This is a genomic window from Pseudonocardia sp., assembly GCF_035305885.1.
Lineage (GTDB): Bacteria > Actinomycetota > Actinomycetes > Mycobacteriales > Pseudonocardiaceae > Pseudonocardia.
In genome coordinates this window covers 1-50,000 of sequence record NZ_DATGOP010000039.1, presented here as the reverse complement: position 1 = coordinate 50,000, position 50,000 = coordinate 1, and the positions used below count along the sequence as shown (strand labels likewise).

The following is a 50,000-nucleotide window of genomic DNA, read 5'->3' as shown; positions in this document are numbered from 1 at the left end:
AGGCTCGGCGTCGAGGGCGACGAGGGTGAAGCCGGGGCCGAGCGCCTCGAAGACGTTGCGGCCGTCCGACAGCGGGAGCGGGGGGAGGTGGTGCCCGGGGCGGGCGGAGAACGTGTGCTCGCCGTGCGCGCTGACGACGCCACCGGGCGGTCCGCAGACGACCGGCGAGCCCTCGTAGTGCGGCTCGAAGTCGCGCAGCCGCCTGCCGAAGCCGGCCGCGACGTCGGCGAAGCGGCGCTCGAACTCGGCCCGGTCCGTCGCGGGGTCGTACGTGGCGAGGAAGTCGCGGTCGTCGCGGATCCAGCCGCCGATGATGTCCTCGCCGACATCGCGGAAGACCGGCTGCCGCTCGAGGCTGTAGGAGTCGAGCAGGGCCTCGCCGCCCCGGCCGCGCAGGACCGCGGCGAGCTTCCAGCCGAGATTGACCGCGTCCTCGAGGCCGTTGTTGAGCCCGAACCCGCCGTAGGGCGGGTGGGTGTGGGCCGCGTCCCCGGCGATGAAGGCGCGCCCGACGCGGTAGGTGTGGGCGACCTGCACCCGAAGGTCCCAGAAGCCGACGTGATCGATCTCGCAGTCGAAGGCGAACCCGGCGGCGCGGTGGAGCAGCCCGGCGAAGTCGAATCGGCCCGCGCGCGCGTCGCGGGGCACCGGCGCGTGGAAGAAGAACTGCTCGCCCACGTCGACCCGGCCGAAGAACATCCAGTAGCCGCGCAGCTCGGGGTGCAGCACGCGGTAGGTCGAGCGGTCGGGGAAGCGGCCCAGCGCGCGGTGCAGCTCGGGCGAGCGGAAGACGACGAGCGCCACGAGCTCGTCCCAGTCGGTGCCGCTGCGCGGGATGTCGGCCTGCTCCCGCACGATCGAGCGCCCGCCGTCGCACCCGACGACGTAGTCCGCGGTGATCACCTCCTGCCCGGCGGCGCCCTCGGCCACCACGCGCACGCCCTCGGCGCCCTGCTCGACGGCGACGGCGCGCATCCCCAGGCGCAGGTCGACGTGGGGGAGCGAGGCGAGGCGGCGGCGCAGCACCTGCTCGGTGCGGTACTGGGGCAGGCGCTCGTTGGCCTGGAAGTAGTAGGGCGCCACCAGCTCGCGCGCGGGCGGCGCCGCCCAGAACCCGCTCATCAGGTTCCCGTAGGCGGTGACCTGGCCGATCGCGTAGCCGGGCGGCATCGTGCGGGCCGCGCGGATCTCGTCGGCCACGCCCCAGCGCCACATGTGCTCCATCGTGCGCTGCGACAGGCCCTGGCCCTTCGGGATCATCGACAGCCGGGTGCGCTGCTCCAGGACGACGCAGCGGATCCCGCGCAACCCCAGCTCGATGGCGAGCCCGACCCCGACGGGGCCGCCGCCGACGATCACGACCTCGGGGTTCACGCCTGTGTCTCCTCTGCGGCGGTGCCGCGGTAGTCGCGGACGACGTTGGGGCGGGCGAAGAGTACGAGCGCGGCCAACACCGGAAGCGCGGCCCCGGCCGTGAGGGCGGTGACCGGACCGAGTGCCCCGGCGGCCACGCCGATCACGACGTCGCCGAGCGCGGGCCCGCCGCGGGAGGTGATCTGGTAGAGCGACTGAACCCGGCCGCGCAGCTCGTCGGGCGTCTCCAGCTGGACCGCGGCGTGCCGGATGGTGGTCGCGGTGGCGTCGAACGCGCCCAGCAGCAGCGCGAACAGCAGGACGAGCCCGAGGGCCGGGGTCTGCGCGAACGCGATCGCGACCAGGCCGTAGCCGATGGTGGACGCGAGCAGCGCCCGGCCCAGCCGCTGCGAGCGCGACACCAGCCGCACGATCCCGTAGGTGGCGAGCAGCGCGCCGAGCGAGGGCGCCGCGGACAACAGCCCGTACCCGGCGGGCCCGATGTCGAGCCGGTCGGCGAACGCGGGCAGCAGCACGCGGTAGGCGCCGAAGACGGTGAGCACCAGGTCCAGCCCGCACAGCGACCAGATGATCGGCCGGCCGAGCACGTAGCCGACGCCGTCGGCCATCTCGGCGCGGATCGAGCGGGGCGGCCCGGTGCGCTGCAGGGGCGGCACGCGCACCGCGGCGAGGACGCCGACGAGCACCGCGTAGGAGATCCCGTCGAGCAGGTAGACGAGCCCGGGCCCGTCGGCGGCGATGAGCAGGCCGCCGAGCGCGGGCCCGACCAGCACCGCGACCTCGCGGGAGGGGTTGAGCAGGGCGATCGCGGCCGGGAGCACCTCGCGCGGGACGAGCGCGGGCACCAGGGCCTGGCGGCAGGGCTGGTCGAACGTCGCGGCCGCCGTGGTGACCAACACCCCGCCGATCACGTGCCAGGCCTGCACCACGCCGGTGAGCGAGACGGCCGCCATGGCGAGCGCCACGATCATGGCGACCGCCTGGCTCGCCTGCAGCAGGCCGCGGCGGTCCCAGCGGTCGGCCAGCACGCCGCCGAGCGGGCTGAGCACGACGAGCGCGACGGCCTGGGCGCCGCCGACGAGGCCGGTCGTCGCGATGGAGCCGGTGAGGTCGTAGACCTGCCACAGGCTCGCCGCCACGGTGGCACGCGTCCCGACCTGGGACAGCACCACGCCGGACCAGAAGAGCAGGAAGTCCCGGTTGTGCAGCAGTCGGGCCCAGTCCATCAACCCACCGGGACGAGCGTGACCTTGCTCGGTTCGGTCGCCACGAAGATGTCCGTGCCGGGCTTGATCGAGACGGACGGGTTGCCCCTGACCCGGAGGCTGAGCCCGCCCACCCGCACGATGTGGTCGACCGCCTCGCCGAGGAACGCCCGGTTGGTGACGGTACCCGGCCACTCGTTGGGCCGATTGCCCCAGCCGGTGGTGCTGAGCTCGAGGCTCTCCGGGCGGATCGCGGCCAGCACCTCCTCGCCGACCGGGACCTGTGCCGCCGATTCGAGCCGCACCCGGCCCGCGTCGGTCTCGATGTCCACGCACTCGCCCGCCCGGGCGACGACCTTGCCGCGCAGGAAGTTGGAGGTGCCGATGAACTCGGCGACGAACTTGCAGTTCGGCGTCTCGTAGACCTCGCGGGGCCGGCCCGTCTGCAGGACGTTGCCCTCCTTCATCACCGCGATCGTGGTGGAGAGCGCGAGCGCCTCGATCTGGTCGTGGGTGACGTAGACCGACGTGATGCCCAGCTCGCGCTGGAGGCGCTTGAGCTCGTAGCGCAGCGACTCGCGCAACTTCGCGTCCAGGTTGGACAGCGGCTCGTCGAGCAGCATCAGCGGCGGCTCGATGATGATCGCCCTGGCCAGCGCGAGGCGCTGCTGCTGGCCACCCGACAGCTTGGTGGCCTGCCGGTCGGCGAGGTGGGCGAGCTCCATCGTCTCGAGCACCTTGGCCACGCGCTCGCGGATCTCCCGCCTCCCCGGCCGCTGCGAGCGCTTCCGCACCTGCAGCGGGAAGGCCACGTTGTCGAACACGGTCATGTGCGGCCAGATGGCGTAGGACTGGAACACCATGCCGAGGCCGCGCTGGTTGGCCGGGACGTTGACGCCGTCGCCGTCGAACAGGACGCGCCCGCCGACCACGATCCGGCCGGAGTCCGGCTTCTCCAGGCCCGCCACCGACCGCAGCGTGGTGGTCTTGCCGCAGCCGGAGGGGCCGAGGAGGGTGAACATCTCGCCCTCGCCCACCTCGAGGCTCACGTCGTTGACCGCGAACACCCTGCCCGCCGCGGACCGGCCGTCGCCGGCGAAGCTCTTCACGAGGTTGCTGATCGTCAGCACTGTCGAGCCTCCGTTTCAGTCCTTGAGGCCGACGCGCGCGCCGACCTTGTAGGCGACCGCGACGAGCACGGCGAGGATGAGCACCATGATCACGCCGAGCGCGGACAGCTCCCCGAAGCGCGCGTTGGCGTACAGCTCCCAGATCGAGATCGACAGCACCTCGTTGCCCGGCGTGTAGAGCAGGATCGACGAGGACAGCTCGCGGAAGCTCACCACGAAGATGTAGACCCAGCCCGCAAGCAGCGCGGGTGCGATGAGCGGCAGTAGCACCCGGCGGAAGGTCGCCCACCAGCCGGCCCCGCTGACCTGCGCCGACTCCTCGAGCTCGGTGGAGATCGTCTGCATCCCCGCCACCGCGTAGCGCATGCCGTAGGGCAGGTACCGGGTGCAGTAGGCGATGAGCAGGATGAGCAGCGTGCCGTAGATCGGCAGCGGGCTGCGCAGGTAGACGAACGCGATCCCGACGCCGAGCACCAGCCCGGGGATGACGAGCGGCGAGAACGCGATGTGGTCGAGGATCTGGCGGCCCGGGATGCCCGAGCGCACCACCACCCACGCGGCCACCGCCATGAGGGCCATGACGATCGTCGCCGCCCCGCCGCCCAGGATCAGGGAGTTCTTCAGCGCGGTCGGCACCGAGGGGAGGTTGAACACGGCGACGAAGTTGTCGAGGTTCATCGACGCGAACGCCTCCCGCGACGGGGGCCGGTAGTAGGGCAGCAGGGCCGTGTAGAGCAGCACCATGAGCGGGGCGAGCACCGTGACGAAGAAGTAGGCCAGGATGCCCGCCCCGACCACCGGCTTCCAGCGGCCGAGGTCGATCGGGCGTGGGCGGAAGCCCTTGCCGGTGATCGTTGCGCCGCCGTGGCCGCCGCCCGCCTTGTTCGACAGCCATATGCCGAGCGCGGCGACCGCGAGCAGCCCGACGGCGAGCGCGCCCGCCCCGGCGAAGTCGACCGGGTAGCTGCGCAGCACCTGGTAGATGCGGCTGGTGAAGACGTAGATCCCGTTCTGCAGGCCGAGCAGGGCGGGTACCTCGAAGCTCTCGAGGCTGCGCACCAGCATGATCAGCGCCGCCGACAGCAGCGCCGGGCGGACCAGCGGGAGGGTGACCCGGCGGAACGTCTGCACCCGGGTGGCGCCGCTCATCAGCGCCGACTCCTCCAGGGAGGGGTCGGTCGAGCGGAACGCGGCGACCATGAACAGGAACGCGATGGGCGACAGGTGCAGGCCCTCGACCCAGATCATCCCCCAGACGGTGAAGATGTCGAAGGTCCCCGGGCCGAACACCGGCTCGACCAGGGCGTTGAGCAGGCCGATCGTCGGGCTGGCCAGGAAGATCCACGAGATCGTGTAGAGGATCCCCGGGATGATCAGCGGGATGATCGACGCGGCGAAGAACAGCGCCTTGAACGGCACGTCGGTGCGCACGTTGAAGTAGGCGAGCGCCGTGCCGACGGTGAGCGACAGCACCGCCGAGCCCACCGCGAACCACACCGAGTTGCCGACGAGCCCGCCGATGCGCGGGTCGCCGTAGGCCCGCGCGAAGCCGCCGAGGCTGAAGCCCTCGGCGTCGGAGAACGTGGTCCACAGCAGGTAGACCAGCGGGATGAGGGCGAGGTAGCCGACGACGGCGGTGGTCGCGACGGCGACGAGCGTGCGGGGGCGCACCAGGGCCTCGCGCGTGCGCGCGAGGACACCCGGTGCGCCGGTGGCGAGTGTCGCCATCACTGCTCCGGCAGCTGCTCGCCGCCGCGGACGACCTCGTCGTAACGGGCGGACCACTCGCTGCCTTCGTCGATGAGCTGCTGCACGTCCACGGGCAGGACCTGCAGGCCCGCGAGCGGGTCGGTGCCGTCCGGCATCACGGCGGGGGTGAGGCCGTTGTCGAGGATGATCTTCTGGCCGTCGGAGAGCATCCAGTCGAGGAACAGCATCGCGGTGGCCGGGTGGGTGCTGCTGCGCAGCAGGCCCGCCCCGTTGGCGCGGGCCACCACCGGCTCGACGAACGGCTGGTCGTCGACCGGCGCCCCCGAGGCGCGCGCCTTCTCGGTCAGGTAGGTGTACGACGCGGCGACCACGCCGAACTCGCCCGCCGAGAGCAGCTCGACCTGGCCGGAGTGGCCCTTCGCCACCTTCGAGCCGGCCACCATGTCCGCGAACAGCCGGTCGATGTCGGCGTCGGCCATGCCCTGCTCGCGGAAGTGGCCGTAGAGCGTCATGAACCAGTCGTAGTCGCTGACCTCGAGGGAGAGGATGCCGTCGTACTCCGGGTCGGCGAGGTCCTCCCAGGAGCGGGGCACGAGGTCGCCGGCCACGAGGTTGGTGTTCCAGGCGGGGGCGAAGATGTTGAAGCGGGTGGGCGTCCAGCCCTGGTACTGGAACTGTTCGTTGATCTTGTCGCGGTACTCGCTCCGGTAGTCGCCGGTGAGCCCCTGGTCGGCGATGATCGCCATCTGGGTGGCGTTGGTCTCGACGACGTCCGCGCCCGCGAAGCCGGCCTGCGCCTCCTGGAGGGTGCGCTGCAGCACCGTCTCCGAGTCTGCGCGGTAGACGTCGACGTCGACGCCGGTCGCCTGCTCGAACTGCGGCACGACGATGTCGGCGATGTCGGCGTTCAACGAGGTGTAGATGGAGAGCTTGTTGCCTTCCTCGGCCGCGAGCTGCACGAGGCGGTCGCGGCGCTCGGTTCCGCTGAGCGCGCCGACCTCCGCGTAGACGGCCTCCGCGGCGGTGGGTTGGTCGGAGCCGGGGGCGGGGCCGGCCGTCGGGGCGCCACCGCAGCCGGAGAGCAGCAGCAGGCCCGCGGCGCCGAGGGCCGCTAGCGCCGATCGTCGTGACATGTGGGACTCCAGGAGGTGCGGCGGTGCAACTCGGAGGGTCGGACCGAGAGGACTAACGGACTGACCATTTGTGTGCGCAGGAAGGTAACCCCCCTCACAGTCACCTGTAAAGCCCCGGATCCCCGCCCTCGAGCAGGCGCAGGGCCGCGTCGATGTCGAAGGTCCGCATGAAGGCGAGCGCGCTGCGCGCCATCGACAGCTCGGCGCCCGTGCCGTCGGCCATCCGCTCGGCGTTGGCGATGTCCTTCTCGAACCAGGTGAAGCGCATCAGGTGCATCTCGCGCAGCGTCCGGCTGTCGGTGGGGCTGTCCTGCATCGCCGCCCGCAGTTTCGGCACGTCGCCGCCGAGGCGCCTGCCCAGCTCCAGCGCCTGGGCGACCGCGGCGATCTGGGCCCAGTGCACGAGGTTGTTGACGGTCTTGCCCACCTGGCCGGCGCCGACCTCGCCGAGGTGGTGCACGGCGGCGGTCCACGGCGGGAGGAGCGGCCGGACGGCGTCGAGGGCCGCCGCGTCGCCGCCCACCAGGAGCGTCAGCCGGCCGGCCTCGGCGGAGCGGACCCCGCCGGTGAGGGCGGCGTCGAGCACGTCGACCCCGTCCGGGGCCGCCCCGGCGAGCTCCCGGCAGGTCTCGGGCAGCGCCGAGCTCGACAGCAGCACGACCGTGCCCGGCCGGGCGCCCGCGAACACGCCCCGCTCCCCGCAGAGCACGTCGCGCAGCTGGTCGTCGGTGGCGACGACCACGATCACGAGGCCCGCCGCGGCGGCCACGTCCGCCGGGTCGGGCGCCGCGGCGGCCCCGTGGTCGGTGGCGGCCGCGACCGCGGCCGGGTCGACGTCGCTGACGGTGGTGGGGATCCCGGCCTTGGCGAGGTGGCGGGCGATGGGGCCGCCCATCGCGCCCAGGCCGATCACCCCCGCTCCCGGTGGGAGGGGTGGACGGGCGGAGGTCGGGGTAGCGGTCATCGGCACATCATGCCAAATGGTCTAGTGTCAGACCTATGAGCGAGGAAGCGGCTGCCGGGTTCCTCGCCCGCACCGTCCGCTCGCTGCGCCACCCCAACTACCGCAAGTACCTGGGCGGTCACGCGCTGAGCGTCGTCGGCACGTGGATGCAGCGCGTCGCCCAGGACTGGCTCGTGCTGGAGCTGACCGGGGACCCGGTCGCCGTCGGCACGGCGCTCGCCCTGCAGTTCCTGCCGACGCTGCTGTTCGGGGTCTGGGGCGGGGTGCTGGTCGACCGGGTCGACCGCTGGCGGCTGCTGGTCGCCACCCAGACGGCGAGCGCCGTGCTCGCCGCGGTCCTCGCCGTCTCCACGGTGCTCGGCGCCACCACGCTCGGGCTGGTCTACGTCATGGCGGCGCTGCTCGGGTTCGTCACCGTCGTCGACTCACCGGCGCGGCACACGTTCGTCACCGACCTCGTGCCGCCCGGCGACTACGTCAACGCGCAGGCGCTGAACTCGACGATCCACAACACCGGTCGGCTGGTCGGCCCCGCCGTCGCCGGCCTGGTCATCGCGGCGGTCGGCACGGGGCCCGCGTTCGGGATCAACGCGATCTCGTTCGCCGCGGTGCTGGTCGGGCTCGCCCGCATGGACCGCTCCGCGCTGCACGCCACCACGAAGGCGGCCCCCGGCAAGGGACTGGCGGCCGCCGGGCTGCGCTACGCGTGGAGCCACCCGGAGCTGCGCGCCTGCCTGCTGCTCGTGGCCGCGGTCAGCCTGTTCAGCCAGAACTTCCGCGTCGTGCTGCCGGTGGCCGCCTCCGAGGTGCTCGGCGGCGACGCGGCGACCTACGGCTACCTCACCTCGGCGCTCGGGCTGGGCGCCGTGCTCGGCGCGCTCGGCGCGGCATCGAGCGTGACGGTGAGCGGGCGCAAGCTGCTCGCCTGCGCGGTCGCCCTCGGGGCGACGAACCTGCTCATGGCGCTGGTCGACCGGCTGGTCCTCGCGCTCGCCTGCCTCGTGGCGATGGGCGTGGCCAACATCGCCTTCAACACGATGGCGCGCAGCCTGCTGCAGGTGCGCAGCGCCCCGGAGGTGCAGGGACGCGTCATGGCCCTGCACGGGCTGCTCAACCTGGGCATGATGCCGCTGGGCGGACCGCTCCTGGGCTGGGTCTGCGCGGTGGCCGGGGCGCCGTGGGGCTTCGTCGTGGCGGGTTCGGCCGCCGTGGGCGCGGCCGCCCTCGTGGCCGGGCGGCTGACCACGAGGGAGCGGCCGAGCGGCTAGCCGGAACGCCAGTTCTTCAGGCTGTCCAGCGCGACCGCGATGATGATCACCGCGCCCTTGATGATCAGCTGGGTGAAGAACGGCACGTTCATGAGCACCAGGCCGTTGCTGAGCACGCCCATGATGAGCGCGCCGACGAACGTGCCGTGGATGCGCCCCCGGCCGCCGAACAGCGAGGTGCCGCCGAGGACGACCGCGGCGATCGCGTCGAGCTCGTAGCCCTCGCCCGCCCGCGGCTGGCCGGACTCGACGCGCGCGGAGAACATGACCCCGGCCAGCCCCGCGGTGAGCCCCGCGATCAGGTACACCTTGAGCAGCACCCGCCTGACCTTGATCCCGGCCAGCCGGGCGGCCTCGACGTTGCCGCCCACGGCGTAGATGTGCCGCCCGAACGTGGTGCGCTCCAGGATGAACCAGATCACCACGTAGGTGATCACCATGACCACGACGGGCGACGGGATCGCGGCGATGTTGCCGTTGCCCAGCAGCCGGAACCCGAGCTCGCCCTCGGCGATCAGCGGTTGGCCGTCGGTGAGCGCGTAGGCGGTGCCGCGCAGGTAGGTGAGCGCCCCGAGCGTCACGATGAACGCGGGCAGGGCGAGGTAGGCCACGAGCAGGCCGTTGAGCAGCCCGGCCGCGGCCCCGACCAGCACCCCGCCCAGCACGGCGACCAGCGCGGGGGAGCCTGCGTTCCACAGCAGCACCGACGTCACGCCCGCGACCCCGACGATCGATCCGACCGACAGGTCGATGCCGCCGGTGAGGATCACCAGCGTCATGCCCGCGGCCAGCACCGCGTTGATGGACACGGCGCGGGCGACGTTGAAGCCGTTGCTCAGGCTCACGAAGTTGGGCGCGATCACGGCCATCAGCGCGACCATGGCCAGCAGCACGATGATGATGCCGTACCGGTCCCACACCTGGCCGAAGCTGGGCCGGGCGCGCTCGGCGGGCTCGGTGGTCGGCGCGCCCGCCGGGGCGGTCCGTGTCATGCCGTGGTGCCTCCGTTCTTCTCCGCGGCGGCGGCGACGCCCGTCGCGTGCAGCATGACGGCCTCCTCCGTGGCCTCCGACCGGTCGAGCTCGGCGACGATCCGCCCGCCGCGCACCACCAGGACGCGGTCGCTGATGCCGAGCGCCTCGGGCAGGTCGGAGGAGACCACGAGCACGGCGACGCCGCGGCTGACCTGCTCGTTGATGATCCGGTAGATCTCGTACTTGGCGCCGATGTCGACGCCGCGGGTGGGCTCGTCGAGGATCAGCACCCGGGGCCCGACGGTGAGCCAGCGCCCGAGCACCACCTTCTGCTGGTTGCCACCGGACAGCTGCCCCGCCGCCCGCGTGGGCGGGGTGCGGATGCGCAGGGCCTCCATCTGCCTGCGCGCCGCGTCGCCGATGGCGCCCCTGCGCAGCACGCCGAGGCGGGAGAGCCGCTCGAGCGCGGACACGACGAGGTTGTCGCGGACCGACATCTGCGCGAACAGCGCCTGCTCCTTGCGGCTCTCCGGCAGCAGCCCGATGCCGTCCCGGATGCTGGTGGCGGGGGAGCGGCGGTCGAGCACCTTGCCCTCGAGCTCGACGGTGCCGCCCCGGGCCCGGTCGGCGCCGTAGATCATCCGCGCGATCTCGGTGCGTCCCGCGCCGATCAGGCCGACCATGCCGACGACCTCGCCCGCCCGCAGGTCGAGGTCCACCGGGCCGATGCCGGCGCCGTCGGTGAGGCCGCGCACCCGCAGCACGACCTCGCCGGGGCTGCGGTCGTCGTGGACGTAGAGGTCCTCGACGTTGCGCCCGATCATCTGGGTGACCACCCGCTCGGGGGTGATCTCGGCCTTCTCGCTGGTGCCCACCGACCGGCCGTCGCGGAAGACGGTGACCCGGTCGGCGAGCTCCCAGACCTCCTCCATGCGGTGGCTGATGTAGACCAGCCCCATCCCGGCGGCCCGCATCTCGTCGATGAGCGAGAACAGCTGCCGGGCCTCGCGGTCCGACAGGGCCGCCGTGGGCTCGTCGAGCACGAGGACGCGGGCGTCCTCGGCGAGCGCGCGGGCGATCTCGACCATCTGCTGGCGGCCGACCGACAGCTGCCGCATCGGCAGCCGCGGGTCGATGTCGGCGCGCACCCGGGCGAGCTTCTCCTCGGCGTCGCGCAGCAGCCGCTTGCGGTCGAGAACACCCCAGCGGGTGCGCGGCTCGGCTCCCAGCGCCAGGTTCTCGGCCACCGTCATGTCCGGGACGGTGTTGAGCTCCTGGTGGATGATCGCGATCCCCAGCGCCGCCGCCTCGACCGGGGAGGAGATGGTGACCGGCTCCCCGTCGATGCGGATCGTGCCCGAGTCCGGGGTGTGGACGCCGGCGAGCACCTTCATCAGCGTCGACTTGCCCGCGCCGTTCTCGCCCATGAGGGCGTGGACCTCGCCGCGGCGCAGGTCGAAGTCCACGCCCCGCAGGGCGGGGGCACCACCGAAGGACTTGGTGATGCCCTCCATCGCGACCAGCGACGCCATGGGCCTACTGCCAGCCCTTGTACTGCGCCAGGTTCTCGCGGGTGATCATCTCGGTTGGCACCAGCACGGACCGCTCCTCGAGTTCCTCGCCCGCGAACAGCTTCTGGGCCATCTCCAGCGCGATGGCGCCCTGGGTGTTCGGGTCCTGCGCCGCGGTGGCCTTGAACATCGAGTCGGGCTTCTGCAGCTCCGCGACGGCCTCGGGGGAGGCGTCGACCCCGACGATCACCAGGTCGGTGAAGCCCGCCTGCTCGGCGGCGAGCGTGGCGCCCAGCGCCGTGGGGTCGTTGATCCCGAAGATCCCCTTCACGTCCGGGTGCGCGGTGAGCATGTCGGTGGCGATGGTCAGCGCCTCGGCCCGGCCGTTGTCGCCGTTCTGCTCGGCGACGATGGTGATCTCCGGGTAGTTCTGCAGCGCCTCCTTGCAGCCGGTGACGCGGTCCTGCACCGACGAGATGGGCGTGCCGTTGATCAGCAGGATGTCGCCGGCGCCGCCGATCTGCTCGGCCAGGTAGGTGCACGCCTGGCGGCCCGCCTCGACGTTGTCGAGCGTGACCTGCGCCTCGGCGCCCTTCGCGGCGACGTCGACCGCCACCACCGTGATGCCGGCCGCCTTGGCCCGCTCGACCGCGGGGCCGATGCCGTCGGAGTCGACCGCGTTGATCAGCAGCACGTCGATCTGCTGCTGGATGAACGCGTCGATCTGCTCGTTCTGGGCGCCGAGGTCCTGCCGCCCGTCCTGGACGTTGACGGTCGCGCCGATCTTCTCCGCGCCGGCCTTCACACCGTTGGCCATCGACTGGAAGAACGGGTTGGACAGGTCCTGCACCATCAGGCCGATCGTCTCGACCTGCGCACCGGGGCCACCGCGCTCGGTGCTGACCGGGTCGCCCTCGCTGCAGCCCGCGGCGAGCGCGCACGCCAGCACCACGCCGCCCGCCACCAGCCGGGCCCGCGCCCGGCCGAGTCCCGTAAGTGCCATCGACTCCTACCTCGTTCCTGCTCGCACCATCGCGGCCGTGCAGATGTTAACGCCCACACATCAGACAACACCGGCGGCCCGGGTCACCGCCGCGACGGAGCGGTCAACATCGTCTTCCGTGGTCAGCGCGTTGGAGACCGCGATGCGCATGTAGTGACGGCCCCGCCACACGGTGCCACCCATCCAACAGATCCCACAGCGTTGGACGGCTGCGATCACGGCGTCGGTGCGCGCGTCGTCGCCGAAGCCGACGAGCACCTGGTTGAGCACGACGTCGTTGGCGATCTCGAACCCGGCCGCGGCCAGCCCCTCGGCGAAGCGGGTGGCGAGCCGGCAGCACCGCTCCACCAGCTCCGCCACGCCGTCGGCGCCGAGCTCGCGCAGCGCGGCCCACACCGCGAAGCCGCGGGCGCGCCGCGACGACTCGGGCACGAGGTCGGCGGGCATCGGCACCGGGCCGCCGGAGCCGGTGAGGTAGCTCGCCGCGTAGTTCATCGCGGCGACGTGCACGTCCGGGTGCGCGCAGATCGCGAAGCCGCAGTCGTAGGGCACGTTGAGCCACTTGTGCCCGTCGCAGGACCAGGAATCGGCCAGGTCGGCGCCGTCGACGAGGTGCGCCCGCGCCGGCGCGGCGGCGGCCCACAGCCCGAACGCCCCGTCGACGTGCACCCAGGCGTCGTGCTCGCGGGCGATGCCGACCGCGGTGCGCAGGTCGTCGCAGGCGCCGGTGTTGACGTTGCCCGCCTGCAGGCACACGACCGTCGGCGCGCTCGGCTCCGCGGCGAGCACCCGGCGCAGGTCGGCCGGGTCGATCGCCCCGTTGCCGTCGGCGGCCACCGGACGGATCGCGGCCTCGCCGAGGCCGAGCAGGCGCGCGGCGCGGTCGATGGTGGCGTGGCGGTCCTCGCTCGCGACGATCCGCACCCGCGGGGCGCCCTGCAGCCCGTCGCGTTCGACGTCCCACCCGACGGCCCGCAGGACGTGGTGGCGGCCCGCGGCGATCCCCACCGTGTTGCCCGCCTGCGCGCCGGTGACCAGGCCGACGGTGGCGGTGGGCGGCAGACCGAGCAGCTCGAGCAGCCACCCCGACACCGCGCGTTCGGCGGCCACCGCGGCGGGGGAGAGCGCGTCGTTGAACGCGACCTGGTCCCACCCGGCCGCGAGCACGTCGGCCGCGGTGGCGGCCGGGAGGGCCCCGCCGACGACGAAGCCGAAGTAGCGCGGGCCCGCCGTGCTCATCAGCCCGTCCTCGGCCGCCGCGACGAGCTCGTCGACGACCCGCTCCGGCGGGGTGCCCGTGCGCGGCAGCGGCCCGCCGAACCGCTCCAGCAGCGCATCCGAGCGGGCGGGGGCCTGCACCGGGCGGTCCGGCAGGGAGGCCCGGTAGTCGCCGGCGACCTCCGCGGCGTGCTGCAGCAGCGATCTGAGATCCATCGCCGGATCGTACGAACGGGCTAGTTTCTCCGGCGTGGAGCGGTTCGATGCGGTCGTCGTCGGGGCGGGGATCAACGGCATGGCCGCGGCGGCGCGGCTCGCCGGGGCCGGGTGGTCGGTGGCGCTCGTCGACGAGCACCCGCGGATCGGCGGGTTCATCGCGACCGAGGAACGCACCGTGCCGGGCTACCGGCACGACACCTTCTCCTCCTGGCACCCGTTGTTCGTCACGGGTCCCGTGTACGCCGAGCTGGGGCCCGACCTGCACCGGCACGGCCTGGAGTACGCCAACGCCGACGGCCCGGTGACGGCGTCGGTCACCGACGCGGGCGAGGTGACGATCGCGCACCGCGACGTCGAGCGGACGGTGGCCGGCTTCGCCGAGCCCGCCGACCGCGACGCCTACCGGGCGGCGATCGAGCGGTTCGGGGCGCACGCGGCCCACCTCGGCGGCCTGCTGTCCAGCGAGCTGCGCTCGCCCGGGGTGCTCGGCCCCCTGTGGGGGCTCGCCCGCAGCGGCCGCGCGGAGCTGGCGGCGTACGCGCGGGAGGTCGCGACCAGCGGGCGGGCGTGGCTGCGCACCCGCTTCCGCGGCCCCGAGGTGGACCGGCTCTGGGCGCCGTGGCTGCTGCACGCGGGGCTGTCCCCCGACAGCGCCTCCGGTGGGCTGATGATCCCGGTGTTCGCCGCGACCCTGCACGCGGCCGGGCTGCCGGTGGTGGTCGGCGGCGCGGGGAACTTCCTCACCGCGTGGGAGGGCCTGCTCGCCGAGCGCGGCGTCCGGGTGCTCACGGGGCGGCGGGTGGACCGGGTGGTGCTGCGGGACGGGGCGGCCGCGGGGGTGGCCGGCGACGGGTGGGCGGTCGGCGCCGACCGGGCGGTGCTCGCGTCGGTGACCCCCGCCGCGCTGTACACCCGGCTGCTGCCGTCGGACGCGGTGCCGCCCGCTGCGGCGCAGGAGGCGGCCCGCTACCGGCCCGGGCGGGCGGCGATGCAGGTGCACGTCGCCCTGTCCGGGCCCGTGCCGTGGCGGGACCCGGCGCTCGCCGCCGTGCCGCTGGTGCACCTGTCGGACGGGTCGGCGTCCACGGGGATCGCCTGCGCCGAGGCCGAGGCGGGCCTGCTGCCGCGGCGCCCGACGGTGGTCGTCGGCCAGCAGCACGTCCTGGACCCCTCGCGGGTACCGGAGGGCGCGGCGGCGCTGTGGCTGCAGCTGCAGGAGGTGCCGTTCGCGCCGGTCGGCGACGCGGCCGGGGAGCTCGACGGGTCGGCGGGTTGGGACGCCGCGCTCGCCCGCGGCTACGCCGACCGCGTGCTCGACCGGGTCGCGGCGCACGCCCCCGGCCTGCGCGACCTCGTGCTCGGGATCGACGTGATCACCCCGCGCGATCTCGAGGCGTACAACCCGAACGCGATCGCGGGCGACCCCTACGCCGGCTCCGCCGAGCTGGACCAGAACCTCATCTGGCGGTCGAGCCACGCGACGCCGGTGGAGCGGCTGTGGCACATCGGCGCGGCGACCCACCCGGGCCCGGGGCTGGGCGGGGCGTCCGGCCACCTCGTCGCCGGCCGCCTGCTCGCGCCGAGCCTGCCCCGGCGGCTGGGCCGGGTGACGGGCCGGATGAGGGGCGGCCTCCCCGGGTAGTCGGGTGGGGAGCCGGGACCGCACCGGCCCGGTGGAGCCGATCCGATTGGGGAGATCTGCGATGGCCACCTGCGAGGTGTGCGGGAACGACTACGACATGGCGTTCGAGGTGCGGGCGCAGGGCGCGGTCCACGTGTTCGACAGCTTCGAGTGCGCGATCCACGCCATGGCGCCGGTCTGCGAGCACTGCGGGTGCAAGATCGTCGGCCACGGCGTGCAGGCCGAGGGCCGGTTCTTCTGCTGCGCCCACTGCGCGAACTCCTCGGTCGCCGGGGCCGGCCTGCGCGACCGGGTCGACGCCACCGCCTGAGGCACGGCGGGGTCAGGACCCGGTCACCAGCGGCACGAATGCGACCGCGCCGAGGTCGGTGACCGCGCCGGAGCGGTAGCGCTTCAGCGTCCCGGTGCCGCGGTGGCCGACCGGGCAGACCAGCGCCGCGCCCGGCCCGAGCTGCTCGAGCAGCGCCGGCGGCGGCCCGCCCTCGGCCATCGCGGTGACGACGATGCCGTCGAACGGGGCCCGGTCCGGCGCCCCGAGCGCCCCGTCGCCGGTGCGCACCTCGATGCCTGCGTAGCCGAGCGCCGCCAGCGTCCTGCGGGCGCGTTCGGCCAGCTCGCGGTGGCGCTCGATCGTCACCACCGACCGGTGGCACCGCGACAGCACCGCGGCGCCGTAGCCCGACCCGGTGCCGACCTCGAGCACGCGGGCGTCCGGGCCCGCCTGCAGCGCCGCAGCGCTCAGCGCGACGACCGTGGGCGCGGAGATCGTCTGCCCCAGCCCGATGGGCAGCGGGACGTCGCGGTAGGCCGCGCCGGCAACGGCACGGGGCACGAACGCCTCGCGCGGCACCTCTCCCATGGCCGCCAGCACGCGCTCGTCGGCGATGCCCTCGGCGCGCAGGTACCGCACCATGGCGGCCCGGTGCCGCTCGGCGCGCCTCGCCATGCCCCCGTGTTCCCGCGACGGGCGGGTGCCACGCCCGGTTCGAGCCGGCCGGAAGGGGTATGCCCGGGTTCGTCGAACCGGGAAGGAGCCCGTCGTGGCCCAGCAGACCACCACATGAAGCAGCTGGAGGCGGTCGAGGCGACCGACCCGCGCTTCGACGAGCTCGTGCGCACCATGACCGAAAAGCTGCGCCACCACGTGCACGACGAGGAGGCCGACCAGTTCCCGAAGCTGCGCGAGCACATCCCGCACGACGAGCTCGTGCGCCTCGAGGAGAAGGTGGAGGCGGCGAAGGGGGTGGCGCCCACCCGTCCGCACCCGAGCGCGCCGAACACCGAACTGTTCCACGAGCTCGTGTGGGCCCGGGCGTGGGGCTGGTCGACCGGCTCCGGGACCGGATCTCCCACCGCAGCAGCTGACGTCCCCCGGCTGGAGGCCGCCGCGCGGGCCCGCGCGGGGGCACACTCGGGACATCGAATCCGCAGGAGGACGACGATGTCCCGAGGCAAGAAGATCGAACAGAAGGTCCGGCTCTCACGGCGGGAGGCCGCGCGCTGGCTCGGCGAGGTGGCCAAGGCGCTCGACGCCGGCGGCACCGTCGAGATCGCGCTGTCCGGTGAGCCGGTGCGGCTGCACCTGGGCGAGGAACTCACCTGCGAGCTGGAGATCGAGCCCTACGGCGACAAGGTCGAGCTCGAGATCGAGTTCACGTGGCGCGCGCCGCGCGGTGAGGTCGACGAACGCCGGGACGCACCGTTCGCGCGAGCCGCGAACACCTGACCCAGCGCCTGACCACGACACCTGACCAGAGCGTCAGGACCACGAGGAGGAGAACTGCATGTCCGGTGGCGGAGGAAAGATCGAGCAGCGCGTCGTGCTGTCGCGCCAGGAGGCCGCGCGCTGGCTCGGCGAGCTGGCGAAGGCCCTGGAGGCCGGCGGGACGGCGGACGTCGCGCTCGTCGGCCCCGCGGTGTCGCTGAACCTGCCCGAGGAATTCGAGTGCGAGCTGGAGCTCGAGCCCTACGGCGACAAGATCGAGCTCGAGATCGAGTTCATGTGGCCGAACACCAAGAAGGAGGCCCCGGCCGACCAGCCGCGGTACACGGTGGCGGCCCCGCAGCCCCTGCGCTGACGCCCGCAGCGGCGCTGCCTTACACCCTGGCGGGTCGACCAGTCAACCCGTTGCACTCAACAGTGCTCCCGATCACCATCGAGGTGCGTACACAAGTCGTCACAGCGTGGTGAGGAGCGGGAACAGTGATCCCGATCATCGAATTCGTCCTGGGTATCGCTGTGCTCGTGTACAGCGCGGAGAAGTTGATCGGGTACCTGGTCGGCGTCGCCAGCCGGTGGGTGATCTCGCTCTTCCTCATCGCGGTGGTCTTCACCGGGATCGAGTTCGACGACCTCGCGTTCGGGATCGTGCTGAACCTCGAGGACCTGAGCGAGGTCGCCCTCGGCACCGTCGTCGGGACGACGATCGCGATGACCGGCATCGTGCTGGCCCTCATGGCGCTGATCGCGCCGTGCCCGACCGAGATCCCCAAGCACTACCTGGCGCTGTTCGTCGCCGCGCCGGTGGTCATGTACGCCCTCGCGCTGTCCGGGGCGCTGTCCGTCGGCGTCGGCGTGGGGCTGCTGGCGCTGTTCGTCGCGTTCGTCGGGTGGATCGCCTACCACGAGTACCGCTCCCGGCGCCCGGTGTGGCGCAACGCGGAGGTCTACGAGCAGCTCGAGAAGGCCGGGGTCGGCGGGGGCGGCACGGCCACCCTGACCCGCGGGAGCGGCGGCGACGCGTCGACCTCGCAGGGCCCGGCCGCGGGCGGGGGCACCGGCGGGAACGGGGGCGCGCGCGGCTTCCAGCTGCCCCCCGACCTGCGGGTCGACCACGGCTTCCTCAAGGCCCGCCAGCTCTCGCCGGCCGCCACGATCGCCCTGTCGGTGTTCGCCCTCGTCGGGCTCGTCGTCGGCGCCCTGATCGCCGGGCAGGGCACCGAGGGCATCCTCGAGGAGTACGCCATCGAGGGCACCGTCTTCGGCGTCACCATCGCGACGCTCGCGCTGACGCTCGAGGACATCTTCCTGAGCGTCGAGCCCTCCCGGCGTGGGGCCCCCGAGATCGGTATCGCCAACGTCATCGGCAGCGTCGTGTTCTCGGTGACCGGCAAGCTCGGCATCATCCTGCTGGTCGGCGGGGCGATCGTCGTCGACGACGACACGTTGTCCTGGCACATGCCGGTCCTGCTCGCGTTCACCGTGCTGTCGGCGATCTTCCTGGCCACCGGGCGGTTGCGCCGTTGGCACGGCGCCGTCCTGCTCGGTCTCTACGTCGCCTACTTCGTCGTGAGCCTGCTGGTCTTCGGCGAGGTTCCGGTCGACGACTGACACCGCCCGCGCCACGAACAGGAAAGGGTTGATGCCGACGTGCTGACCAAGGACCGCGTCGGAGCCGCCGCCGTGATCCTGGCCGCCATCATCGGGCTCTGGCTGGTGTTCAGCTACCCGCAGTCCGAGGGCGGCGACGACGATGACGACGCTCGCGCCGGCCAGGAGACCAGCCAGGTGGACGAGGCGCCCGGCGGGCAGCTCGAGCCCGTACCCGGTGGGGCCGAGGAGGGCGAGGGCGACGGGGACGACGACGACTGAGCGACCGATCGCCTGACCGTCCGGCCGCTCACCCACCGCGGCGGCCGGGGGCGCGCCGCCCGTAGAGTGCCCCTCCGTGGTCGCGGACGTCGGTGCGCTGCGGGCGGTGGACGAGGGCGTCGCCCGCCGGCTGAAGGCGCTCGCCTGCACCGCGCCGCTGCACGACCTGGACGCCCGCAAGAGCCGCCTCGACTGGGTCGACGCCTCCCGCTACCAGATGGCCGAGATCGCCCTCCAGGCGATCGACCAGGTCACGCTGGCCATGGACTTCGACCACGGCGCGGACCAGGCGGAGATCGTCAAACGGCTGCGGCCCTTCGTCGCGGCGCAGGCGCCGGACGCACCGCCGGGCGAGCACGAGCGCGTCGCGCAGTGGGTCATCGAGAACCTCATCAACGTCGGCAGCCTCGACCGCGGCTTCCAGGCCGACTACGGCACCTTCACCGAGGACGGCCGCTACGTGCGGCGCCGCTTCGACTTCAAGCTGCTGGTCGAGGTGGCGGGCCCGGACGGCGAGGTGTACCTGCGCGCCTCCGACGAGGCGATCAACGTGCTCGTCGGGGCGCTGGACACCGACGTCGAGTCGGCTCAGGTCGCGGCCGAGGTGAAGCTGGAGAACCTGATCAGCCGTGGCCGGCTGGGCGACGCGCGGCTCGCCGCCGAGCAGGCGCGCTACCGCACGGTGCAGTACGCCGAGGCGCTGCGCCAGAAGCTCGACGCCACCCGCCGCGACGTCCGCTCGGTCGACTGGCTCACGGCGGTGCCCGAGCTGCTCGACGAGGCGCTCACCCACATCGAGTCCCGCTACCGGGCCGAGACCGCGATCCTCGCCAACATCGCCGACGCCCGCGACGAGGCCACCGAGCCGGAGCGGCGCCGCCAGGCCGCCGAGCTGGTCGAGGTCGTGAGCGACTGCATCCAGCGCCACACCCAGCTGCAGGCCCGGCTGCAGGAGGCGGGCGCGACGTTCCGCGCCGAGCAGGACCGCCAGCAGTTCAGCGGGCGGCCCAAGCGGGCGGCGATCGACGTGTTCGGCCAGCTGCTGCGCCCCTGCCTCGCCCTCGACACGGCCACCGCGACCGGCCCGGCCGCCGCGTTCTTCACCGCGGGCGCCGGGGTGCGCGTGCCGAGCGTGCCCAGCCTCACCGGGCTGGTCGAGACGCTGCTCACCCCGCCGGTCGAGCGCGACCCGCTGGGGGAGCCGGTGGTGGAGCCGGACCTCGCCCCGGTGAGCGTCGAGCGGTTCGGCGACGCGCTGTGGGAGGCGGCCAACCGGCTGCTCGACCCGGGCCGGGGCACGCAGCGGCTCTCGCGGCTGCTCGCCGAGGCCCGCGAGATCGACCCCGAGCTGCCCACGTTGGTGGCGCTGCGCGTGGCGCACGCGGTCGGCGCGAGCGTCGGCACCGCGCGCAACCAGGGCGACGAGACCCTGCTGCTCGCGTTCGACGACGGCACGGTGCTGCACGACCCCGAGTTCGGCGGCGCCGACCTGCTGGTCACCACCGCGGGTGTGCGGGGCGGCGAGGCCGACGTCGAGGAGGTCGCGTGAGCAGGGAGATCCAGCCGCACGACGTCGAGGCGGCGGCGCGGCTCGTCGCGCACGGGATGCGCCCGAAGGCGCTGCCGTCCCGCGACGCGGGCTACGCCGAGCTGGTGCGCCGCTACCGCGACGACGACGCCTTCGCCGACACCGTGCAGCGGGTCGCGTCCGGGCTCGGGCTGGTGGTGCTGGCGGTGGGCCCGCAGTCGGGGATCGTGCTGGCCGCGGTCGAGGAGTCGGTGTTCGAGATCCGCATGGACGAGTACGCGCGGCGCACCGTCCTGCAGAACCGCCAGACCGACAAGATGCTGCACGGGCTCGCCCACCTCGCCGCCGCCGCGCTCGCCTTCCCGCGCCCGGACGACCTCGGCGACGACAGCTACGTCGGCCGGGTGTCGGTGGACCAGGTCGACGGGGCGGTCCGCGAGGCGTGCCGCGTCCTGGAGGAGCGCACCGCGGGCGTCGAGGCCGACCCGCTGTCGGACGCGCCGCAGCTGGAGGCGGCGTGGCGGGCCTGGCTGCGCCGACCGGAGGCGACGGCCACCAAGGACGGGCGCGTGGGGGAGGCGACCACCCGCGGAATCGTCGGGAAGGCGCTGCGGTTCCTCGCCGACCAGGGCTTCCTCGTGCCGGTCGGCACGGAGGGCGGCGTCTACCGCACCACCCCCCGCTACCAGGTGCAGGTGCGTGAGCTCGCCGCGCAGCGGGCGTTCGACGAGCTGCTGTCGCTCGGCGTGCTCCCCGCGGCGACCGCGGGCGGCGCGCTGCGCGCCCCGACCGGCCTCGAGGCGCCCGATGTATGAGCTCTCCCGCGTCCGGCTGTTCTCGGTCGGCCCGCCCGGGGCGCGCTACCAGGACGTCACCCTCGACCTGCGCGGCGTGGGCCCCGCGGTGCAGGCCGCCCAACAGGTCGACCTGTTCGCGCCCGACGACCTCGAGCGCGTGCCCCGCCGCCCGTCACCCGCGTCGGTGCTGTTCCTGGAGAACGGCGGTGGCAAGTCGGTCCTGCTCAAGCTGATCTTCTCGGTGCTGCTGCCGGGCAGGCGCCAGGTCGTCGGCACGACCAGCACCACCGTGCTGGAGAAGTTCGTGCTCGGCGAGGACGTCGCGCACGTCGTGCTGGAGTGGATGCACACCGCCACCGGGCGGCTCCTGGTCACGGGCAAGGTCTCCGAGTGGCGCGGTCACGTCACCTCGCTCGACCCGGAGAAGCTCGGCAACGCCTGGTACTCGTTCCGGCCCGTGCCCGGTTTCGGCCTCGACGACCTGCCGTTCACCGTCGACGGCCGCCGCGTCACCACCACCGGGTTCAAGGACCGGCTCGTCGAGCGGCACCGCGAGCTGCCCGCGCTGGAGCTGGTGTGGGAGACCGGCCCCCGGGACTGGACCCGCCACCTGTCGGGCATCGGCCTCGACCCGGAGCTCTTCCGTTACCAGCGCGCGATGAACGCGGGCGAGGGCGAGGCCGCCGAGGCGTTCGCGTTCCCCACCGACGAGGCGTTCGTCGACTTCCTGCTGCGCGCCGTGCTCGATCCCGAGGAGCCGCAGAACCTCGCCGACCTCGTCGCCGGCTACGCGACCCGCCTCGCGCAGCGCGCCGACCTGGAGCTCGAGCGCGAGTTCGTCGACGGCACGCTCGCCCGCCTCGGCCCGCTGACCGAGGCCGAGCGCGCCGCCGCGGCCGCCCGGGACGCCGAGGCCGCCGCGCACGGGGCCGCCCGCGCGCTCGCGGCGGCGATCGTGGCCCGCAGGCGGGCGGAGGACGAGCGGCTGGCCGTCGCCGGGCAGGCCCACGAGGCCGCGCTGGAGCGGCTGCGCGCCGCCGAGGCGGGGGAGCGGCGGCTGCAGGAGATCACCACCGAGCTGCGCCGGCGGGTCGCCGCGCTCGAGCTCGCCGCCGCCCAGGAGGCCGAGGCGGCGGCGCGGCGCGCCCACGCCGAGGCCGAGCGGCACCTGGCGGCCTGGCAGGCGGTCGAGCCGGTGCTGCGCCACCGGGTGGCGGAGGCCGAGGCGCGCCGGCTGCGCGGCGTGGTCGACGCCGAGCAGGAGCGGGCCCGCCCCGCGCTGCGGGCCCGCCAGGACGCCGCCCGTGCGCTCGCGGCGGGGCTGCGGGCGATGGCGCGCGAGGCCGACGAGGCCGCCGCCGCGGCCGAGCACGCCGCGGCCGCGGCCGATGAGCGGGCGGAGGCGGCGCGCGCGGCCGAGCTGGCGCAGGTGAGCGCCGCCGCGACCCACCGGGCCGCTGCCGACCAGGCCCGCGACGAGCTGGCCCGCATCGAGCGCCGCGTCGCGGTGGCCGTGACGGCGGGCCATCTCGCCGAGGGCGCCGACGTCGCCGCCGCGAGCGCCGCCGCCGAGGCCGAGGCGCTCGAGGTGCAGGAGCGGCTCGCCGCCCTGCACGCCGAGCTGACCGAGCTGCGCCACGCCCGTCGCGCCGCCGACGAGCGCCGCGCCGCCGCGCACCGGGCCGAGGACGCCGCCCGCGCCGCTTCCGAGCGCGCGGAGGCGGCCCTGGCCGACGCGCTCGCCGCCCGCGACGCGCTGGCGGGCGAGCCGCGGTTCGCCGAGCTGCTCGGGGTGGAGGAGGTCCGGCCCGACACCGACGCCTCCGCCCTCGAGGAACGCCTCCTCGCCGCGATCGGCGCGGGGGACCGGCGGCGCACCGAGCTGCTCGCCGCCCAGGACCGCGACGCCAGGGCGCTGCGCGCCCTCGGTGCGGGCGGGCTGCTGCCCGAGCCCGCGGAGATCGAGCAGGTGCTCGCGGTGCTGGAGGCCGCGGGCATCACCGCCTACTCCGGCTGGCGCTACCTCGCCACGCTGCCCGAACAGCAGCGCGCCGCGGCCGTCGAGCGGCTGCCGCACCTGGTGGCGGGCGTGCTGCTCAACAACCCCGAGGACGCCCCGCGGGCCCGCGAGGAGCTGGAGCGGGCACGGTTGCTGCCGTGCGCGGTCGTGGCCGTCGGCGCCACCCGCGCGGTCGAGGCGGGCGGGAGCGCCCCCGGCGTGGACTTCGTCGTGCCGCCCAACCCCGCCATGATCGACGAGGTGGCGGCCGAACAGGCCCGCGCGGAGCTGGAACGCGAGACCGCCGACCGCACGGCCGAGCTGGACGCGCTCGGCGCCCGGCTGGAGGCCGACCGCGCCCTGCTCACCCGGCTGCGCGACTGGCGGGCCCGCGACCGCGACGGCGCCGTGCGCGCGTCGCTCGTCGAGGCCGCCGAGGCGGCGCGCGCCGGGCTCGCCGGCGCGGCCCGGGAGGCCGAGCAGGCCGACGCCGAGGTCGCCGCGCTCGACGAGCGGGCCGACCGGCTCGAGGCCGACGCCCCGCGCCTCGCTTCCGCCGCCGAGGCGGCCCGGACCCGCGCCGCCGCCCTCACCGCGCTGCTGGCCGAGGTGCGCCGCCGCCCGGAGCTGGAGGAACGGGCGCAGGCCGCCGCCGCGGCCGTCGAGCGCGCCGAGGCGGCGGCCGCGACCGCGCGCGCCGAGGCCGCCGCGGCGCGCCGCGACGCCGACGAGGCCCGCCGCAGCCGCGACCGGCAGCGGGCGGTCGCCGACTCCAGCCGGACCGAGCTGGCCGACCTGCCCCTGGACGGCGCCGAGCCCGGTACGGGGCCGCAGGCCGCGCCACCCGATGCGCCGCTGGAGGTGCTGCGCGCGGCGTACCGCAAGGCCGACGCGGCCTACTCGGCCGCCGAGGTCGACACCGACCTGCGGTCCCGCCTGGCCGACGCCGAGCGGGAGGCGCGCGCGGCGCAGGCGGCCTTCGACGAGCTGCCCGACGAGGTGCGGGCGGCCGCCGACGCGCTGCTGCGCTCACCCGACGCGGCCGACCCCGCCTCCCGCCGCGCCGCGACGGCCCAGGCGCGCGCTGCGCTCGCCCGCTGCGCCGACGCCCTGCGGGAGGCGGCTGCGGAGCTCGCGGTGGCGCGGCGGGAGGCCGGGCGCTTCCCGGCGGGCCCGCAGTCGGTCGAGCCGTACGGCGACCCCCGCGACGTCGAGCACGGCCGCGAGCTCGTCGACCGGGCCGAGCAGGACCGCCGCGCGGCCGCCGCCGAGGCCGCCGCCGCCCGCGACGGGGCCGCGACGGCCGAGGCCGCCCGCCGCGCCGCCGAGGCGTCGGCGGAGGGGTTCCGGCACGTCGTGGCCGGGCTGGACGAGGGCGCCGCCGACGGGACCGAGCCGGGTGCGGCCCCGTTCTCGGGGGACGTCGACGCCGCGCTCGCGCGCTGGAAGGAGGCCCGGGCCGCGGTGCGCGAGGCCGCCCGCGACCGGGCCGGGGCCGAGCGCGCGGTGCGCGCCGCCGTCGACGCGGTGGCCCAGTTCGCGCAGGAGGCGCGCTTCTCCGCGGTGACCAGCCCCGTGCGCAGCCACCTGCTCGGCGTCGCCCGCGCCGACATGCCGGGCCTCGCCGCGGAGTGGGAGCAGGCCCTGCGGCCGCGGCTGCGCTCGCTCGAGGACGACCTCGCCACGATCGGCAGGCACCGCTCGGGCATCGTGACGCGGCTGCACGGGATGGTCGGCGAGGCGCTGCGCACGCTGCGGCTCGCGCAGCGGCTCTCCGAGCTGCCCGAGGGCCTGTCGGACTGGTCGGGGCAGCAGTTCCTGCGCATCCGCTTCGACGAGCTCGACGACGCCGACCTGGTCCGCGAGCTCGGTGAGGTCGTCGACCGCACCGCGACCGAGCGCTCGGGCAACGCCCGCGATCGCAGGGACGGCATGTCGCTGTTGCTGCGCGGCGTGCGCGCGGCGATGCCGAAGGGCGTGCGCGTGGAGATGCTCAAGCCCGACGCGGTGCTGCGCACCGAGCGGCTGCGCGTCTCGGAGATCCGCGACGTGTTCTCCGGTGGGCAGCAGCTCACGGCCGCGATCGTCCTGTACTGCACGATGGCCGCCCTGCGCGCCCACCAGCGCGGGCAGGGCAGGCGCCCGCACGCGGGCGTGCTGTTCCTGGACAACCCCATCGGGCGCGCGTCGGCGGGCTACCTGCTCGAGCTGCAGTTCGGCGTGGCCCGCGCGCTGGGCGTCCAGCTCGTCTACACCACCGGCCTGTTCGACGCCGGCGCGCTGAGCGCGTTCCCGCTGATCATCCGGCTGCGCAACGACGCCGACCTGCGAGCGGGGCGCAAGTACCTGTCCGTCGACGAGCGGATCGCGCGCGGCCTCGCCGAGCTCGACCCGCCGGACGGCAGCGGCCGGATCGCGGCGGTCCGGGTGTTCCGCAGGCCCGCCCCGGCCGAGGTCACGGCGTAGCGGTCGGTGTCCCGGTCGGTGTCGCGGTCGGTGTCGCGGCCGGCGGCGCGATGTCGGTGCGGCTCGGCAGCGGCAGGATCGACGGCAGCACGTCGCGGCCCAGCCGCCGGATCGCGGCCACCGTCTCGTCGGTGCTCATCGTGGGCCACTGCGGGCGCACCAGCAGCGGGTCCACCGGCAGCGTGGTGACCAGCCCGGTGAGCTGCGCGACGACCTGGTCGGGGGTGCCGAGGACCACGTGGCCCTTCACGGCCTCGGCGAACTCCCGTTCGAGCTGGTCGGCGTCGAACACGTCCAGGCCGCGCTGCGCGTAGGTGACGTAGCGGCCCTTGGCCACGCGCGCGTACTCGGCGACCGCGGCCTCGGCCGAGTCGGCCACCAGCACGTTGCGGCGCAGCGGCTGCGGCCCGAACGGGATGCCCCGCTCGGCGAGGCCGGCGCGGACGAGCTCGTAGCGTTCGGCCACCGCGGGCGGCGGGAGCTCGGGCGGCACCGCGTACGCGGTGGCGTACCGGCCGGCCCGGCGGGCCCCCGCCTTCGCGAACCCGCCGACCCAGACGGGCGGGTGCGGCTGCTGCACCGGCTGGATGTGCGGGCGCACCGCGTCGAGGTGGAAGTGGCGGCCGTGGTGGGTCACCTCGTGCTCGGTCCACAGCCGGGGGAGCAGCTCGAGCATCTCGTCCAGCCGCGAGGCCCGCTCCGCGTACGGCACGCCGAGGTGGTCGAACTCCTCGGCGCGGTAGCCGAGCCCCACGCCGAACACCAGGCGCCCCTCGGTGACCACGTCGAGCGTCGCGATCTCCTCCGCGAGCAGCACCGGGTGGTACAGGGGCCCGATCATGACCTGCGTGACGAGCCGCGTGCCCGGCGACGTGTGCGCGGCCAGCCGGGCGAGCCAGGGCACCGGCTGCATCCACCGCAGGTCGCCGTAGAGGAAGTGCTGGCCGATCGCGATGTGGGAGAACCCGTTCTGTTCGGCCTCGCCGACGATCCGCAGCACGTCCTGGAGCTGCTGCGCGGGCGGCACCGACCGCGGGACGTCGCTGAGCAGCATGCCGACCTGGACCACGCGACCACCAGTCTTCCATGCGATTGATGCGCATCAATCTAGGGTGGGGTGCACCCGGACACAAGAGGTCGCACCAATATCAGGGTTTGGGGCACGGTCCGGATACCCTGCACACATGGAAGCAGCAGCGCGCGCCCGCCCGGCCGGTTCACCGCCGCGGCCGATCAAGCGCGGTGCCAAGGTGGCCGAGGCCCTCGCGCAGGAGATCGTGCACGAGATCGTCTCGCGGAAACTGCCCCCGGGCACCCTGCTGTCGTCCGAGGCCCAGATGCTCGAGGACTACGGCGTCGGCCGGGGTTCGCTGCGCGAGGCGTTGCGGATCCTCGAGGTGCACGGCCTGATCACGATGAAGCCGGGACGCAACGGCGGGCCCATGGTCATCGAGGTCGGCACCCGCGACTACGGGCGGATGTCCACCCTCTTCTTCCACCTCGGTGGCATGACGTTCCAGCAGCTGATCGAGGCCCGGCTCATCCTGGAGCCGATGATGGCCCGCCTGGCCGCGGAGCGGCGCGGGCAGGAGCTGGCGGGTGGGCTCGCCGACCCGGAGACCACGCAGGTCGACGACGACCGCATCTACTTCGAGGCCACCAACGAGTTCCACCGCACCGTGGCCGCGATGTCGGGCAACCCGGTGCTCAACCTCATCAGCGTCTCGCTCGAGGACATCTTCCGCGACCAGGTCAGCGGCGCCCTGTCGCCGAAGGAGGAGCGCAAGCACGTCCTCGAGGTCCACATCGCCATCGCCGAGGCGATCGCCTCGGGGCGCGCCGACGAGGCCGAGCGGCTCATGCGCGAGCACATGCAGGAGTACGCCGACTGGGTGCGGCGGCGCCGCCCCGAGCTGATGGAGAAGGTCATCGACTGGCGGTGACCGGCGGGGGGCTCACCGCCCCCGCCACACCGGCGCCCGCTTCTCGGTGAACGCCCGAGCGCCCTCCTTCGCGTCCTCGGACTCCCGCACCGGGGCGTAGATCTCCCACTGCCGGGCGAACGCCTCCGCGGCGGGCCACTCCTGGCCCTCGGTGAGGATCCGCTTGGTGCCCCGCACCGCGAGCGGCGCGTTCGCGGCGATCCGCTCCGCCAGCTCCAGCGCCGCGGGCAGCGCCTGCCCGTCCGGAACGAGCCGGTTGACCACGCCTGCGGCGTGCGCCTCGGCCGCGCCGATGCGGTCGCCGGTGAGCGCCCACTCGGTGGCCTTCGGCAGCCCGGCCTTGCGGGGCAGCCGCAGGAGCCCGCCGCCGCCCGCGATGAGCCCGCGCTTGACCTCGGGCAGCCCGAACGTCGCGCCCTCCCCGGCGACGATCAGGTCGCAGGCCAGCGCGATCTCGAACCCGCCCGCGAGCGCGGGCCCCTCCACCGCGGCGATCAGCGGGGCGGCGGGCGGCCGCTCGACGATCCCGGCGAAGCCGCGGCCGGGCACGTGCGGCCTCTCCCCGGCGAGGAACGCCTTGAGGTCCATCCCGGCGCTGAACACCCCGCCCGCGCCCGTGATCACCCCGACGCACAGGCCCGGGTCCTCGTCGAGCTGGTCCATCGCCGCGCCGATGAGCGTCGCCGCCGCCGTGTTGATCGCGTTCTTCACCGCGGGCCGGTCGATCGTCACGACGAGCACCGCACCCCGGCGCTCGACGGTCACCTCGGTGCTCATCCCTGTGCTCACCTCTGCGCTCACTTCTGGGCTCACCTCGGGGGCATCCGGATCGCGCCGTCGAGCCGGATCGTCTCGCCGTTGAGCATCGGGTTGTCGACGATCGCGAGCGCGAGGCGGGCGAACTCGTCCGGTCGGCCGAGGCGGCGCGGGTGCGGCACCGCCTGGGCCAGCGACTCCTTCACGGTCTCGGGCAGCCGGGCGAGGATCGGCGTGTCGAACGTGCCGGGCGCGATCGTGCACACCCGGATCTGCCTGCTCGCGAGGTCGCGCGCGGCCACGAGCGTGAGACCGACGATGCCCGCCTTCGCCGACGCGTAGGGCAGCTGCCCGATCTGGCCCTCCCACGCCGCCACCGAGGCGGTGAGCACGCAGACCCCGCGCTCGCCGTCCACCGCCTCGTGCGCGGCCATGCGCGCGGCGGCCTGGCTGAGCACGTTGAACGTGCCGATCAGGTTGACGCGCACGACCGACTCGTACAGCTCGAGCGACCCGGGCCTGCCCTCCTTGTCGACCACGCGCAGCGCGCCGCCGCGTCCCGCGCAGTGCACCAGCGTGCGCAGCGGCGCGAGCTCGTCGGCCGCGGCCACGGCGGCCGCGACCGCGTCGGGATCGGTGACGTCGGCCGGCGCGAACCACGTCTTGCCGCCGAGCTCGCGCGCCACCTGCGCGCCCGCCGACGAGGGCAGGTCCACGATCACGGTGGGCACCCCGCGCTCGACCAGCCGGCGCGCGGTCGCCCGGCCGAGCCCGGAGGCCCCGCCGGTCACGAGGGCCGACCCGATCGTGACGTCCATTCAGTTCCTCCCGTAGCTCTCCAGCACCATGGCGTTCGCCATGCCGCCGGCCTCGCACATCGTCTGCAGCCCGTAGCGGCGCCCGGTGTCCTCCAGGAACCCGAGCAGCGTGGTCGTGAGCCGCACCCCGGACGCGCCCAGCGGGTGGCCGAGCGCGATCGCGCCGCCGCGCGGGTTGAGCACCTCGTCGTCCACCCCGAACTCCGCTTGCCACGCCAGCGGGACGGGCGCGAAGGCCTCGTTGACCTCGACCGCGCCGATGTCGTCCAGGTGCACCCCGGACCGGGCCAGCAGCTTGTGCGTCGCGGGGATGGGGCCGGTGAGCATGAGCACCGGGTCGTCCCCGGTGACGGCGGTGGCGACGACCCGCGCCCGCGGCGTGAGCCCGAGCGTCTCCGCGCGTTCCTCGCTCGTCACGAGGATCGCGGCGGCGCCGTCGGTGATCTGGGACGCGTTGCCTGCGGTGATCTTGAAGTCCAGCTCGGGAAAGCGCGCCGCGTGCGGGCTCGCCGCGAACGCGGGCGGGAGCGCGGCGAGCTTCTCCTCGGTGGTGGTCGGGCGGATGCTCTCGTCGGCCCGCACGACCCCGCTCGGGGTGTCGATCGGCACGATCTCGCGGTCGAACGCGCCGTCGGCCGCCGCGGCCGCGGCCCGCCGGTGCGAGCGGGCGGCGTAGGCGTCCAGCTGGGCGCGGGTGAAGCCCCACTTGTGCGCCACCAGCTCGGCCGAGATCCCCTGCGGCACCAGCCCGGGCGGGTAGCGGCGGGCGACCTGCGGGCCGTGCGGGTCGGCGTCGCCGCGCGCGGAGCCCATCGGCACCCGGCTCATCGACTCCACGCCCGCGGCCACCACGACGTCGTAGGCGCCGGCGACGACGCCCTGCACCGCGAAGTCGAGCGCCTGCTGGCCCGAGCCGCACTTGCGCTCGATCGTCACCGCCGGGACGTGTTCGGGCCACCCCGCCGCCAGCACGGCCTGCCGGCCCGGCGTGGCCGACTGCTCGCCGTTCTGACCGACGCAGCCGACCAGGACGTCGTCGACGATGCCGGGGTCGATGCCGGTGCGGGCGGCCAACCCCGCGAGCACCTGCGCGAGCAGGTCGACCGGGTGCACCTGGGAGAGGGCCCCGCCGGGCTTCCCCCGGCCCATGGGGCTGCGGACGGCGTCGACGAGCACGGCGGCGGGCATGGTTGACACCATAACCATGCGCACCAATAACATGGAAACTGTGACTTTCGACCTGCCCGCCCGGCACCGGGAGCTGCGGGGGCGCGCCCGCGAGGTGGCCGAGGAGGTCCGGTGGCGGGCGGGTGAGGCCGACGCCGCGACCGACATCGACCCGGTCCTGCGCGACGCGCTGCGCGCGAGCGGCCTCGTCGCGCTCGCCGTGCGCTCCGATCCCGGGGAGGCCGTCGATCCCCTCGCCGTCACCGTCGTGCGGGAGGCGTTCGGCGGCGTCTCGGCCCACCTCGACTCGCTCTTCGCGATGCAGGGCATCGGCAGCTACGCCCTCGCCGTGGCCGGCAGCGCCCGCGTCCAGAAGGAGTGGCTGCCGCGCGTGGCCGCCCTCGACGCGATCGCCGCGCTCGGCCTCACCGAGCCCGAGGTGGGTTCCGACCTGCGCTCGATCACCACGACCGTCCGCGTCGACGGCGACGAGCTGGTGCTCGACGGGCGCAAGTCGTTCATCACCAACGCCCCCGCGGCCGCGTTCGTCACGGTGCTCGCGAAGGAGGGGGAGGGCTACTCGCTCGTCCTCGTCCCCACCGACGCGCCGGGCGTGTCGGTCGAGCCCGGGCCCGGCCTCATCGCCCCGCACGTGATCGGCGACGTCGTGCTCGACGGCGTCCGGGTGCCCGCCGACGCGCGGGTCGGCGAGCCGGGGCAGGCGTTCCCGCTGGTGCTGCAGACGCTCGCGACGTTCCGCGTCTCCGTGGCCGGCTCGGCCGTCGGGCTCGCGCAGGCGGCGCTCGACGAGGCCGTCGCGCACACGACCTCGCGCGAGCAGTTCGGCACCACGCTCGCCCGGCTCGGGCCGCTGCCGCAGATGCTCGGCACCTGCTGGACCGAGATCGAGCAGGCCCGGCTGCTGACCTACGCCGCCGCCACGAAGGCGGGCACCGACCCGCTCGGCGCGCTGCACTGGTCGTCGATGGCGAAGGTCGCCGCCACCGAGGCGGCCTGCCGGGTCGTCGACCGGTGCGTGCAGATGATGGGCCGGTTCGGCATCGTGGCCGGGTCCACCATCGAGCGGCTCTACCGCAACGCCCGCCCGATGCGCATCTACGAAGGCGGCAACGAGGTCCTGCTGGGCCAGCTCGCCAAGACGCTCACCCGCCCCCACTCCTAGAGGAGACCGATGTCGCTGCTCGCCGGGAAGACCGCACTCGTCACCGCAGGTGCGTCGGGCATGGGCCGCGCGTCCGCCGAGCTGTTCGCCCGCGAGGGCGCCCACGTCGTGGTGGTCGACGTCGCCGAGGACGCCGCGAAGGAGACCGTCGACGGGATCCTCGCCGCGGGCGGCTCGGCCAGCGCCGCGGTCGTCGACGTGCGCGACCTCGACGCGCTGAAGGCGCTGGCCGACCAGGTGCACCGCGATCACGGTGCGCTGCACGTGCTCTACAACAACGTCGGCATCCCCGGTGCCGCGACGCTCGACATCACCCCCGAGGAGTGGGACACCGCGCTCGAGATCAACGCGCGGGCGGGCTTCTTCCTCACCGGCTACCTCACCGAGGCGCTCACGGCCGCCGGCGGCGCGTCGGTGATCTTCACCAGCTCCACGTCCGGGCTGGTCGGCTCGCCGTTCAGCCCCCTCTACTCCTTCACCAAGGGCGGCATCATCGCGCTCGTGCGCTCCATGGCGCTCGCGTTCGCCGCCGACGGGATCCGGGTGAACGCGATCGCCCCCGGCACCGTCGAGACCCCGGGGCTGCCGGCGTTCTTCCGCGCGAGCCCCGAGGAGACCGAGAAGCGCAAGGCGGCGTTCGTCGCGACGATCCCCATGGGTAGGGCGGCCCAGCCGGAGGAGATCGCGAAGGTGGCGCTGTTCCTCGCGAGCGACCTGTCCAGCTACGTCACCGGCACGACCCTGCCCGTGGACGGCGGCCTGACCGCGAAGTAGCCGCTCAGACCAGGTCGCTGCGGCTCAGCACGCCGACCAGCTTCCCCCGGTCGACGACCGGAACCATCCGCAGCCCGTGCTCGGCGATGAGCAGGCGCGCGCTGGAGATCGGGTCGTCGGGGGAGAGGGTGATGACGTCCTTCGTCATGACCGAGCCGACGCTGCGCCCGTTCGTGCGCCCGGACAGCGGCTCCTTGCCGAGGATGTCGGCCTCGCTGATGATCCCCACGAGCCGGTTGGCGTCGTCGACCACCGGCAGCGACTTGTGCCGCAGCTCGACGAGGCGGTCGGCGACGGAGTCGATCGGCTCGAAGGCGCGGGCGGTGACGACCTCGGTGGTCATGGCCTCCCGCACCGGGCTCGTGTCGGGTGGGGTCGCGCGCTTGCGCCTGCCCGGCGGCGGGGCGACCAGCCGGTCGAGGTCGTCCCGCTTCACCCGGTGGACCAGCCGCGCCAACGGGTTCTGCCGGTTCCGCGCGCGCAGCAGGTCGCTGCGCGTGACGACCCCGACCAGCGTCTGCCCGTCCACCACCGGCATGACCCGCAGCTCGCCGTACGAGCGCAGCCGGTGCGCCAGCAGGTTCAGGCTGGCCCGTGGTGGCACCGACAGCGGGTCGGGGTTCATCACCGCCCCGACCCGCACGTCGTCCGAACCGCCCTCCTCGCGGTGCCGCAGCACGTCGATCAGGCTGATCATCCCCACGAGGCGGAACCTCCGGTCGATGACCGGCAGGGCGCTGTAGCGCAGCTCCGTCATCTTGTGCACCGCCACCGACACGGGGTCGTCCGGGCCGACCGTGACGACCCGGGTGGTCATGACATCACGGGCGCGCAGAGCCATGGGACGACCGTAGTCGCGGGGGGCGACGATGTGGACCATCTGAGCGACCGGCGGTGGTGGGATGGTCACCGGCTGCGAGTTTTGCCTGGTATGCGCAGTGCCTGGACGCCTCCTGGGACGCCGCGCAGGGTGCGGGCGCCGCGTGGGGGCCTCACTTCGGGGTTCCGCTGTCAGGTGGCACCCCACCGCATCGGGCGCGTCGACAACGGGCGTGCCCCTCGAGTCGGGTACGGCCGCCCACGCAACCACGCTTCTCGGTGGTGAACCCGACCCGGCCACCCACCCGAGGCGACACGACGTCGACCCCGTGCTGCTCGCCTCCGACCAGCAGCTCCCGCAAAAATATGCGCATGATGACTAGCGTGATCAGGGTCGGTCTGGCTACGGTCACCGCGGGCGCGACGGGGCGCCGCCGGGACGGAGGTTGATGCCGTGCAGACCGTGGGAGCGCTGCTCTGGGAGCCGGGGACCCGCTCGGGGTGGAGCGTGGAGGAGATCGAGCTCGACCCGCCCAAGGCGAACGAGGTGCTGGTCAAGCTGACCTCCTCGGGCATCTGCCACAGCGACGACCACCTCGACACGGGGGACATCCCGCTCGACTGGGCGCCGATCCTCGGCGGGCACGAGGGCGCCGGGGTGGTCGTCGAGGTCGGGCCGGAGGTGCACGACCTGCGGGAGGGCGACCACGTGGTGCTGTCCTTCCTGCCGTCGTGCGGCACGTGCCGGATGTGCGTCTCGGGGCGCGCGAACATGTGCGACCTCGGCGCCGGGGTGCTCGCCGGCCGGGCGCCGGACGGCACGCACCGCATCCACGCGCGCGGCAAGGGCGTCGGCGCGATGAGCTACCTCGGCACGTTCGCCCCGTACGTGGTGGCGCCCGCGGCGGCCACGGTCAGGATCGACCCGGAGATCCCGCTCATGCCCGCGTCGCTCATCGGGTGCGGGGTGCCGACGGGCTGGGGCTCGTCGGTGTACGCGGCGGACATGCAGCTCGGCGACACCGTCGTGGTCTTCGGGACGGGCGGGGTCGGCATGAACGCGGTGCAGGGCGCGGTGCACCGCGGCGCGAAGAACATCGTCGCGGTCGACCCGGTGGCGTTCAAACGGGACACGGCGAAGGAGTTCGGCGCCACGCACGCCGTCGCCACGCACGCCGAGGCGGCGAGCCTGGTGGAGCAGATGACGAACGGGCAGGGCGCCGACCGCGTGATCATCACGGTGGACGTGGCGCGCGGCGAGATCGTCGAACAGGCCAACCAGCTCACCCGCCGCGGCGGGGTCATCGTGCTCACCGCCGCCGCGCCGGTGCAGCAGCGGGACGTGCAGTTCGACCTGTTCACGTTCGCGATGTCGGGCAAGCGGCTGCAGGGCTCGCTGTACGGCACGACCCGGTCGCGCAACGACATCCCGCTGCTCGCGGACCTGTACAAGCGCGGCCGGCTCAAACTCGACGAGCTGATCACGAAGACCTACCGGCTCGAGGACATCAACGAGGCCTTCGCCGACCTGCGGGACGGCAAGAACCTCCGCGGCGTCATCGTCTACGAGGGCTTTCGGCCATGAGGGGAACCCGTTGGCTCCGGGCGGCCGGAGCGCTCCTGATCGCGATCGGCGCCACCGCGTGCACGGCGCCGGGTGGCCAGGCCGGCGCCCCGGCCGGCGCGAGCGGCGGCGGGGGAGGGGAGGGCCTGCCGCCCACCATCAAGATCCTCTCCACCCGGGCGCTCACCGGGCCGGTCTCGTTCGCCGGGATCAACGCCCAGAAGGGCATCGACCTCGCGGTCGAGCGGATCGCGCAGGACGGGCTGCTCGGCGGCAGCACGCTCGAGATCGAGACGAAGGACGTGGCCGCGAGCACCCAGGAGGCGGCGAGCGCCGCGAGCCAGGCCATCGCCGACCCGTCCTACGCCGCGATCCTCGGCCCGGAGGCGAGCGCGCAGGCCGCGGCCGTCTCGCCGATCGCGCAGAGCGCGGGCATGCCGGTCGTCTACGTCCAGGCGGGCAGCGAGGGCGTGCTCGTCGGGGACTACACGTTCCGGGTGACGCCGCCCGCGCAGTCGTACTTCGCCCTCGTGGGCGCCCACCTCGCCGGGAAGGGCGTGCGGACGGCGTCGGTGCTGTTCAACAGCGGCAACCCGACGCTCGTCGAGCTCGGCCAGAAGGCGGTGCCCGCGCTGGGGGAGCAGCACGGCTTCCAGGTCGTCGGGTCCGCCGGGGTGGAGGTCACCGCGCAGGACTTCACCACCGCCGCCTCGCAGATCGCCGGTCAGGGGCCGGACGTCGCGTTCCTGATGCTGACCGGGCCGCAGAGTCCCGTCGCGATCACGCAGCTGCGGCAGGCGGGGTTCACCGGCGAGATCGTCGGGATGAGCGCCATGGGCGCGGGCAACCTCGCGCCCGCGGGAGAGCAGGCGGCGGGCGCGATCTGGCCGACCAACTTCACCGCCACCCAGGCCGCCCCGACCTCGCAGGAGTTCGTGCGCGCTTACCAGGCCAAGTACGGCGGGGAGATGCCGAACAACTACGCGGCCGAGGCCTACGACGCGGTGTGGTTCATCGCCCGCGGCATCGCGCGGGCGAACAGCGTCGACCGGGCCGCCGTGCAGCAGGGCCTGGCCGCGATCGCGGCGGAGGGGTTCGCCGGGGCGCAGGGCGACATCACGTTCGACGGCCACGACGCGCGCGTGCCCGGCGTGCTGGTGCGCTGGGACGGCGCGGGCGAGGCCGTCCTCGAGGACGGCACCCCCTGAGATGGCCCAGGACGTCCTGAACGCCCTCACGCTCGGCTCGCTCTACCTGCTGTTCGCGCTCGGGATGAGCCTCGCGTGGGGCACGATCGGCGTGCTGAACTTCGCCCACGGCTCGATCTTCATGTTCTCCGCCTTCGGTGCGCACCTCGCGGTGCAGGCGGTGCCGCTGCCGATGCCGGCCATGATCGCGATCGGGGTCGGCATCGGCGCGGTGCTGTCGCTCGCGGTGCAGGTGCTCGCGTTCGAGCCGATCCAGCGCCGCGCCGCCGACGCCCACACGGCGCAGCTGCAGATCATCGTGGCCGGCATCGGGATCGCCGGGATCCCGCTCGCCGTCGCCCAGTACGTGACGCGCAGCGTGCCGTTCGGCTACTCCGCCGGGACGTTCGAGGTGACGGTGCACGACCTGGGGCCGGTGCGGGTCACCGACGTCCAGGTCGTGATCCTCGTGGCCGCGCTCGGCATCGCCGGGCTCATCGCGTGGTGGCTGCGCGCCGCCCGGGCGGGCCTCGCGCTGCGGGCGATCGGCGTGGACGCGGAGGTCGCCGCGATGATGGGCGTCGACCGGCGCAGGCTCGCGCTGCTGACGATGGCGGTCGCGGGCGGGCTCGCCGGGCTCGCCGGCGTGCTGCTCACCTACCACCTCGGCTCGATCGCCCCCGAGACCGGCGACGCGTTCCTGCTCAAGGCGTTCGCCGCGATCATCCTCGGCGGCGTCGGCAGCATCGCCGGGGTCGTGATCGGGGCGATGGTGCTCGCCGGCATCGAGACGCTCGTGCTGGTCACCACGTCCGGCACGTGGGCGCCCGCGATCGCGTTCGGCGTGCTGTTCGCGATGCTGCTGGTCCGCCCGCGCGGCCTGCTGGGCCGCATGGAGGTGCGCCGCACGTGACGACCTGGTTGTCCTCCCACGCGGTGCTCGTCCAGTCGACGCTGGTCTCCCTGCTGCTCGCGCTGTCGATCCAGGTCCCGCTGCGGGCCGGGGTGTTCTCGTTCGCGGGTGTCGGCAGCTACGCGATCGGCGCGTACGCGGCCGCGATCATGACGATCCGCCTGCAGGTGGCTCCGGTGTTCGCGATCGGCGTGGGCGTCGTGATCGCCGCCGTGGCCGGGTACCTGCTGGCGCTGCTCGTGGCCCGCCTCGCCGGCCTCTACCTGGGCATGGCCACGATCGCGTTCGCGCTGTTCCTCGGCGTCGTCGCGGTCAACGGCGGGGAGCTGACCGGCGGGGCCACCGGCCTGTACGGGGCGATCAGCACGCTCACCACGGGGCACGTCGTCGCGATCACCGGCATCGTCGTCCTGCTGCTCGCCGTGAGCGAGCGGGGGGCGTTCGGGCGGCGCGTCGACGCCGTCCGCGAGGACCCGCAGCTCGCGGTCTCGCTCGGCATCGACGTGGGCCGGGTGCGGCGGCGGGTGTTCGTGGTGAGCGGCGCGCTCGGCGCCTGCGCGGGCGGGATGAACAGCCTGCTGCGCACCACGGTCTCGCCGGAGACGATCGGCTTCCACCTCGTGGTCACCGCGCTCACGATGATCATCGTCGGCGGGGCGCTGTCCTGGGCGGGCGCCGCGATCGGCGCCGTGATCTTCACGTGGCTGCCGACCGTGCTGCAGTTCGTCGGCGACTGGCAGCCGGTGGTCTACGGCGTGCTCGTGGCGCTGGCCGCGGTCTACATGCCGACCGGCCTGCTCGGGGTCGCGCAGTCGGCGTGGCGGCGGGCCCGGCGGCGCGGCCTGCCCGCGGACGAGCAGGACCGCCCGCAGGCCGACGACCCGGAGCGGGCGCTCGCCGCGCTGCAGGAGGCCCGGCCGTGACCGCGCCGGTGATCGCGCCGGTCCTCGCCACCGGCGACGTGGCCGTCCACTTCGGCGGGATCAAGGCCGTCGACGGGATCGACCTCGCCCTCGCCACGGGCGAGATCCTCGGGATCCTCGGACCCAACGGCTCCGGCAAGAGCACGCTGCTCGCCGCCGTCACGCGGCTCGTGCCGCTCACCCGGGGCAGGCTCACCCTCGACGGCGCCGACTACACCACCGCCCCGCCGCACCGGCTCGCCCGGCGGGGGATCGCGCGCACCTTCCAGACCGTCCGGCTGCTGGGGGACCTCACCGTGCTCGAGAACGTCCAGCTCGGCGCGGACCTGCACGCGGGCCGCGCGGCCCGGCTCCGCGAGCTGGTGCGGCGCGGGGCCGTGCCGGAGGTCGCAGCCGCCGTGGAGCGCACCGGGATCGGCGACGTGCTCGACCGCTGCCCCGGCGAGCTGTCCTACGGCACCGCGCGGCGGGTGGAGATCGCCCGGGCGCTGGCGGCGCAGCCGCGGGTGCTGCTGCTCGACGAGCCGACGGCCGGGATGAACCACTCCGAGCGGCGGGAGGTCGCGGACCTGTTGCGCCGGCTGCGCGACGAGGGCCTCGCGCAGCTGCTCGTGGAGCACGACGTGCAGATGATGGTCGACACCTGCGACCGGCTGTTCGCGATGAACGAGGGCGTGGGCATCGCCGAGGGTGCCCCCGCCGACGTCGTGCGCGAACCCGCCGTCCAGCGGGCCTACCTCGGGAAGGCGGCGCACGGTGCTGGAGATCGCTGACCTGCACGTCCGCTACGCCGCGGCCGCGGCCGTGCGCGGGGTCGACCTCTCCGCCGCCCCGGGCCGGGTCACCCTCGTGCTCGGCGCCAACGGGGCGGGCAAGACCAGCACCCTGCGGGCGGCCGCCGGGCTGGTGCCCGCCCACCGCGGTCGGATCGTGCTGGACGGCACCGACGTCACCGGGCGCCCGCCGCACGCCGTGGTCCGCGCGGGCATGGTGCTCGTGCCCGAAGGCAGGCGGGTGTTCGCGCCGCTGACGGTCGAGGAGAACCTCGTGCTGGGCGGCTACACGGTGCCCAAGGCCCGCTCGCGCGAGCTCGTCGAGCGGGTGTACGAGCTGTTCCCCATCCTGCGGGAGCGCCGCGACGGACCCGCGGGCCTGCTGTCGGGCGGCGAGCAGCAGATGCTCGCGTTCGGCCGGGCGCTGATGGCGCAGCCGCGCGCGGTGCTGCTCGACGAGCCGTCGATGGGGCTGGCGCCGGCGATGGTCGAGGCCGTACTCGGCGCCGTCCGCGAGATGGCCGACTCCGGGATCGCGGTGCTGCTCGTCGAGCAGAACGCCGAGGCGGGCCTCGCCGTGGCCGACGAGGTCGTCGCGATGGCCCGCGGCGAGGTCGTCTTCCGCGGCGCCGCCGAGCTCGCCCGCTCGCACACCCCCGTCCTCCGGGTGTTCCTCGGGGAGGCGGCCCTGGCCAACAAACTCTAATCATGATTAGATTATCGGGACGGAGGTGACATGCGGACCTACACCGATCTCGTGCCGGCCTTCCCCGACCAGGACGACTGGGCCCTCCCGACCGCCCTGCGCCACCACGCCGCCCGGCGGCCCGACGCGGTCCTGCTCGACCTGCCCGAGGAAGGGGTCACCTTCACCTACGGCGAGGCGCTCGCGCAGGCGGAGTCGGTGGCCGACCGGCTCGCCGAGGCCGGCGCCGAGCCCGGCGACCGGGTGCTCGTGATGGCCGCCAACTCCTCGCAGTTCCTGCGCACCTGGCTCGGCACGGGCATCGGCGGCACCGTCGAGGTCCCGATCAACACCGCCTACGAGGGCGTGTTCCTGGCCCACCAGCTGAACGTCGCGGCCCCGCGCTGGGCGGTGATCGACGACGTGCACGCGCCGAAGTTCCTGGGCGTCGCCGACGCCGCGCGCGTGATCGAGCGCTTCTGGGTGATCGACACCGGCTCCCGCGAGCAGGCGATCGACGCGCTGCGCGCGGCGGGCTGGGCGGCCGATCCGTGGGAGGAGCTCGCGCGCGGCGCCCGGCCCGGGGCCCGGTTCCCCGACGTGCGGCCGCACGACCTCGCCTCGATCTTCTTCACCTCCGGCACCACGGGCCCGTCGAAGGGCGTGGCGATGCCGCACGGGCAGATGTTCTTCTTCGGCGAGGAGGTCGTGAGCCTGCAGCGGCTCACGCCCGACGACGTCTATTTCACCTGCACGCCGCTCTTCCACGGCAACGCCCAGTTCATGGCGGCCTACCCGGCGCTGATCGCCGGCGCCCGGGTGGTGTGCCGGCCGAGGTTCTCGGCGAGCCGGTGGGCCGAGCACCTGCGCGTTTCAGGGGTCACCGTCACCAACCTCATCGGCGTGATGATGGACTTCATCTGGAAGCAGCCGCGGCGCCCCGACGACGCGGACAACCGGCTGCGCTCGGTGTTCGCGGCGCCGACGGCCAGCTCCATCCTCGCCGGGTTCAAGGAGCGGTTCGGGATCGAGGCGTTCGTCGAGGTCTTCGGGCTCACCGAGACCAGCGCGCCGATCCTCGCGCCCTACGGCGAGGACCGGCCGCCGGGGGCCGCCGGGTTGCTCGCCGCGGACTGGTTCGACGTCCGCCTCGTCGACCCCGAGACCGACCGGGAGGTGCCGGTCGGGGAGGTCGGCGAGCTGGTCGTGCGGCCCAAACACCCGTGGACGTGCTCGCTGGGCTACTACGGCATGCCGGACAGGACCGCCGAGGCGTGGCGCAACCTGTGGTTCCACACCGGCGACGCGCTGCGCAGGGACGCCGACGGCTGGTTCTACTTCGTCGACCGCTACAAGGACGCGCTGCGCCGCCGCGGCGAGAACATCAGCTCCTACGAGGTCGAGCAGGCGCTGCTGGGCCACGACGCCGTGGTCGAGTGCGCCGTGATCGGGGTGGCCGCCGAGGTCGAGGCGGGGGAGGACGAGGTGATGGCCTACCTCGTCACCAACCGCCCGGTCGACCCGCGCGAGATCTGGGAGTTCTGCACCGGGCGGGTGCCCGCGTTCGCGGTCCCGCGGTTCGTCCGGATCGTCGAGGCGCTGCCGAAGACCCCGTCCGAGCGGGTGCAGAAGGCGAAGCTGCGCGAGCTCGGCGTCACCCCGGACACCCACGACCGGCTCAGCGCGGTGGGGGTCTAGATGGACTTCACCGAGGACCCCACCCACCGCGAGATCCGCGAGGCCGTGCGGGCGCTGTGCAAACGGTTCCCGGACGAGTACTGGATGGAGCGCGACACCGCCCACGAGTTCCCGTGGGAGTTCTACGACGCGGTGCGCGACGCCGGCTGGCTCGGGCTCACGATCCCCGAGGAGTACGGCGGCGGCGGGCTCGGGGTCACCGAAGCGGCGATCGTCGAGCACGAGATCGCCGCCTCCGGCGCGGGCATGAACGGCTGCAGCGCCGTGCACATCGGGATCTTCGGCTTCCACCCGGTGATCGAGCACGGGTCGGAGTCGCTGAAGCGCCGGTTCCTGCCCCGGGCCGCCCGCGGGGAGCTGCACGTGTCGTTCGCGGTGACCGAACCGGACGCGGGCACCGACACCACCAACATCTCCACCGCGGCCCGCAAGGTCGACGGCGGCTGGTCCGTCACCGGCAAGAAGGTGTGGATCACCAAGGCCCAGGAGAGCACGCGGATGCTGCTCCTGGCCCGCACCGCGCCCAAGGACCCGGAGCGCAGGACCGAGGGGCTCACCCTCTTCTTCGCCCCGATCGACCGGGAGAAGGTGCAGGTCAGGCCGATCCCGAAGCTCGGCCGCAACGCCGTCGACACCAACGAGCTGTTCATCGACGAGCTGTTCGTCGCCGACGAGGACGTGGTCGGCGAGGTCGGCCGCGGGTTCCGCACCCTGCTCGGCGGGCTCAACGCCGAGCGCGTGATCAGCGCCAACGCCGCGCTCGGCATCGGCGAGGCCGCCCTGCGCCGGGGTGTGGAGTACGCCAGGCAGCGCGAGGTGTTCGGCCGCCCGATCGGGCAGAACCAGGGCATCGCGTTCCCGCTCGCCGAGGCCCGGATCAAGCTGGACGCCGCGCGGCAGGTGGCGCAGCACGCCGCCTGGCTGCTCGACCGCGGGCTGCCGTGCGGGCGGGAGGCGAACGCCGCGAAGTACCTGTGCGCCGAGGCCGGCTTCTTCGCCGCCGACGCCGCGCTGCAGGCCCACGGCGGGTTCGGCTACGGCAAGGAGTTCCACGTCGAGCGGTACTTCCGCGAGGCGCGGCTCATGCGGATCGCGCCGATCAGCCAGGAGATGGTGCTCAACTACACGGCCGAGCACGTGCTCGGGCTGCCCCGGAGTTACTGACATGCAGCCGTACCGCTCGATCCTGTTCGTCCCCGGGCACAAGCCGGCCTGGGTGGACAAGGCGCTCGCCTCCGGCGCCGACTGCGTGGTGCTCGACCTCGAGGACTCGGTGCCCGCCGAGCTCAAGGCGGGCGCCCGGGCCACCGTCGCGGACTCGATCCGCCGGATCCGCGAGCACGACGACCGCGTGGGCGTCTTCGTGCGGGTCAACCCGCTCGACACCCGCACCACCGGCGCCGACCTGGAGGCCGTCGTCGTCCCCGGGCTCACCGGCGTGTTCGCGCCGAAGATCACCTCGGCCACGGACGTGCTGCGCTACGACGCGCTGCTGGACCACTTCGAGGAGCGCAACGGGGTCGACGGCCTGCAGTACATCGTGCCGGTCGAGACGATCGGCGCGATCCAGGAGGCCCGCGCCATCGCGACGGCGTCGCGGCGGGTCGGCGCGATGATCGGCCCGACCGCGGAGCACGCCGACATCGCCCGCGCCGTCGGCTACCAGTGGACGCCCGGCGGTGCGGAGACGCTCTACCTGCGCAGCCGCATCCTGCTCGCCAGCCGGGAGGCCGGGATCCACCCGCTCACCGGGCTGTGGGAGCGCCTCGACGACCTGTCCGGGCTCAAGGCGTTCGCCGAGCACGGCCGCAGGCTCGGGTTCCGGGGCATGATCGCGATCCACCCGAGCCACGTCCCGATCGTCAACGAGGCCTTCTCCCCGACGCCGGAGGACATCGCGTTCCACGAGGGCCTGCTCGCCGCCTACGAGGAGGCCGCCGCCGCGGGCCACGGCGCCGTGCGCTACCGCGGCGTCCACATCGACAAGGCGCACGCCGACACCGCGCGCGAATGGCTCGCGCACGCGCGCTCGATCCCGGGGGTGGAGCGGTGAGGGGGCTGTACTTCGAGGAGTTCGAGGTCGGGCGGGTCTACCGGCACCCGTTCACCCGGACCGTCACCGAGTCCGACAACGTGCTGTTCACGTCGTTGACGATGAACCCGCAGCCGCTGCACCTCGACCACGAGTTCGCCAAGGGCACCATCCACGGGCGGCCGGTGTTCAACAGCCTGTTCACCCTCGCCCTGGTCGGCGGCTTCCACGTCATGGAGCTGACCTTCGGCACCACGCTGGGCAACCTCGGCTACGACGAGGTCACGTTCCCGCACCCGGTGTTCGCGGGCGACACCCTGCGCGGGGAGACCACGATCCTGGACAAGCGCGAGAGCAGGAGCCGCACCGACAGCGGGATCGTGTGGTTCGAGCACCGCGGCTACAACCAGCACGACCAGCTGATCCTGGTCTGCAAGCGGGCCGGCCTCATGGCCAAGCGGCCCGAGAACGGCGGCAGCAACCCGGAGGTGGGGAACGCATGACCACGGACCTGCGGCACTGGGTGCCGACGGCCCGCGACCTGACGATCGGCGGGCGCGCCGTCCCGGGCGCCGGCCCCGAGATCGAGGCGGTCAACCCGGCCACCGAGGAGGTCACCGCCACGGTCGCGACGGCCGGCCTCGCGCAGGTGGACGAGGCCGTGGCCGCGGCGCGGCGCGCCTTCCCGGCGTGGGCGGCCGCGTCGCCCGCCGAGCGCAGCGCCGCCCTGCACCGGCTCGCCGACCTCATGGAGCGCAACTCCGAACGGCTCGCCGCCGCGATCGTCAACGAGGTGGGCACGCCGATCGCGTTCGCCGAGATCATGCAGGTGCAGCTGGGGATCGCGCACCTGCGCTGGCAGGCCGAGGCGGCCCTGGTGGACCGCACCGTGGACCTGGGGGAGTGGCACGACCCGGTGCCCACGCGCTCCGTGGTGGCCTACCGCCCCGCGGGCGTGGTCGCCTGCATCACCGGCTACAACTACCCGCTCAACCTGGCTATCTTCAAGTTCGGCGCCGCGCTCGCCGCGGGCTGCACCGCCGTGCTGCTGCCCTCCCCGCGCACCCCGCTCACCACGTTGTGGCTCGGGGAGCTGTTCTGCGAGGCCGAGATCCCCGACGGCGTGCTCAACGTGGTGCTCGGCGGGCCGGAGGTCGGACAGCACCTCACCAGCCACCCGCTCGTGGACCGCGTCTCGTTCACCGGCTCCGACGCCGTCGGCGCGAAGATCATGGAACAGGCCGCGGCCGGGCTGAAGGGCGTGACGCTGGAGCTGGGCGGCAAGTCGCCGAACATCCTGCTGCCCGGCGTGGACGCGGCGGGCCTGGCCAAGGACATCCACCTGCGGTGGGCCCGCAACGGCGGGCAGGGCTGCGCCGCGCTCGCCCGGCTGCTCGTGCACGAGAGCCTCGTCGACGAGTTCCTCGGCGCCTCGAAGGAGGCGTTCACCGCGCTGAAGGTCGGCGACCCGTGGGACCGCAGCGTCAACATCGGCCCGATGATCCGCCCCGACCACCGGGCGCGGGTGCAGTCGTACATCGACGGCGCGCTGGTCGACGGCGGCGAGATCGTGCTGTCGCTGGACACGCCGGTGCCCGACCGCGGCTACTTCGTCAACCCGGTGGTGATCGGCGGCCTGCCGCACTCCGCGCGCGCCGTGCAGGAGGAGATCTTCGGGCCGGTGGCGGTGCTCGTCCCGTTCGCCGACACAGAGGAGGCGATCCGGCTCGCCAACGACACCGCCTACGGGCTCGCCGCCAACGTCTTCACCCCCGACGTCGAGCACGGCAAGGCGATCGCCGCCCGGCTCCGCTCCGGCACGGTGTGGATCAACGGCGGCGGCAACATGCGGCCCGACGCGCCGTTCGGCGGCTTCGGCCGCTCCGGCGTCGGCCGCGAGATCGGGGAGTGGGGCATCCGGGAGTACCTCGAGGTGCAGCACGTGCAGTGGAGGGTGTGAGGTGGCCCCACCGCTCCAGGGGATCACGGTGCTCGAGCTGGGCACCATGTACGCCGCGCCGACGGCGGGGCGGATGCTGCGCGACTTCGGCGCCCGGGTGGTCAAGGTCGAGGACCCGCGGGTCGGCGACTACGCCCGGCACTGGACGCCGCAGCACGAGGGCCTGTCGATCGGGTTCGCCCGCCTGAACGCCGGCAAGGAGTCGGTGGGGATCGACCTGCGCCGCTCGGAGGGCCGCGACCTGGTGCGCCGGCTCGCCGCTCGGGTCGACGTCGTGATCGAGTCGTTCCGGCCCGGCCGGATGGAGGAGTGGGGCCTGGGCTACGACGTGCTGTCCGCGGAGAACCCCGGCCTGGTCCTCACGCGCGTGTCCGGCTTCGGCCAGACCGGCCCCTACCGGGAGCGGCCCGGCTTCGGCACCGTGGCCGAGACCGCGAGCGGCTACGCGTTCGTCAACGGGTGGCCGGAGGGCCCGCCGACGTCGCCGCCGTTCGGGTTCGCCGACTCGATCGCCGGGCTCGCCGCCGCGTTCGGCACCACCACGAGCCTGCTGCGGCGCACCGCGACCGGGCGCGGCGACGTCGTCGACGTGGCCCTCTACGAGCCGTTGATGTTCATCATGGGCGACGTCATCCTCAACTACAGCGCGACCGGCTACGTGCAGCAGCGGGTCGGCAACGGCTCCGGCTCGGCGTCGCCGCGCGGCATCTACCAGGCGAGCGACGGGCACTGGCTCGCGATCGCCGCGTCCAACCAGTCGATCGCGATGCGGCTGTTCGACGCCATGGACCACCCCGAGTTCCGCGAGGACCCCCGGTTCGCCACGAACCAGGCGCGGCTCGAGCACAACGACGAGCTGCAGCAGATCGTCACGGCGTGGGTGGCGGCCCGGCCGCGGGCGGAGGTCCTCGCCGACCTCGACGCGCACGAGGTCGTCGCCGCACCGGTCAACGACGCCGCCGACATCGTGGTCGACCCGCACTTCCGCGAGCGCACCCTCGTCGAGCTCGCCGGCACCGTGCTGGGCCCGGCGCTGGTGCCCGGGCCGGTGCTGCACCTGGACAGCTACGCGGGCCCGGTCTACGACGGCGTGCCGGAGATCGGCGAGCACACCGCGCCGGTGCTCGGCGAGCTGCTGGGCATCTCCGGGCAGGAGCTCGCCGCGCTCGACCAGGCCGAGGTCGTCGGCTCCAACCCCGCCCACGCCGCATGACCGGCGTCGACCTGACCGGGAAGGTCGCCCTCGTCACCGGCGGCAGCCGCGGGCTCGGCCGCGAGATCGTGTTCGGCTTCGCCGCGGCGGGAGCGGACGTCGTCATCGCCAGCCGCAAGCTCGCCAACTGCGAGAAGACCGCCGCCGAGGTGCGGGAGCGCAGCGGGCGGCGAGCGCTGGCGGTCGGCGCGCACGTCGGGCGCTGGGACGAGGTCGACCAGCTGGTCGAGCGCGTCTACGCCGAGTTCGGGCGGGTCGACGTGCTCGTCAACAACGCCGGGATGTCGCCGCGCTACGACACGGTCGCCGACGTCACCGAGGAGCTGTTCGACAAGGTCATCGGCGTCAACCTGAAGGGCCCGTTCCGGCTGGCGAGCCTGGTCGGCACCCGGATGGCGGCCGGTGACGGCGGGTCGATCATCAACATCAGCAGCACCGGGGCGGTGCACCCGCGGGCCGACATCGTGCCGTACGCGGCGGCGAAGGCCGGGCTGAACGCGATGACGGGCGGGCTCGCCCACGCGTTCGGGCCGTCGGTGCGGGTCAACGCGATCATGTGCGGCACGTTCCTCACCGACATCAGCGCCGCGTGGGACATGGACGCCTTCGCCCGGCGCGCGGCGACGTTCGCCCTGCGCCGCGGCGGGCGGCCCGCCGAGATCGTCGGCACCGCCCTGTACCTGGCGGGGGACTGGTCGTCCTACACCACCGGTGCGGTGATCACCGTGGACGGGGGCCAGCCGTGATCATCGACGTGCCCAAGATCATCGACGTGCACTGCCACGCGTGGCCGGACGCGATCGCCGAGAAAGCGCTCGGGCCGCGGGTGCCGCAGCTGCCGCGGGTCGGCGACGGGAAGCTGTCCAGCCTGCACGACGTCCTCGCCCGCTCCGGGGTGGACCGCGGCGTGCTGCTCGGCATCGCCGACAGCGCGAAGTACGTGGACCGGGTCAACGCGTTCGTCGCGCGCAGCCGGGGCGGCGACCTCCTCGGCTTCGGCACCGTGCACCCCGACCTCTCCGTCGAGGAGAACCTCGCGAGCCTGCGCCGCCACGGCATCCGCGGGGTGAAGCTGCACTCGCTGTTCCAGGGCTTCGCCTACGACGACGTGCGCGTGTGGGATCTTCTCGAGGCGTTCGGCTCGGAGATCGCGGTGATCGCGCACGTCGGCGCGGGTGGCGACCGGGAGAGCAACGAGCGCGCCACCCCGGGCATGATCCGCGCGATCGCCCGGCGGTTCCCGGACCTGAAGCTCGTCGCGTGCCACTTCGGCGGCTACCACCGCCTCGAGGAGGCCGAGGAGGAGCTGCTCGGCGAGAACGTCTACCTCGAGACGTCGTGGCCGCCGACGATGGCGCAGCTGGCGCCGGAGCGGGTCCGGGAGATCATCGGCAAGCACGGGGCCGAGCGGATCGTGTTCGGCTCGGACTGGCCGATGGCCGACCCGGCCGCCGAGATCGCCGCGATCCGCGGGCTCGGCCTCTCCGACGAGGCCACCGCGGGCATCCTCGGCGGGAACTTCGCCCGCCTCGTCGGGGTGGCGGCCGATGGGTGACGACGCCGTTGTCGTCGCGCAGCGCGGCGAGGCCACCTGGATCACGCTCAACCGCCCCGAGCGCCGCAACGCCTACGACCCGGCCATGGCCGAGGCGGTCGTCGCGGCGCTCGACTCCTCCACCCGCAGCCGCGCCGTGGTGATCACCGGGGCGCCGGGGGCGTTCTGCGCCGGCGGGGCGCTCGAGGACCTCTCCGCGCCGGACGTCACCGCGATGCGCGGCCTCTACCGGGGATCGCTGCGGCTGTTCGACGCGGTCCGCACCCACCCCCGCCCGGTGATCGCCGCGGTCAACGGGGCCGCGGCGGGCGGCGGCAACGAGCTGGTGGTGGCGTGCGACCTCGCGATCGCCGCCGAGTCGGCCACGTTCGGGCAGACCGGGCCCCGGGTCGGCAGCGCCCCCGTCACCGGCGCCACCAACGTGCTCGGCGTGCAGATCGGAGAGAAGCGGGCCAAGGAGATGGCGCTGCTCTGCCGCCGCTACAGCGCCGCCCAGGCCTTGGAACTGGGGTTGGTCAACGCGGTCGTTCCCGACGACGAGCTGGTCGCTGCCGTCGACGCGCTGGTCGACGAGCTCGCGGCGCTCTCGCCGCGCTACCTCGAGATCGCCAAGATCAGCTCGAACATCTGGTGGAACGCCGCCCGGGACTCGTTCACCAACGGCCTCGGCATGCTCGTGCAGGCCATCGGCAGCCCCGACATGGTCGAGGGGGCGGGGGCCTTCCTGGAGAAGAGGAGGCCCCGCTTCCCCGACCCGGACGCGTGAGCGTCCGCTACCTGCCGCTCACTCGGCGAGGAACTCGACCAGGAGGTCGCTGATCTCGTCGGCGTGCGTCCACAGCATGCCGTGCGGCGCACCCTCGATCTCGACGTAGCGCGCCTTCGGGAGGCGCTTGGTGAACTCCCGGCCGGTGTTGTCGATCGGCAGGATCCGGTCGCCCGTGCCGTGCACGATGAGCGCGGGGACGTCGACCTTCTCGATGTCGGCGCGGAAGTCGGTGTGCCAGGTCTGCACGACCGCCCACGAGGCGCGCGCCCCGGCGCCCGCCGCGACGTTCCAGCTGGCGCGCACGGCCTCCTCGCTGATGCGGGAGCCGAGGTTCTCGTCGAGGTTGTAGAAGTCCTCGTAGAACTTCGTGAACCAGGCGTACCGGTCGGCCTTCGCGGTGGCCTCGATGCCGTCGAAGACGCTCTGGTCCAGGCCGGTCGGGTTGTCCTCGGTCTTGAGCAGGTACGGCTCCAGCGAGGCCAGGAACACGGCCTTCGCCACGCGCTGCGATCCGTACCGGGCGATGTAGCGGGCCACCTCGCCGGTGCCCATCGAGAACCCGACGAGCACGACGTTGGTCAGGTCCAGGGTGGTCAGGACCTTGTTGAGGTCCTCGGCGAAGGTGTCGTAGTCGTAGCCGCCCGACGGCTTGCTCGACCGGCCGAACCCGCGGCGGTCGTAGGTGATGACGCGGTAGCCGGCGTCCAGCAGCCGTTCCTCCTGCTTCTCCCACGAGTCGCCGCTGAGCGGGTAGCCGTGGATCAGCACGACCGGCTGGCCGCTGCCGCGGTCGGTGTAGTGCAGGTTGATGTCGGCGCTGTTCTCCTGCCCGACGGTGATCGTTGGCATCTCCATCGCCTCTTCGTCTTCATCCGGTTGCCGGTTGGGACGTCACTGAAGCTATTACCGAACGACCGGTAATACAACGTGACGTACGAGACGTTGTAGCCATACCGTCCGTTCGGTAACGTCGTGGTGTGCCGCGTCCTCAGTCCGTGTCCGACGACGAGCTCTTCGAGCGCCTCGTGCAGGTCTTCCGCGTCTACGGCTTCGAAGGTGCGTCTCTCGGCGCGCTCGCCGAGGGTGCGGGGTTGCAGCGGGCGAGCCTCTACCACCGCTTCCCGGGCGGCAAGGTGCAAATGGCCGAGTCCGTGATGGAGTGGGTGCGGCGGATCTTCGTCGACGTCCTCGAGCCGATGCGGAGCGACCCCGACGTGCACGCGGGCGTCGTCGAGTCGGGCAGGCGGATCGCAGAGGTCTACGCGGGCGGCGCGCTGCCGTGCGTGCTGAACACGCTCACGCTGTCGGGCGCCCCGGAGTCGGTCCGCGCGGCGGCGGGGGAGATCACCGCGGCGTGGATCGACGCGATGGCCGCGGCCGCGGCCCGCGCCGGTGCCTCCCCGGAGGCGGCGCGCACCGCCGCCGAGGAGGCGTTCGTCCGCATCGAGGGCAGCCTCGTGCTGTCCCGGCTGTCCGGCGACATGAGCGCGTTCCAGCGCGTGATCGACGAGCTACCCGGGACGTTGCTGGGCGGG

Annotated in this window: 46 protein-coding genes (1 of these 46 running past the window's edge); 29 read left to right on the top strand and 17 right to left on the bottom strand. The window is 73.9% G+C overall.

Annotated elements, in window-relative coordinates; translation table 11 throughout:
• The 6 genes from VKZ81_RS08115 to VKZ81_RS08090 form a co-directional block, all read right to left on the bottom strand.
• Positions 1-1,374, bottom strand: partial view of an FAD-dependent monooxygenase gene (locus VKZ81_RS08115; RefSeq protein WP_324240828.1) — the 5' portion only. It extends 219 nt beyond the left edge of the window; only the first 1,374 of its 1,593 coding nucleotides appear in the window; the start codon lies at positions 1,372-1,374; its stop codon lies beyond the left edge, outside the window.
• A complete protein-coding gene (locus VKZ81_RS08110) occupies positions 1,371-2,600 on the bottom strand; it encodes an MFS transporter (protein ID WP_324240827.1) in 1,230 nt (409 codons plus the stop codon). Before VKZ81_RS08110 ends, VKZ81_RS08115 begins: the two co-directional genes overlap by 4 nt.
• On the bottom strand, positions 2,600-3,709 hold the full coding sequence (locus VKZ81_RS08105; protein ID WP_324240826.1) for an ABC transporter ATP-binding protein: 1,110 nt from the start codon (positions 3,707-3,709) through the stop codon (positions 2,600-2,602). Before VKZ81_RS08105 ends, VKZ81_RS08110 begins: the two co-directional genes overlap by 1 nt.
• Before the next feature lie 15 nt (positions 3,710-3,724).
• A complete protein-coding gene (locus tag VKZ81_RS08100; protein ID WP_324240825.1) occupies positions 3,725-5,437 on the bottom strand; it encodes an ABC transporter permease in 1,713 nt (570 codons plus the stop codon).
• Entirely contained in the window at positions 5,437-6,552 is a 1,116-nt protein-coding gene (locus tag VKZ81_RS08095; RefSeq protein ID WP_324240824.1) for an ABC transporter substrate-binding protein, read from the bottom strand. Before VKZ81_RS08095 ends, VKZ81_RS08100 begins: the two co-directional genes overlap by 1 nt.
• A gap of 100 nt (positions 6,553-6,652) precedes the next feature.
• Complete coding sequence (locus VKZ81_RS08090; protein ID WP_324240823.1) at positions 6,653-7,516, bottom strand: NAD(P)-dependent oxidoreductase; 864 nt, start codon at positions 7,514-7,516, stop codon at positions 6,653-6,655.
• Positions 7,517-7,551: 35 nt separating this feature from the next.
• Here VKZ81_RS08090 and VKZ81_RS08085 point away from each other — a divergent pair, with 35 nt between their 5' ends.
• Complete coding sequence (locus VKZ81_RS08085; protein WP_324240822.1) at positions 7,552-8,784, top strand: MFS transporter; 1,233 nt, start codon at positions 7,552-7,554, stop codon at positions 8,782-8,784.
• Here the strand turns inward: VKZ81_RS08085 and VKZ81_RS08080 are convergent.
• From VKZ81_RS08080 to VKZ81_RS08065, 4 genes are read right to left on the bottom strand one after another with little or no spacing between them, the layout of a single operon-like run.
• A complete protein-coding gene (locus VKZ81_RS08080; protein ID WP_324240821.1) occupies positions 8,781-9,776 on the bottom strand; it encodes an ABC transporter permease subunit in 996 nt (331 codons plus the stop codon). The two genes, VKZ81_RS08085 and VKZ81_RS08080, sit on opposite strands and share 4 nt — an antisense overlap.
• The gene (locus VKZ81_RS08075; RefSeq protein ID WP_324240820.1) at positions 9,773-11,290 is read right to left on the bottom strand and encodes a sugar ABC transporter ATP-binding protein; all 1,518 of its coding nucleotides are present in this window, start codon (positions 11,288-11,290) and stop codon (positions 9,773-9,775) included. Before VKZ81_RS08075 ends, VKZ81_RS08080 begins: the two co-directional genes overlap by 4 nt.
• A gap of 4 nt (positions 11,291-11,294) precedes the next feature.
• On the bottom strand, positions 11,295-12,272 hold the full coding sequence (locus VKZ81_RS08070; protein ID WP_324240819.1) for an ABC transporter substrate-binding protein: 978 nt from the start codon (positions 12,270-12,272) through the stop codon (positions 11,295-11,297).
• A gap of 60 nt (positions 12,273-12,332) precedes the next feature.
• Positions 12,333-13,706 (bottom strand): pyridoxal phosphate-dependent decarboxylase family protein, encoded by a 1,374-nt coding sequence (locus VKZ81_RS08065; RefSeq protein ID WP_324240818.1) that lies wholly within the window; start codon positions 13,704-13,706, stop codon positions 12,333-12,335.
• A gap of 34 nt (positions 13,707-13,740) precedes the next feature.
• Between VKZ81_RS08065 and VKZ81_RS08060 the strand changes: the two genes are divergently transcribed.
• Together VKZ81_RS08060 and VKZ81_RS08055 are read left to right on the top strand one after the other, a co-directional pair.
• Positions 13,741-15,351, top strand: coding sequence for a phytoene desaturase family protein (locus tag VKZ81_RS08060; protein ID WP_324240817.1), 1,611 nt, complete (start codon positions 13,741-13,743; stop codon positions 15,349-15,351).
• A 61-nt stretch (positions 15,352-15,412) separates the two neighbouring features.
• On the top strand, positions 15,413-15,661 hold the full coding sequence (locus VKZ81_RS08055; RefSeq protein ID WP_324240816.1) for a hypothetical protein: 249 nt from the start codon (positions 15,413-15,415) through the stop codon (positions 15,659-15,661).
• 12 nt (positions 15,662-15,673) lie between these two features.
• On the opposite strand, the gene VKZ81_RS08050 is transcribed toward VKZ81_RS08055, so the two are convergent.
• Complete coding sequence (locus tag VKZ81_RS08050; protein WP_324240815.1) at positions 15,674-16,297, bottom strand: protein-L-isoaspartate(D-aspartate) O-methyltransferase; 624 nt, start codon at positions 16,295-16,297, stop codon at positions 15,674-15,676.
• Positions 16,298-16,411: 114 nt separating this feature from the next.
• Between VKZ81_RS08050 and VKZ81_RS08045 the strand changes: the two genes are divergently transcribed.
• The 7 genes from VKZ81_RS08045 (at position 16,412) to VKZ81_RS08015 (ending at position 25,733) form a co-directional block, all read left to right on the top strand.
• Complete coding sequence (locus tag VKZ81_RS08045; RefSeq protein WP_324240814.1) at positions 16,412-17,077, top strand: amphi-Trp domain-containing protein; 666 nt, start codon at positions 16,412-16,414, stop codon at positions 17,075-17,077.
• Positions 17,078-17,135: 58 nt separating this feature from the next.
• Positions 17,136-17,429 (top strand): amphi-Trp domain-containing protein, encoded by a 294-nt coding sequence (locus VKZ81_RS08040; RefSeq protein WP_324240813.1) that lies wholly within the window; start codon positions 17,136-17,138, stop codon positions 17,427-17,429.
• Positions 17,430-17,554: 125 nt separating this feature from the next.
• Positions 17,555-18,682 carry a sodium:calcium antiporter gene (locus VKZ81_RS08035; RefSeq protein ID WP_324240812.1) on the top strand — a complete coding sequence of 376 codons (1,128 nt, stop codon included), beginning with the start codon at positions 17,555-17,557 and terminating at the stop codon, positions 18,680-18,682.
• A 39-nt stretch (positions 18,683-18,721) separates the two neighbouring features.
• Entirely contained in the window at positions 18,722-18,943 is a 222-nt protein-coding gene (locus VKZ81_RS08030) for a hypothetical protein (protein WP_324240811.1), read from the top strand.
• A 97-nt stretch (positions 18,944-19,040) separates the two neighbouring features.
• Complete coding sequence (locus VKZ81_RS08025) at positions 19,041-20,492, top strand: hypothetical protein (protein ID WP_324240830.1); 1,452 nt, start codon at positions 19,041-19,043, stop codon at positions 20,490-20,492.
• Between the two features lie 56 nt (positions 20,493-20,548).
• Positions 20,549-21,286: a hypothetical protein gene (locus VKZ81_RS08020; protein ID WP_324240829.1), complete on the top strand. Its 738-nt coding sequence runs from the start codon at positions 20,549-20,551 to the stop codon at positions 21,284-21,286.
• Positions 21,279-25,733, top strand: a complete 4,455-nt coding sequence (locus VKZ81_RS08015; protein ID WP_324240810.1) for a coiled-coil domain-containing protein — start codon at positions 21,279-21,281, stop codon at positions 25,731-25,733. Before VKZ81_RS08020 ends, VKZ81_RS08015 begins: the two co-directional genes overlap by 8 nt.
• On the opposite strand, the gene VKZ81_RS08010 is transcribed toward VKZ81_RS08015, so the two are convergent.
• The gene (locus tag VKZ81_RS08010; protein WP_324240809.1) at positions 25,723-26,802 is read right to left on the bottom strand and encodes an LLM class flavin-dependent oxidoreductase; all 1,080 of its coding nucleotides are present in this window, start codon (positions 26,800-26,802) and stop codon (positions 25,723-25,725) included. The genes VKZ81_RS08015 and VKZ81_RS08010 overlap by 11 nt on opposite strands.
• A gap of 115 nt (positions 26,803-26,917) precedes the next feature.
• On the opposite strand from VKZ81_RS08010, the gene VKZ81_RS08005 reads away from it, so the two are divergent.
• Positions 26,918-27,676 (top strand): FadR/GntR family transcriptional regulator, encoded by a 759-nt coding sequence (locus tag VKZ81_RS08005; RefSeq protein WP_324240808.1) that lies wholly within the window; start codon positions 26,918-26,920, stop codon positions 27,674-27,676.
• Positions 27,677-27,688: 12 nt separating this feature from the next.
• Here VKZ81_RS08005 and VKZ81_RS08000 read toward each other — a convergent pair whose 3' ends face one another.
• Genes VKZ81_RS08000 through VKZ81_RS07990 form a run of 3 tightly spaced genes read right to left on the bottom strand, consistent with a single transcriptional unit; the run spans position 27,689 to position 30,438 of the window.
• Positions 27,689-28,453 carry a crotonase/enoyl-CoA hydratase family protein gene (locus VKZ81_RS08000; RefSeq protein ID WP_324240807.1) on the bottom strand — a complete coding sequence of 255 codons (765 nt, stop codon included), beginning with the start codon at positions 28,451-28,453 and terminating at the stop codon, positions 27,689-27,691.
• Between the two features lie 32 nt (positions 28,454-28,485).
• Positions 28,486-29,250 carry an SDR family NAD(P)-dependent oxidoreductase gene (locus tag VKZ81_RS07995; protein WP_324240806.1) on the bottom strand — a complete coding sequence of 255 codons (765 nt, stop codon included), beginning with the start codon at positions 29,248-29,250 and terminating at the stop codon, positions 28,486-28,488.
• On the bottom strand, positions 29,251-30,438 hold the full coding sequence (locus VKZ81_RS07990) for a thiolase family protein (RefSeq protein ID WP_324240805.1): 1,188 nt from the start codon (positions 30,436-30,438) through the stop codon (positions 29,251-29,253).
• 40 nt (positions 30,439-30,478) lie between these two features.
• Here VKZ81_RS07990 and VKZ81_RS07985 point away from each other — a divergent pair, with 40 nt between their 5' ends.
• Entirely contained in the window at positions 30,479-31,600 is a 1,122-nt protein-coding gene (locus VKZ81_RS07985) for an acyl-CoA dehydrogenase family protein (protein WP_324240804.1), read from the top strand.
• 9 nt (positions 31,601-31,609) lie between these two features.
• Positions 31,610-32,374 carry an SDR family NAD(P)-dependent oxidoreductase gene (locus VKZ81_RS07980; RefSeq protein ID WP_324240803.1) on the top strand — a complete coding sequence of 255 codons (765 nt, stop codon included), beginning with the start codon at positions 31,610-31,612 and terminating at the stop codon, positions 32,372-32,374.
• A 4-nt stretch (positions 32,375-32,378) separates the two neighbouring features.
• Here VKZ81_RS07980 and VKZ81_RS07975 read toward each other — a convergent pair whose 3' ends face one another.
• Positions 32,379-33,215 (bottom strand): CBS domain-containing protein, encoded by an 837-nt coding sequence (locus VKZ81_RS07975; protein WP_324240802.1) that lies wholly within the window; start codon positions 33,213-33,215, stop codon positions 32,379-32,381.
• Positions 33,216-33,647: 432 nt separating this feature from the next.
• Between VKZ81_RS07975 and VKZ81_RS07970 the strand changes: the two genes are divergently transcribed.
• Genes VKZ81_RS07970 through VKZ81_RS07900 form a run of 15 tightly spaced genes read left to right on the top strand, consistent with a single transcriptional unit; the run spans position 33,648 to position 48,462 of the window.
• On the top strand, positions 33,648-34,778 hold the full coding sequence (locus VKZ81_RS07970; RefSeq protein WP_324240801.1) for an NDMA-dependent alcohol dehydrogenase: 1,131 nt from the start codon (positions 33,648-33,650) through the stop codon (positions 34,776-34,778).
• The gene (locus VKZ81_RS07965; RefSeq protein ID WP_324240800.1) at positions 34,775-35,965 is read left to right on the top strand and encodes an ABC transporter substrate-binding protein; all 1,191 of its coding nucleotides are present in this window, start codon (positions 34,775-34,777) and stop codon (positions 35,963-35,965) included. The genes VKZ81_RS07970 and VKZ81_RS07965 overlap by 4 nt, the downstream gene beginning before the upstream one ends.
• Position 35,966: 1 nt before the next feature.
• Entirely contained in the window at positions 35,967-36,857 is an 891-nt protein-coding gene (locus VKZ81_RS07960; protein ID WP_324240799.1) for a branched-chain amino acid ABC transporter permease, read from the top strand.
• Complete coding sequence (locus VKZ81_RS07955) at positions 36,854-37,780, top strand: branched-chain amino acid ABC transporter permease (RefSeq protein WP_324240798.1); 927 nt, start codon at positions 36,854-36,856, stop codon at positions 37,778-37,780. The genes VKZ81_RS07960 and VKZ81_RS07955 overlap by 4 nt, the downstream gene beginning before the upstream one ends.
• The gene (locus VKZ81_RS07950) at positions 37,777-38,553 is read left to right on the top strand and encodes an ABC transporter ATP-binding protein (protein WP_324240797.1); all 777 of its coding nucleotides are present in this window, start codon (positions 37,777-37,779) and stop codon (positions 38,551-38,553) included. Before VKZ81_RS07955 ends, VKZ81_RS07950 begins: the two co-directional genes overlap by 4 nt.
• Positions 38,537-39,259 carry an ABC transporter ATP-binding protein gene (locus tag VKZ81_RS07945; protein WP_324240796.1) on the top strand — a complete coding sequence of 241 codons (723 nt, stop codon included), beginning with the start codon at positions 38,537-38,539 and terminating at the stop codon, positions 39,257-39,259. Before VKZ81_RS07950 ends, VKZ81_RS07945 begins: the two co-directional genes overlap by 17 nt.
• A 30-nt stretch (positions 39,260-39,289) precedes the next feature.
• Positions 39,290-40,936, top strand: coding sequence for an AMP-binding protein (locus VKZ81_RS07940; RefSeq protein WP_324240795.1), 1,647 nt, complete (start codon positions 39,290-39,292; stop codon positions 40,934-40,936).
• Entirely contained in the window at positions 40,937-42,100 is a 1,164-nt protein-coding gene (locus tag VKZ81_RS07935) for an acyl-CoA dehydrogenase family protein (RefSeq protein WP_324240794.1), read from the top strand. It abuts the gene before it with no gap.
• A 1-nt stretch (position 42,101) separates the two neighbouring features.
• The gene (locus tag VKZ81_RS07930) at positions 42,102-42,989 is read left to right on the top strand and encodes an HpcH/HpaI aldolase/citrate lyase family protein (RefSeq protein ID WP_324240793.1); all 888 of its coding nucleotides are present in this window, start codon (positions 42,102-42,104) and stop codon (positions 42,987-42,989) included.
• Positions 42,986-43,471, top strand: a complete 486-nt coding sequence (locus VKZ81_RS07925) for a MaoC family dehydratase (protein WP_324240792.1) — start codon at positions 42,986-42,988, stop codon at positions 43,469-43,471. Before VKZ81_RS07930 ends, VKZ81_RS07925 begins: the two co-directional genes overlap by 4 nt.
• The gene (locus VKZ81_RS07920; RefSeq protein ID WP_324240791.1) at positions 43,468-44,928 is read left to right on the top strand and encodes an aldehyde dehydrogenase family protein; all 1,461 of its coding nucleotides are present in this window, start codon (positions 43,468-43,470) and stop codon (positions 44,926-44,928) included. The genes VKZ81_RS07925 and VKZ81_RS07920 overlap by 4 nt, the downstream gene beginning before the upstream one ends.
• A 1-nt stretch (position 44,929) precedes the next feature.
• Positions 44,930-46,141: a CaiB/BaiF CoA transferase family protein gene (locus VKZ81_RS07915; RefSeq protein WP_324240790.1), complete on the top strand. Its 1,212-nt coding sequence runs from the start codon at positions 44,930-44,932 to the stop codon at positions 46,139-46,141.
• On the top strand, positions 46,138-46,887 hold the full coding sequence (locus VKZ81_RS07910) for an SDR family NAD(P)-dependent oxidoreductase (RefSeq protein ID WP_324240789.1): 750 nt from the start codon (positions 46,138-46,140) through the stop codon (positions 46,885-46,887). Before VKZ81_RS07915 ends, VKZ81_RS07910 begins: the two co-directional genes overlap by 4 nt.
• Positions 46,884-47,696 carry an amidohydrolase family protein gene (locus tag VKZ81_RS07905; protein WP_324240788.1) on the top strand — a complete coding sequence of 271 codons (813 nt, stop codon included), beginning with the start codon at positions 46,884-46,886 and terminating at the stop codon, positions 47,694-47,696. The genes VKZ81_RS07910 and VKZ81_RS07905 overlap by 4 nt, the downstream gene beginning before the upstream one ends.
• Entirely contained in the window at positions 47,689-48,462 is a 774-nt protein-coding gene (locus VKZ81_RS07900) for an enoyl-CoA hydratase/isomerase family protein (protein WP_324240787.1), read from the top strand. The genes VKZ81_RS07905 and VKZ81_RS07900 overlap by 8 nt, the downstream gene beginning before the upstream one ends.
• A gap of 18 nt (positions 48,463-48,480) precedes the next feature.
• Here the strand turns inward: VKZ81_RS07900 and VKZ81_RS07895 are convergent, their stop codons facing one another.
• Complete coding sequence (locus VKZ81_RS07895) at positions 48,481-49,320, bottom strand: alpha/beta fold hydrolase (RefSeq protein WP_324240786.1); 840 nt, start codon at positions 49,318-49,320, stop codon at positions 48,481-48,483.
• 140 nt (positions 49,321-49,460) lie between these two features.
• On the opposite strand from VKZ81_RS07895, the gene VKZ81_RS07890 reads away from it, so the two are divergent.
• Positions 49,461-50,000, top strand: a 540-nt coding sequence (locus tag VKZ81_RS07890) for a TetR/AcrR family transcriptional regulator (RefSeq protein ID WP_324240785.1), incomplete at its 3' end; no start/stop codon positions are given.

Excerpts from the sequence above, each read along its gene's own strand:
- VKZ81_RS07980 (WP_324240803.1), top strand. The coding sequence starts at position 31,610 with ATGTCGCTGCTCGCCGGGAAGACCGCACTCGTCACCGCAGGTGCGTCG.
- VKZ81_RS07935 (WP_324240794.1), top strand. The coding sequence starts at position 40,937 with ATGGACTTCACCGAGGACCCCACCCACCGCGAGATCCGCGAGGCCGTG.
- VKZ81_RS08100 (WP_324240825.1), bottom strand. The coding sequence starts at position 5,437 with ATGGCGACACTCGCCACCGGCGCACCGGGTGTCCTCGCGCGCACGCGC.
- VKZ81_RS08095 (WP_324240824.1), bottom strand. The coding sequence starts at position 6,552 with ATGTCACGACGATCGGCGCTAGCGGCCCTCGGCGCCGCGGGCCTGCTG.
- VKZ81_RS08050 (WP_324240815.1), bottom strand. The coding sequence starts at position 16,297 with ATGGCGAGGCGCGCCGAGCGGCACCGGGCCGCCATGGTGCGGTACCTG.
- VKZ81_RS08045 (WP_324240814.1), top strand. The coding sequence starts at position 16,412 with ATGAAGCAGCTGGAGGCGGTCGAGGCGACCGACCCGCGCTTCGACGAG.
- VKZ81_RS08000 (WP_324240807.1), bottom strand. The coding sequence starts at position 28,453 with ATGAGCACCGAGGTGACCGTCGAGCGCCGGGGTGCGGTGCTCGTCGTG.
- VKZ81_RS08005 (WP_324240808.1), top strand. The coding sequence starts at position 26,918 with ATGGAAGCAGCAGCGCGCGCCCGCCCGGCCGGTTCACCGCCGCGGCCG.
- VKZ81_RS08065 (WP_324240818.1), bottom strand. The coding sequence starts at position 13,706 with ATGGATCTCAGATCGCTGCTGCAGCACGCCGCGGAGGTCGCCGGCGAC.
- VKZ81_RS08070 (WP_324240819.1), bottom strand. The coding sequence starts at position 12,272 with ATGGCACTTACGGGACTCGGCCGGGCGCGGGCCCGGCTGGTGGCGGGC.
- VKZ81_RS07940 (WP_324240795.1), top strand. The coding sequence starts at position 39,290 with ATGCGGACCTACACCGATCTCGTGCCGGCCTTCCCCGACCAGGACGAC.
- VKZ81_RS08055 (WP_324240816.1), top strand. The coding sequence starts at position 15,413 with ATGGCCACCTGCGAGGTGTGCGGGAACGACTACGACATGGCGTTCGAG.
- VKZ81_RS08090 (WP_324240823.1), bottom strand. The coding sequence starts at position 7,516 with ATGACCGCTACCCCGACCTCCGCCCGTCCACCCCTCCCACCGGGAGCG.
- VKZ81_RS07900 (WP_324240787.1), top strand. The coding sequence starts at position 47,689 with ATGGGTGACGACGCCGTTGTCGTCGCGCAGCGCGGCGAGGCCACCTGG.
- VKZ81_RS07930 (WP_324240793.1), top strand. The coding sequence starts at position 42,102 with ATGCAGCCGTACCGCTCGATCCTGTTCGTCCCCGGGCACAAGCCGGCC.
- VKZ81_RS07990 (WP_324240805.1), bottom strand. The coding sequence starts at position 30,438 with ATGCCCGCCGCCGTGCTCGTCGACGCCGTCCGCAGCCCCATGGGCCGG.
- VKZ81_RS07995 (WP_324240806.1), bottom strand. The coding sequence starts at position 29,250 with ATGGACGTCACGATCGGGTCGGCCCTCGTGACCGGCGGGGCCTCCGGG.
- VKZ81_RS07975 (WP_324240802.1), bottom strand. The coding sequence starts at position 33,215 with ATGGCTCTGCGCGCCCGTGATGTCATGACCACCCGGGTCGTCACGGTC.
- VKZ81_RS07920 (WP_324240791.1), top strand. The coding sequence starts at position 43,468 with ATGACCACGGACCTGCGGCACTGGGTGCCGACGGCCCGCGACCTGACG.
- VKZ81_RS08020 (WP_324240829.1), top strand. The coding sequence starts at position 20,549 with ATGCGCCCGAAGGCGCTGCCGTCCCGCGACGCGGGCTACGCCGAGCTG.
- VKZ81_RS07910 (WP_324240789.1), top strand. The coding sequence starts at position 46,138 with ATGACCGGCGTCGACCTGACCGGGAAGGTCGCCCTCGTCACCGGCGGC.
- VKZ81_RS08085 (WP_324240822.1), top strand. The coding sequence starts at position 7,552 with ATGAGCGAGGAAGCGGCTGCCGGGTTCCTCGCCCGCACCGTCCGCTCG.
- VKZ81_RS08040 (WP_324240813.1), top strand. The coding sequence starts at position 17,136 with ATGTCCGGTGGCGGAGGAAAGATCGAGCAGCGCGTCGTGCTGTCGCGC.
- VKZ81_RS08015 (WP_324240810.1), top strand. The coding sequence starts at position 21,279 with ATGTATGAGCTCTCCCGCGTCCGGCTGTTCTCGGTCGGCCCGCCCGGG.
- VKZ81_RS07965 (WP_324240800.1), top strand. The coding sequence starts at position 34,775 with ATGAGGGGAACCCGTTGGCTCCGGGCGGCCGGAGCGCTCCTGATCGCG.
- VKZ81_RS08075 (WP_324240820.1), bottom strand. The coding sequence starts at position 11,290 with ATGGCGTCGCTGGTCGCGATGGAGGGCATCACCAAGTCCTTCGGTGGT.
- VKZ81_RS08110 (WP_324240827.1), bottom strand. The coding sequence starts at position 2,600 with ATGGACTGGGCCCGACTGCTGCACAACCGGGACTTCCTGCTCTTCTGG.
- VKZ81_RS07895 (WP_324240786.1), bottom strand. The coding sequence starts at position 49,320 with ATGGAGATGCCAACGATCACCGTCGGGCAGGAGAACAGCGCCGACATC.
- VKZ81_RS07960 (WP_324240799.1), top strand. The coding sequence starts at position 35,967 with ATGGCCCAGGACGTCCTGAACGCCCTCACGCTCGGCTCGCTCTACCTG.
- VKZ81_RS08080 (WP_324240821.1), bottom strand. The coding sequence starts at position 9,776 with ATGACACGGACCGCCCCGGCGGGCGCGCCGACCACCGAGCCCGCCGAG.